The organism is Pseudomonas sp. NFACC37-1 (genome assembly GCF_900101575.1).
Taxonomy (GTDB): Bacteria; Pseudomonadota; Gammaproteobacteria; order Pseudomonadales; family Pseudomonadaceae; genus Aquipseudomonas; species Aquipseudomonas fluorescens_AA.
Genome location: NZ_FMUZ01000041.1, coordinates 1 through 45,552 on the forward strand (window position 1 = coordinate 1; position 45,552 = coordinate 45,552).

Here is a 45,552-nt window from a genome sequence, read left to right on the forward strand (position 1 = left end):
GGCTGGAAGGGATATTTCGGCTTGTCGCAAACTCCCAGAATCTGGCGAGAGTTAGATGAATGGATACGACACCGACTACGAGCAATCCAGCTCAAGCAATGGCGGCGTAGTTCAACGATCTATCGAGAGCTACGCAGGTTGGGTGCAAGTGAGGCTACTGCTCGCAAAGTGGCGGGAAGCTCTCGCTGCTGGTGGCGCAATAGCGCTCTTGAACTCAACCGAGTGCTCGATATAGCGTGGTTCGACAGAACGGGTTTACCGCGTCTCTCCTGACCTCAATCTCTCGAACCGCCCGGTGCGGACCCGCATGCCGGGTGGTGTGGCAGGGGAACGGCCTATGAAGGCCGTCTCCTATGCCGATTGCCTTGGATTCATGACGCGGTGCCAATCTCCCTGTGGGAGCGAGCTTGCTCGCGATAGCAGTGTGTCAGTTCATATATCCGGCACTGACCCCCGCTATCGCGAGCAAGCTCGCTCCCACATTGGGATGCGGTTCAGTTCAGGCATTGGCGGGACGGGTGACAGCGACACGCTCAGCCGTGGCGGCTGGTCGGTACAGGATGTAGTAGTAACACCCCAGGCAAATCAGCCAACAGAACACCGCCGTCCACACGTTATGGGAAAAGAAGTGCGCCCCTTGCATCATCCGCCCCAGGGAAAACACCGTGCCCAACGTAAAGGCGAATACCAAGGCCCGGCGGGCCAGGCGCGGGCGGCGGTCGCGCAGGACGAAGAACAGCGCAAACAATGTGAACCCGGTGGCGGCGTGACCGCCAGGCCAGCATCGACCGGGTTTGTCGGTGGCCGGGCGTGGGCTGAGCAGCTCACTGTAGGTTTCCTGGCCGCCGAACTCCTTCAGGCTCCAGGGGCATTGCACCGCCGTCACCGCTTTGATCGGTGTGACGAAGGACGTCGCCAGCGCCAGGGACAGCACCAGGCAACCCAGTTCCCGTTTGAACGGTTTGAGCCGGGCGATGAAAAACGTACCGATGAACCCGAGGATCGCCAGCACGGAGAACGCGATCACCACCTCCTTGGCTCGATCGTGCAGGATGTCCTCCAGAAAAAAACTGTGCCGACCGATAAAACCACCCGCCATCGGGTCGTAAAACAGCTTGGCCACGTCCATGTCCAGGGTGGTCAGTTCCAGCAGCACCAGAATGGCTGCGACAATGGCAGGCAGGCCCAAGGCAACCCGGAAATTCAGCGGTCTGGAAGCGGGGCGGATGGCGGTGGAGACCATGGCAATACCTTTGATGGGAGTTTTCTTAAGCAGCGCGTTGCGCAGTCTGGCCTGCGTCGCGTTGGGGCGGTGTGAATGTTGGGTGAAAAACTCGTCAATGACCGTGCAGCCCTGTTCCTGGGTGCACTTGGCCTTTGTGGGAGCGAGCTTGCTCGCGAAAGCGTCGCTACATTCAACATGGATGGCGGCTGATCCACCGCATTCGCGAGCAAGCTCGCTCCCACAGGGGAACCTTCACTGCTACGGCGGATACAACCCTAGCCGTGGGCCACGCTTGGCCGTAAGCTGCGCGGGCCAAGCCAGCCGTTAACTGTGTACGCAGAGGTGCCCATGCGAATTCTATTGGTCGAAGACAACCGCGACATCCTGGCCAACCTGGCCGATTACCTGGGGCTCAAGGGCTACACCGTCGATTGTGCCCAGGACGGTTTGTCGGGGTTGCACCTGGCGGCGACCGAACACTACGACCTGATCGTGCTCGATATCATGCTGCCAGGCATCGACGGCTACACCTTGTGCAAGCGCCTGCGCGAAGACGCCCGACGCGATACGCCGGTGATCATGCTCACCGCCCGGGATCAGTTGGATGATCGCTTGCAGGGCTTCAAGTCCGGCGCCGATGACTACCTGATCAAACCGTTCGCCTTGTCGGAACTGGCGGCGCGGATCGAAGCCGTCATGCGTCGAGCCCAGGGCGGTGGCCGGCGTGCCTTGCAGGTCGGCGACCTGAGCTACGACCTCGATACCCTCGAAGTGACGCGCGAAGGCAAGCTGCTCAAGCTCAACCCCGTGGGCCTCAAGCTGCTGGCGGTATTGATGCAGAAAAGTCCCCATGTGCTGCGCCGCGAAATCCTCGAGGAAGCGTTGTGGGGCGATGATTGCCCGGACAGCGACAGCTTGCGCAGCCATGTCCATCAACTGCGCCAGGTGATCGACAAACCGTTCGACAAGCCGTTGTTGCACACCGTGCACGGCGTCGGCTATCGCCTGGCCGAGGGCCGCGATGGAGTTTAAGCAGAGCCTCGCCCAACGGATCATCATCGCCTTTGCGCTGATGAGCGCATTGGTGGCAGGCGCTTTCGCCATGGGCATCGTGGCGACGGTCCATTTGGTCGAAGAGAAACTGATTTCCGCCGGGCTTGGCGGTGATTTGCAACGCCTGCTATTGATGGACAGTGTCTCGGACTGGAACCATCGGCCGGAACCCGACCAGTTGTTTTATTTCAGCGGCGGCCCGGGGGACTTCGAGTTGCCCAAGGATCTGCGCCATCTGGAGCGCGGTTTCCACGAGGTGTTTCGCGAGCAGTTGTCCTATCACGCCATGGTCGAGATCGTTGACGGCCGACACTATGTGTTGCTGCAAGACCAGAGCGACTTCGAAGAGCGCGAACGGGTGCTGTTTGCCGTAGTGCTGGTGGGCTTCGTGCTCAGCCTGGCGCTGGCGGTATTTCTGGGCTGGGTCCTGGCACGTCGGGTGATGGCGCCCGTGGTCCGCCTGGCCCGGCAAGTGCGTCATCGCGATCAGCTCCTGGGGCTCGCGCCGCCGCTGGCCCCGGATTATGCCGCCGATGAGGTGGGTGAACTGGCGGTGGCGTTCGACGCCACACTGGGGCGTTTGCGCCAGGCCTTGACCCGCGAGCGGTTGTTTACCAGCGACGTGAGCCACGAGTTGCGCACACCGTTGATGGTCCTGGCGACCTCGTGTGAGTTGCTGTTGGAAAACCCGGCGCTGGACCCGCGCGGTCGTACCCAGGTCGAGCGCATCAATCGGGCCAGTGAAGAGATGCGCGAGCTGGTGCAGACCTTCCTGATGCTCGCCAGGGCCGAGCGTGAAGACAACGGCATGTCGCCTCGGCTGACCCTGGGGCAGGTGGCCGAGAACCTCCTTGGCGTGTGGCGTGCCCCCATCGAATCCAAAGGCCTGACGTTGATCTTCGAACCTGGGCAAACCGTCGACACTCTGTATAACGCCACGTTCCTGACGGCCGTGATGGGCAATCTGTTGCGTAACGCCCTGCACTACACCGACCAGGGATACATCCGCCTTTCGCTGACCACCACCGGATTCGTGGTCGAGGACAGCGGCGTGGGGATCCCGGAGGAGAAGCGCGAGGCGATGTTCGAGCCGTTTGTGCGCGGTAACGAAAAACGCGGCGAGGGCTTGGGATTGGGCTTGTCCCTGGTGCAGCGCATTTGCGAGAACCAGGGCTGGACAGTCAGCCTCAGTACGATGGAGCCCAATGGTTGCCATTTCGAGGTGGAATTGAATCCAAAGGGCTAAACCTCTATGCCGAAAAGTCTTGTAAACATTGGAGCGTTTACCTGACTTTATTTTCACAAAGGCATGACATTCCGATTCATAAGGTGGGCCGATCAGTCATCGAGGCCCGCCTAATGTCCAAACCTATCAAGCTGGAATTTTCTGAAAAATACGATGAGCAGCACGCCAGGGAATATTTTCATAAGCATCGCCGTGGCTTGAGTCGCCGTCTTTCCAACCAGCGAGACCAACAACTGGCCCGGCGTGCATTGGCCCTGGTCGGAGACCCCGGCCTGGTCCTGGACCTGCCCTGCGGTGCCGGGCGCTTCTGGTCTCTGTTGGCCGAAAAACCCAACCGAGTCATCATCGGCGCCGACAATTCCGAGGCCATGCTCAGTACTGCATTGGAGGCCCAACCGACCGACGTGGTGAAACGGGTACGGCCCTTGCACACTTCTGCGTTCGACATCGCCTTGCCTGATAACGCCGTCGACAGTATTTTTTGTATGCGTTTGTTGCATCACATCGGTGAACCCTCGCACCGACTGGCGATTCTGAAGGAATTCGAGCGTGTCAGCCGTGACAGCGTGATCGTTTCATTGTGGGTCGATGGCAATTTCAAGGCCTGGAAACGCAAGCGTCTGGAGCGCACCCGTGGGCAGAAAGACTACCAGAATCGATTTGTGTTACCGACAGATACAGTAGAGGAAGAGTTTCGACAGGCTGGGTTTCGCATTCAGGAACGGCTGGATTTCCTACCGCTCTATGCCATGTGGCGAGTTTATGTATTACGCAAGAGGTAACAGCATGGTTGTGCAGGCAGTAGAGACAACTGGCATTTCCCGCAACAGCTTCGAACATTTTTGGAACCAGCAAGGTGAGTGGGTGGAAGAACCCAACGTGCGACGTGGCGGTGAAAGCGGCGTGCAGCGGATCAACAGCATCGATGGCGACCTGATGTATGCCAAGCGTCAAACGGGGCACATTTATCGCAGTTGGTTGCATCCGCTCGGTCGACCGACCGTACTGCGTGAGCAAGACGCGCTGCTGGCGTTGACCCAGTTGAATGTCCGCGTGCCAGAGCTGATCTTTTGTGGTGCCCAGCGTGACCCCGTCCACAAGTGGCGTGCGCTGTTAGTGACCCATGCGCTGGATGGCTTCGAGGAGATCGAGCATTGGTATGCCGGCGGCGGACGTGAGCGCCATGGCGAAGCGGTGCATGATCAAATCCTCCAGGCCCTGGCTGAGAACCTGGCCCGCATGCACAAGGGCCGTTGGCAGCATGGCTGCCTCTACATCAAGCATGTTTTTGTGCGGGTGACAGGAGAGGGCGAAGCGGCCAAGGCCGAAGTGGCCCTGCTGGATCTGGAGAAATGTCGCCAGCGCCTGACGGCCCGGCGTGCGGCCTCCCATGACCTGAAGCAACTGCGGCGCCATTCGTCATTCCGCGATGCCGATTGGAAAAAACTCGTCTACTTTTATGAGGCGGCGTTTGGCAGCGCTATCAAAGGTTTATAGCCATGAAACTAGAAATTGCTAGAGGTTTGTTTTTAGTCGGAGCCCTGGCAGTTACGTCGATGGCGGTGGCTGTATGGGAACAGCCTCGTTCGCAGATCCTCAGTGCCTCCAGTACGGGTGCGCATTGTCCCCTGCCGCGTGTGGCAAAGGCGAGCGAAGCGATCCGACCGGACGATGATCTGCTGCTGTTCATGTTCAGCCTGTCCCAAGGCATGAGGCCTCAGAGTTGAACATCACGAAGCCAAAAAGGCCTCGCCTGTGCGAGGCCTTTTTTTTCCTGCCGCAATCTCCAGTCGAGCACTAAAACCTGTGGCGAGGGAGCAAGCTCCCTCGCCACAAAAGCCATCCGGTTCCCTTCTGGCCGCCTTCAGGGTTTATCGGGCCTGGCCAGCAATGTGTAGACGCAGGGCAGCACAAACAGGGTGAACAAGGTGCCAATCGACATGCCCGTGGCGATCACCGTGCCGATGTCGAAGCGGCTCACTGCCCCGGCGCCGGTGGCGAAGATGAGCGGCACCATGCCAAACACCATCGCCGCAGTGGTCATCAGCACCGGTCGCAGACGAATCGACGCGGCTTGTTCCACGGCTTCGCGCGGCGACAGGTTCTGTTCCCTGCGCAACTGGTTGGCGAACTCGACAATCAGGATCCCGTGCTTGCTGATCAGGCCGATCAACGTCACCAGGCCCACCTGGGTGTAGATGTTCATGCTGGACCAGCCGAGGAACAGCGGAATCAGGGCTCCGCAAATGGACAACGGCACGGTCACCAGGATCACCAGCGGATCCCGGAAGCTTTCGAACTGCGCGGCCAGCACCAGGAAGATAATCGCCAGGGCCAGGGCAAAGGTCACCCACAACGCGCTGCCCTCCTGTACGAATTGGCGTGAAGCCCCGGCGTAATCGAAGGCGAACCCCACCGGCGCTTCCTCCCGGGCGATCTGGCGGACGGTCTCGATGGCCTCGCCCATGCTCACGATGGGAAAGCCTGAAATCGTCACCGCATTGAGCTGCTGGAACTGGTTCAGTTGCCGCGGTCGCGCCCGGTCGCTGACCTTGATCAGGGTCGATAGCGGTAGCGATTCACCCTTGGCATTTTTCACGTAGTAATTGTTCAGCCAGTCCGGGTTGTCCCGGAACGGCCGTTCGACCTGGGCGATGACCTTGTAGCTGCGGCCTTCGAGGGTGAAGCGATTGATCTCCGATTCCCCCAGCAGCGTCGCCAGGGTGCCGCCCAGGTCCTGCATGGAAACGCCCATCTGGGCGGCCTTGGCGCGATCGATATCCACCACGACTTCTGGCTTGTCGAACGCAAGGTCGATGTCCATGAAGGCGAACTTGCCGGATTCCAATGCGCGCTTTTTGACCCGGTCGGCAACCTCCAGCAGCGTTGCGTAGTCCTTCGGGGAGTTGATGACGAACGCGAACGGCAAGCCTTCGCCGGTGCCCGGCAGCGAGGGCAGGTTGAAGCCGAAGATCTGCAAGCCTGGCACGCTTTCCAGCTTGGCCTGCACCTCGGGCAGGATTTCCATCTGGGTGCGGTCGCGTTCGTTCCAGGGCTTGAGCAGGAAGCCGCCGATGCCGGACTGCACACCGTTATAGCCATTGATCTGGAAGGAGGAGTAGTACTCCGGGAACTCCTTGAAAATGGTAATGAAGTGATCGGTATAGGTGTTCAGGTAGTCGAGGTTGGTGGGCTGCGGGGCGTTGGCCATCATGAAGATGATGCCCTGGTCCTCGTCGGGGGCCAGCTCGGACTTGCTGAACATGACCAGTACCGGGATCAGCAGCAGCACGATCACCGCGAACACCAGCACCACCGGCCGGGTGTTGAGCGTGCCATGGAGCATGCGCTGGTAGCGGCTCTTCAAGCGTTCGAAGAGCATGTCCAGCCGATGGGCCAGCCCCGAGGGGTTCTCATCGTGGCGCAGGAGCAGGGCGCACATCATGGGCGATAGGGTCAGGGCGACGATCCCGGAGATCACCACTGCCCCGGCCAGGGTCAAGGCGAACTCCTTGAACAAGGCGCCCGTCAGGCCCTCGAGCAGGCCGATCGGTGCATACACCGCCGCCAGGGTGATGGTCATCGAGACCACCGGCATGGCGATTTCCCGGGCACCTTCTATCGCGGCGTCGAACGGGGTCTTGCCTTCCTCGATGTGCCGGTGAATGTTCTCCACCACCACAATGGCGTCATCCACCACCAGGCCGATGGCGAGCACCATGGCCAGCAGCGTCAGCAGGTTCATGGAGTAGCCCATCAACTGCATGAAAAACATCACGCCGATCATCGACAGCGGGATGGTCACCACCGGGATGATCACCGAACGCAGGGCGCCGAGGAACAGGAACACCACGACGATGACGATCAACACCGCCTCGAACAGGGTCTTCACCACCTCGTCGAGGGAAGCCTGGATGAACAGCGTGGCGTCGTAGGCGATCTCGGCCTTGAGGTTGGTCGGCAGTTGCGCCTCCATCTCCGGCATGATCTTGCGCACTTCCTTGATCACATCCAGCGGGTTCGCGCCCGGCGTGGCCTTGATCCCGATGTACACCGAAGGCGTGCCACCAAAGGAGCTGATGGTGTCGTAGTTCTCGGCGCCCATTTCCACGCGGGCCACGTCCCGCAGCAACACGCGGCTGTCGCCGTCGGTCTTGAGCGGGATCGCGGCGAAGGCCTCGGCGGACTTGAGTTCGGTGTTGGCGTTGATGCTGGTGACGACGTATTCGCCTTTCACTTCACCGGCGGCGGAGAGGAAGTTGTGCTGGCGCACGGCATTGGTCACGTCGGCGGCGGTCAGGCCGAAGCCGGCGAGCTTGACCGGGTCCAGCCACAGGCGCATGGCGAAGACCTGGTTGCCGAGGATCTCCGCCTCGGCCATGCCGGGCAGTGTCGCCAGCTTGGGCTGGACCACCCGTGACAGGTAGTCGGTGATCTGCGGGTTGTTCAGTTCCTTGCTGAAGAAGCTGATGTACATCAGTGCCGAGGCATCGGCGGCCTCGCGGCTGAGGACCGGGTCCTCGGCATCCTGGGGCAACTGGTTCTTGACCTCGTTGGCCTTGGCCAGCAGTTCGGTAAAGAGCCGGTCGCTGTTGGAGCCGATGCGGGCATAGACCGAAATCACCGAGAAGTTCTGGCGACTGACCGAGGTCATGTAGTCGATGCCCTCGGCACTGGCCAGGCTCTGCTGCATCGGTTGGGTGATGTAGCCCTGGATGGTCTCGGCGTTGGCCCCGGGGTAGGCGGTGGTCACCGTGATCAGGGCGTTTTCCATTTGTGGATACTGGCGCAGGGGCAGCTTGCTCCAGGCCTGGAAGCCCAGCAGTACGATCAACAGGCTGACCACGGTGGCGAGCACCGGGCGGCGGATGAACGGATCGGTAAAAGCCATGGGGGGGTCCTTGATCAGTCCGCGCGTGGCGAGCTGTTCTGTTCGGTCAGGGTCTTGTCGTCGCTGATGGCGATCGGCGTACCGTTATCGAGCTTGATCTGGCCGGCGATCACGACTTGTTCGCCGCTCTGCACGCCTTTGGAAACCAGCACCTGGCCGTCGCGTCGCTCGCCGGTTTCAACGAAACGCCGTTCGGCGATCAGGACCGGCTGGCCCTTGTCGTCTTTCTCGACGGTGCCGTCGGCGCCTTTCTTTTGCGTCACCACGTACATGGAGTTGCCGTAGAGGGTGTAGGTCACGGCGCTTTCCGGCACGACGATGCCGGCGGCCACGTCCGGCAGGATCACTTGCAGGTTGGCGAACATGCCGGGCAGCAGCTTGCCGTCGGGGTTGGCCAGGGTGGCGCGCACCAGGACATTGCGGGTGCTGTCCTCGACCTTGGGGTTGATCGCGCTGATGGTGCCGACGAAGGTCTGCCCGGGATAGGCCGAGACGCTGACGTTGACCGATTGGGCAACAGCGAGCCGGGGCACGCTTTGCTCGGGCACGTAGAAGTCCACGTACAGGCTGCTGAGGTCTTGCAGGGTGGCGATCACCGTGCCGCTGGCCAGGTAGTCGCCGACATCCACCTGGCGAATGCCGATGGTGCCGCTGAACGGCGCCAGGATGTGTTTCTTGGCCAGCGATGCCTTGAGCTGGTTGACCGTGGCCTGGTTTTTCTTCAGTTGCGCCGAGAGCCGGTCGAATTCGCCCTTGGAGATCGCCTGGCTGCCCACCAGCTGGCGGCCGCGACCGAAATCCACTTGCGCCAGGCCCAGGTCGGCCTCGGCGGTTTCCAGCAGGGCGCTTTCGACCTCGCTGTCCAGTTGCAGGAGCGGCTGACCGGCCTTGACCTTTTGCCCGGACTGGAACTGCACTTTCTGCACGGTCCCGGCGATTTCCAGGCTCAGGTCCACCCCTTGCAGCGCCTTCAGACTGCCCACGGTAGGCAGGCGCGCCTGCCAGGGTTGCTGGGTGGCCGTGGCCACGGCGACGCTGATCGGAGGTTTCGGCTCGGAGAACGACTGGATCTCCTGATAAACGGAAAAGGCCTTGTAGCCGGCGAGCAACAGCACTACCAGCAGGACAACACCCAACATGATCAGCATGCGGCGTCGCAGCATGTTCCACTTCCTTGGAAAAGAATTGAGAGAAAATACAGATAGGCGGGCACATTACCCTGAGTGTGCGGGCTATTCCAGATGCTGACGGGCCCGTGGTGCGTGGGACTTTTCCGAAAAAAAACAGGGAGCTTGGCGCCGATGGCGCTTCGCTCCTTGTTCAGGCCAGATGTAAATGGTTGTCCCAGAGCCCTGTCGGTAGATCCAGGGGTTTTGCAACCAGTTGTGTCTGACGGCAATCGTAATAGCGGCAACGTCCCTGGCCCGACGTCACGACAAAACCGTCGGCTACCGCGCCCACGCCGGCACAGTCCGGCAAGGGTGCATCCAGGCGGACTTCGCCACTGTCCAGGTCCCAGATGAAGAAGCGGTTGCCGCGCGGGGCGGTCACGGCCACCAGGCGCAGGTCGCTGTGCACAGCGACGCTGGCGGTGTAGTGCCCCATGGCCTGCAATTGTTCTTCGGGCACCGGGAATGCCTGGAACGGCTGCCCTGGCCGCTTGATCGCCACCAGTTCCGACGATTCGTGGGCCGCGCCCATGAACTGCTGGCCGGAGACGATGGTGCCGTCACTGGCGATGCCGAGGTGGCGCACGCTGTTCATCGATTGGGTCAGGGTTTCCTTGCTCAGCAGGGTGCCATCGCGTTGCATCAGCACCAGGCTTGGTTCCATGGCGTCGAGGTTCATTTCGACCCGGCTTTCGGCCTCGGTGCGAATGCCGCCGTTGGCCACCACCAGCGTCTCGCCATCGGGCATCCAGGACACCTGGTGAGGGCCGATGCCATGGGTGGACATCTCGCCGCTGTGCACCAGCCGCTCGCCTTCGAAACGGTAAACGCCCAGCAGGCCGCGTCCCGGGTCGGTGGTGTCGTTCTCGGTGGCGTACAGCCATTCGCCGCTGTCATGGATGACCGCGTGGCCATAGAAATGCCGGTTCGGCAACGAGGCGATGGTTTGCAGCAGCGCCCCGTCGCGCAGGTCGATCAAGTAGCTTTCGGTGCCTGGACGACGGGCGACGAACAGCGCAATCGGCTGCGTCGGGTGATGGATGATGTCATGGCAGCGTTGGCCGACGCGGGTGGCGAACACCCGGGTTCCGTCCAGTCGATAGCCGACGGCGTAGTGCTTGCCGTCGCCATCGTCCCGTGCCGAAAGCAAGAGTGGGTGCTTGTCCTTTTGCTTGAACAGCGTCCAGCCGCCCAGGGTGACGGCGCCGAGCAGCAAGCTGCCCAGTGCCAGGACCTGACGTCGAAACATGATCAGTCACCGTCGTTGGCATTGAAGCCCAATTGAATGCCCAGCGCCTTGGCCAGTTCGCCTTCGTGCAGGCGATGGACGACGTTGAGGCTGTCGTACAAATCGTTGAGTTGCTGGCGCCCGGCATCGTCGTTGAGCATTTCGGTCAACGAGCGCTGGCTGCTGGCGAACAGTTTCAAGGAGGCATCGTAGGCGGCGTCGATCTTGTCCGCCAACGGTTTCTGGTCGCTTGGCAGCAGGCCGCGCAGGCCCTTGTTGTCCACGCCGGCCCAGACGGTCCTGGCCGCGCTCAGGCTGGCTTCCAGCCCTTGCAACGACGACTGGCTGCGCCAGGCATCGGCCTGGAATGGCTGAGGTACGCCCTTGCTCTGGCGGCCCATCGGCGTGCCGAGTTTTTTCTTCAGCGTGTCCAGGGCCGTGACCTGGACCCGCAGCAGATCGGCGATGGCCTCGTGGGAGTCGGCATAGCGCTGGTTGGGGAACTTGCTCATCTGGGCGAGCATGCCGTCGTTGGCGTTCCAGCCCGACAGGATCTCTTCGGCCAGTTGTTTCTGGCGTTCGCCGATGGCGGTCAGTAGTGGGCAGTACTTGGCTTTCTGCGCACTGTCGGCCATGTCGATCTTGGCGTCGAACAGCAGGTACTCATAGGCCGAAAGACCCTGGACCACGACGCTGGACTTGGCCAGGCCGGCGGCGTCGATCTGTGGCTGGCTGTTGACCAGTTGCTCGACCTGGCGACCCACCAGGTTTTTCTTGTCCGGCCAGAACTGCACCTGCCAGGCACGGTTGCCTTCTGCCAGCGGGCCGATCAACAGGGGTTGCAACTCGGCCCAGGCTTTTTGCGCCTTGAGGAAGTCGGCGCGGGCGGTGTCCAGGTTTTCCTTGCCTTGGCAGAACGCCAGGGCGCTGGTCGCCAACTGCCGGTCGGCCTCGACCCAGCGGCTGTAGGTCGGTAGGATCACTTGCTTGGCGATAGCGGCCGAGGTGACCGCTTGCGGGTCCTGGGGCGAGCAGGCACCGAGGGCGAGGGCGGCGAGGCTGGTGAACAACAGCTTGGGACGGAACATGTCAGGCTCCCATTTCTGGAAAAGGCATTTAAAGGGAATTCAGAAAGGCCAGCAACGCAGCGCGTTGCTCGGCATTGAACGCTAAAACCTGGTGTTGCGCCGCTTGTGCTTCGCCGCCATGCCACAGCACGGCTTCGAGCAGGTTGCGGGCACGACCGTCATGCAGGAACTGGGTGTGGCCGTTGACGGTTTCGGTCAGGCCGATGCCCCACAGCGGCGGGGTGCGCCAGTCACGGCCGCCGGCCTTGAATTCGCTGCGGTTGTCCGCCAGGCCTTCGCCCATGTCGTGCAGCAGCAGGTCGCTGTAGGGGCGGATGACCTGGTTGGCAAGCTCCGGTTCAGCGGCGTTGGCGGCGGTGGTGTATTTGGGGGTGTGGCAAGACTGGCAACCGGCCTGGAAAAACAGATTCTTGCCCGCCAATACCTGGGGAGAATTCACGTCGCGACGGGCCGGTACGGCGAGGTTGCGGCTGTAGAACAGCACCAGTCGCAGAATGTTGTCGCTGACTTCCGGCTCGCCGTCCGGGCCGTTGCCACTGGGGGCGCGCTTGCAATCGACCTGGGTCTCGGTGCAATCGTCGAAGGGCCGCAGGCTCGTCGTCAGGCCCATGTCACCGGAGAACGCATGGACGTTCTGTTGGTTGAGGTTGGGTTGGCCGGCCTTCCAGCCAAACCGTCCAAGTACGGTTTTCTGTTGGGCATCGTCCCAGACTTGGTTGGGACGACCGGCAATGCCGTTGTTTTCCCGCGCCTGGGCTTTGGCGTTGGCCAGGATGGCTTCGTCGGGGATCGCCTCCAGCAACCCCAGGCCGATCATCGGCGGAGCGACACGGGCGGAAAAGCGCGTGTCCGGGTGCATCGGCCCATAGGCCAATTGGGTGATCTGCAGGTTTGGCTTGCGCAGCTCCACGACGGTGCCGTCCTTGAAGCGCACCGGGACGGGGCTGTAATCGACCCGGACTTTGCCTTCGGGAGCGACACCGGGGACGGACATGTCCTGCAACTGCCCGCCGTAAACCGGTTCAGGTACGACCCCCAGTTGTTCGATGACCTTGGCGTAGGGCGGTGCGTCGGGGATCGACAGGCGCACCAGCATCGACACCGCGCTGGCGGCATCCGGCGCTGGCGGATGACCGCGACCGTCCTTGATGTGGCAGTTCTGGCAGGCGTTGGTGTTGAACAAGGGGCCGAGGCCATCCCGGGCGGTGGTGGTCGAAGGGGCAATTACCCAGGGGCTGCGGAAGAAACTGTTGCCGACGCTGAAATCCACGCGCCGCGAAGGCGGCAGGTTGGCCGAGGGCAGGGAAAAGGCGTTCTGATCGCTCTTGCGAACCGTCGCGGCGCCACCGGAACGGGCTTCACCCGGTTCGGCCTGACTAAAACGCGGGGCATCATCGCAGGCACTCAGGCCCAGGGCCATGAACAGTGCACATAAACGAAGAGGCAACGACGGCATCGGGCGACCTGGAGATAGGTGAAAAGAGGGCGCAAAGTCTAACAGGGCGGGGCAGTTTGAATAAGAGGAATTATCGTTTGGTTTGAGGCGTAGTTTGATCCATTGTGGCGAGGGGATTTATCCCCGTTGGCGCGCGCAGCGCCCCCAAAAATGTGACGGTCCCCACGTCCTATCAGGCAGCTCAGGGGCCGCTTCGCAGCCCAGCGGGGATAAATCCCCTCGCCACAGATCTATCATGTGCCCGGTCCTGCCAGTTAGATGAAGATTACGGCTGGACAACAGCCCCCGGCACCAACGGCAATTCCAGGGTTGCGACGAACCCACCGTCAGGATGATTGCCCAACACCAGCGCACCACCATGGCGCTCGGCGGCACGACGCGCAATCGCCAGGCCCAGGCCATGGCCGGCGGCGGTCTGGCCGGGGGCGCGATAGAACGGCTCGCCCAATTGCCCCAAGTGTTCGGCCTCCACGCCTGGCCCGTGGTCGCGCACGCTGATCCGAATCCGGTCGCCCTGGCGCGCCGCGCGCATTTCGATGGGTTGTCCGGCCGGATTGAAACGCTGGGCGTTGCGCAGCAGGTTGTCCACGGCCCGCTCGATCATGGTCGGCCAGCCCTTGAGGGCCAGGTTCGGCTCCGTGTCCAGTTGCACGTTTTGTTCAGGTGAAGCCAGCTGTGCATCTTTTTGCAAAGTGACCAGCAGGCCGTTGAGGTCCACGTCTTCGGCGCTGGCATTGTCGGCGTCAACCCGGGCCAGGACCAGGATTTCGCTGATCAACGCTTCCAGGCGATCGCATTCGCGGGTCAGGCGTGGCCAGAGTTTTTCACGTTCCTCGGGGCTGGCCCGTTCAGCCAATGCCAGGGCAATGCGCAGGCGGGCCAGGGGCGAGCGCAGCTCGTGGGACACGTCCCGCAATAGCTGCCGTTGGCTCCCGATCAAGCTTTGCAGGCGCGCGCCCATGCGGTTGAAGTCGGTGGCCAGTACGCCAAACTCATCCCGACGGTTGGCGAGCTTGGCGAGGCTGTTCTGTTGGTACGTGGTCTGTCCCAAATCGTGCACTGCACCGCGCAGGCGACTCAGTGGGCGGGTGATGGAGAGGGTCACCAGCAGGCTGAACAGGGTCAGCACCACCAGCGCGATACCCAATGCACTGAGGGGCCAGAGCAGACTGCCGCGGTGCCAGGCGTCCAGTTCGGGATGGGGAATGCGGTAGATGAACAGGTACGTGTCGCCACTTTTGGCGCTGGTGAACTCGTCGGTCAGCCGCCGCCAGGGCAGGCGTCGGTCGTCGTTGTTCTGCCGAGCCTCGAAGGCCGCGGCACGATGGGGGAAGGTGCCGCGTACCACCGGGTCGCCGCTTTCGTTGAACACCTGGACGTCGATGTGATACTGGCGCTTGCGCTGCTGCAGGATGTCCTGGGCGGCATCCTCGCCCTGGCTTTCGTAGGTTTGCGTCCACTCTTCGGGCAGGGTATTGAGGCCAGGGTGACGGCTGAGGATCCAGGCGTCCTGGTTCAGCATATGGCCCATCAGGATCGAAAGCCCTGCAACCAGGGCGATGGCCAGCCAGAAACTGGCCAGGATGCGCCAGAACAATGAACGCACGATAAATCCTCGAAAACAAAGAAAGCCCAACGGCGATTGACCGTTGGGCTGGGCAAGCTTCAGCGCATTATTGCGCTTTTTGCGGTTGTTGCGCTTTCCAGGCTTTGAACTCAGCCCACTCGGCGCGACGTTCGGCCTGTTTCTTCTGGATCGCGTCGAATTCCTTCTGCTGCTCAGGCTTCAACAAGCCACGGATCTGGGCATCGACTTTCTCATGCCGGGCCTGCATTTCGTCCTGCATGGCTTTCTGGTCGGCTGGCGACAGCTTGGCCAGGTACTTGTCGACCAGTTCCCGTTGTTCGTGGCGCTGTTCGCCCATGATCCGGCGAATCTGCTGGCGTTGTTCGCGGCTCAGGTCCAGTTGGCTGTAGGGGCCTTTGTCGTGCATCTGGCCGCCGTGACGCGGGCCGTCCATCGGACCCATCGGGCCGGGGCCTTCGGGCATGGCCATGGCGACAGTCGGCAGGGCGGCAGCGAACATCAGAGCGATAAGAGTCTTGCGCATGGTGTGTCTCCTTGTCTCATTCCCGGTCAGTTCCGGATGTGTGCAGATTACGGAGATCAAGGTCAGCGGCGGTCAGGGGGGCGTAAAGCTTGGGTAAAGACGTTTGGGGGCGGACCTGACAAAACCGTAGACGCAAAAAGTGCGGCGAGGAGATTATCTGTGGCGAGGGGATTTATCCCCGCTGGGCCGCGCAGCGGCCCCCTTGGTTTTATCTGATACATCGTGGTGGCAGGCACATCTGGGGGCGCTTCGCACCCCAGCGGGGATAAATCCCCTCGCCACAAAAGGATCCCCGGTCCAAGCACGGAATCGGTGCAGCGTTCAAAGGCTGTAGTAATAACCCCGGCTACGCAGCGCCACGATGCGTGGGCGACCGTCGGGGTGGGGGCCGATTTTCTTGCGCAGGTTGCTCACGTGCATGTCGAGGCTGCGGTCGTACAGGGTCAGCTTGCGGCCCAGGGCGATCTGCGCCAGTTCCTGCTTGTCCAGGGGCTCGCCCGGTTGCTTGAGCAGTGCTTCGAGCAGGCGACTTTCGGAAACGGTGAGGGTCTGTTCCTGTTCGTCGATGCTGACGACGCCACGCACCGGACTGAAGGTCAGGTCACCCAGTTCGATCTGGCTGGACACTGCCGCCGGATGGCTGCGGCGCAGCACGGCACGCAGGCGGGCGGTCAGTTCCCGTGGGTCGCAGGGCTTGGCCAGGTAGTCGTCGGCGCCCAGTTCCAGGCCAAGGATACGGTCCAGCGGCTCCCCCCGGGCCGACAGCATCAGCACCGGCAGCTCCGGGTGATCGTTGCGCAATTGCTTGAGCAGTTCCAGGCCACTGCCGTCGGGCAGCATCACGTCCAGGACCACGGCAGCCGGGGCGGTTTCGGCCAAGGCCTTGCGGGCACTCTGGCCATCGTGACAGGCGCGGACCTGAAACCCTTCCTGGCTCAGCCAACTCACGAGGAGCTCACACAGCTCCTGGTCATCATCTATCAGTAACAGCTCGCTCATGACTCACTCAATTTAGCCATTGCCGACGTTGTCTACGTCCACCGCTGGCAAAGATACCGCAGAGCAAGGCCAATAGCGCTACCCCGGCACCAATGACGAACCATTGCTGTTGATCGGTCAACAGCCGTGGCAGCGGGCTGGCCTGGGCTTCCTTGAGTTGCAGCTTCAGGCGCTGGTTCTCCTGGCGCAGCCGGCCCAGCACAGCGCTTTCGCGCTCGCTGTCGGCATTTTTCAGTTGTCTGCTCAGCTCTTCGCGCTGGCGTTCGCTGTCTTTCAAGCGTTGCTGCAACTCGGCGATCTGGCTGCCGGCGCTCAGGGACAGGGGCGCCGAATGACTGCCCTCGGGGCTTTCCTCGCCATGGGCGGGCGCTCCGATCGCCAACGAGACCAACAACAGGCACAACGGACCTTTGCGCATTGCAACTCCTGAATTCCAATCGAGATTAGACAGGTTGTCGGCCGGCGAACGATAAAGATGAGCAACGGCGGCAATGAGCCGCGAAGGCCCATCGCGCCAGGGGGGATTTACGGCAGGACTTGCTTGAACGGCTTGACCACGACATTGGCGTAGACGCCGGCCGCCACGAACGGATCGGCCTCGGCCCAGGCTTGGGCGGCGACCAGGGAGTCGAACTCGGCCACGATCAGGCTGCCGCTGAAGCCGGCGGCGCCCGGGTCATTGCTGTCCACCGCCGGGTGCGGGCCGGCCAGCACGATGCGACCTTCGGACTTGAGCTGTTGCAGGCGCTCCAGGTGTGCCGGGCGCACGGCCAGGCGTTTTTCCAGGGAGTCGGCGACGTCGGTGGCAATGATTGCGTAGAGCATGTCAGTCCTCGGTTTTAGGCGTGGTGGGGTCGGCATCGTGCAGGTGACGGGACAGGTAGATGCCCTGGCCAATCAGGAACAGCAGCGTCATGCCCAGGCTGCCGAAGACCTTGAAGTCGACCCAGTACTCCTGGAACGTGAACGCAACGAACAGGTTGGCGGCACCGCAGAACAGGAAAAACGCGATCCAGGCGATGTTCAACCGGGTCCAGATCAGTTCCGGCAGGCTGATGGCATGGCCCATGATGCGCTTGATCAGCAGTCGGTCACCGATGAAGTGGCTGCCGATGAACGCGAGGGCAAACAGCCAGTTGACCACCGGGGCCTTCCATTTGAGGAAGGTTTCGCTGTGGAACGCCAGGGTCAGGCTGCCGAATACAAGGCAGGCGATCAGGGTCAGCCACTGGCTCTTCTCCAGCTTGCGCTGGGACACGAACAGCGCGCCGTAGACCACCAGGGAGCTGATGATCAGCACGGCGGTGGCGCTGTAAATACCGCCTACAGTCAAGGAGTGGCCGGCGAAATCGACGGTCCGGGGATCAAGTTTGTAGACGATGAAAAACAGCAGGAGCGGGATGAAGTCGATGAATTGTTTCACAGTGGCAGCCAGAAGCAGGATGTGGCGGCATAATAACAAACATCCTTGGCCGCGATAGGGCCAGCTGATTTGAGGTGACAAACTCTCGTGAATGTTGATTTGCACTGCCATAGCACGGCCTCCGATGGCGCCCTGGCGCCCGCGGTTCTGGTGGCGCGGGCGTTCGAGCACGGCGTGCGAGTCCTGGCCCTGACCGATCACGACACCCTTGAAGGCCTCGACGAGGCCCGCAGCGCCGCCACGGCGCTGGGCATGCAGCTGGTCAACGGGGTCGAGTTGTCGTGTACCTGGGGCGGGGCGACCATCCATGTGCTGGGCTATGGTTTCGATGTGAATGCGCCGGCGCTGGTCCAGGCCATCGCACAGCTGCGCGACGGGCGCTGGCTGCGGTCCGAAGAGATCAGCCGCAAGCTGGCCCTCAAGGGCATGCCCGGTGCGCTGGACGGCGCCCGGCAGATCCAGCAGGAACTGGGCGACAGCGGTAACGCACCGGCCCGGCCCCACTTTGCCGACTGGATGGTGCGCGAAGGGTTCGTCAAGGATCGCGCCGAAGCGTTCCGCAAATGGTTGGGCGCCGGCAAGCTGGGGGACGTCAAGCAGCACTGGCCGACCCTGGAAGAAACCGTCCAGACCCTGCGGGCCGCTGGCGCCTGGGTCAGCCTGGCGCATCCATGGCACTATGATTTCACCCGCAGCAAGCGCCGGCGCCTGGTCGCCGACTATATTCAAGCGGGGGGCCATGCCATCGAGGTGGTCAACGGCCATCAGCCTGCCGAGCAAGTGGGCAGCTTGGCGATCCTGGCCCGAGAGTTCGGCCTGCTGGTCACCGCCGGCAGTGATTTCCATGGCCCTGGGGGCTGGTCCGAGATCGGCGAATACCGCCCGTTGCCGGAAGATCTGCCACCACTCTGGTGTAGATTCAAACATGATCCCGTTACCGCCGCCGTCTGAACAGGTAGAACACGTGAGTCAATTTTTCCAGATTCATCCGGAAAACCCGCAGGCGCGCCTGATCAAACAGGCCGTGGAAATCATTCGTGGTGGTGGCGTGGTGGTCTATCCCACCGACTCGTCCTACGCCATCGGTTGCCAGATCGGCGACAAGAATGCCGTGGAGCGCGTCAGACGCCTGCGTCAACTGGACGACAAGCACAATTTCGCGCTCATCTGCAGCGACCTTTCGCAGTTGGGCCTGTTCGCCAAGATCGACACCGGCACCTTCCGCTTGCTCAAGGCGCATCTGCCGGGGCCGTACACGTTCATTCTCAATGCCACCCGGGAAGTCCCGCGGCTGTTGCTGCACCCGAAAAAGCGCACCATCGGCCTGCGGGTGCCGAGCCATCCCATCGCCTTGGCGCTGCTGGCGGAACTGGGTGAGCCGCTGATGAGCGTGACGCTGATCATGCCCGGCGAGACCGAGCCGTTGACCGATCCCTATGAGATGCGCCAGATACTCGAGCATCAGGTGGACCTGATCATCGACGGCGGTTTCGGCGGCATGTCGGCGTCCACGGTGATCAACCTGGCCGATGGCGAGCCCCAGGTGGTGCGCGTCGGGTGCGGCGATCCGACGCCGTTCATGGTCGAGGCCTGAATGTCCGCCGTGGAAACCGCCGTGGACAATGCCGACAGCCAGGCCGGCGCGCAGCAGGAGTTGCCGTTCGCCATGGTCTATGGCCAGGCGGTCATGGAAATGCCCCTGGACCTGTACATTCCGCCGGATGCGCTGGAAGTGTTCCTCGAAGCCTTCGAGGGCCCGCTTGACCTGCTGCTGTACCTGATCCGTAAACAGAACATCAATATCCTCGACATCCCCGTGGCGGAAATCACCCGCCAGTACATGGGCTACGTCGAGCTGATGCAGTCGGTACGCCTGGAACTGGCGGCCGAGTACCTGGTGATGGCGGCCATGCTGGCCGAGATCAAGTCGCGGATGTTGCTGCCGCGCTCGGCGGAGGTCGAAGCGGAAGAGGACGACCCGCGGGCGGAGTTGATCCGGCGCTTGCAGGAGTACGAACGCTTCAAGGTCGCCGCCGAAGGCCTCGATGGCTTGAACCGGGTGGGGCGCGATGTGGTGGTGCCCAAGCTCGATGCGCCCGAAGCGCGGGCGCGCAAGTTGCTGCCGGATGTGAGCCTGGAAGAGCTGCTGATGTCCATGGCCGAGGTCCTGCGCCGAGGCGATATGTTTGAAAGTCACCAGGTCAGCCGCGAAGCGCTGTCCACCCGTGAGCGCATGAGCGATGTGCTGGAGCGGCTCAAGGGCGGCGGCTTCGTGCCGTTCGTCGAGCTGTTCACCGCCGAGGAAGGGCGGCTGGGGGTGGTGGTGACGTTTATGGCGGTCCTGGAATTGGTCAAGGAATCCTTGGTCGAGCTGGTGCAGAATGAGCCGTTCGCAGCGATCCACGTGCGGGCACGAGCCGAATAACGAGCAAATCAATGAATCTGACTGAACCCCGCGAGCTGGCCCCCTTGCTTGAAGCTTTCCTGTTGGCCTCGGGAAAGCCGCAATCGATGGAGCGCCTGTTCGAACTCTTCGAAGAAGGCGAGCGACCTGAGCCGGCCGTATTCAAGAAAGCCCTGACGCTGCTGGGCAAGTCCTGCGAAGGACGGGCTTTCGAACTCAAGGAAGTGGCGTCCGGTTATCGCCTGCAGATCCGCGAGAAGTTCGCACCCTGGGTCGGACGCCTGTGGGAGGAGCGGCCGCAGCGTTACTCCCGCGCCATGCTCGAAACCATGGCGTTGATCGCCTATCGCCAACCGATCACCCGGGGCGAGATCGAGGATGTACGGGGCGTGGCGGTCAACAGCCATATCGTCAAGACGTTGCTGGAGCGCGAGTGGATCCGCGTCGTCGGCTATCGCGATGTGCCGGGCAAACCGGCGATGTTCGCCACCACCAAGGCCTTTCTCGATCACTTCAACCTGAAGAACCTGGATGACCTGCCGCCCCTGGCCGAACTGCGGGAGCTGGAACCCGAACCGGTACTGGAGTTCGACGACGTGCCGGTGCCCCAGGGCTTGCAGGAACTGGCGGATGCCAGCGCCGAGCCTGAGGAACCGAAGGAAGAGACCAGTTTCCACTCGTTGTTGCTGGAGCTGGACACCATGGAGGAGGGCTTGAAGACTGATTTCGACGATCTGCTGCGTGAGGGGCCTGGTCCCGGGGATGAGCCACCCGAGGCCGATAGCGAGGTGGAACCTGCACCAGAGCCAGAAGCAGAACCGGAAGAGGACATCCTCGGCGTTGCCGAGGCCCGGGAAAAACTGTTGGCCGCCGTTGCCGCCCTCCAGCCGCCGGAACCCGAACTGAGCGACGAAGAAGCCGAAGCCCGGGCCCTGGCCGAGGCGATCGAGAACGAACGACGCCAGTTCGACGATTGATCCAACTTGTGCGCAGACCTGAGTGACACATCACCGTCCCCTGTGGGAGCGGGCTTGCCCGCGAAGGCGGTGGGTCAATAACATTGATTGGCCTGACACTCCCTCTTCGCGAGCAAGCCCGCTCCCACAGGGGGTCATGCGGTGCATCATGCTGCATTGCGCCACCGGTCGGCGGAAAAAGCGCCGAGTCTGTGTTGATCAGCTAGTCTCAGATGCGCAATCGCCTCAACAGGCGTATGATTCGCGACCCTTTGGCGATCCCTTCGTCCAAGACCCGTTTTCAAAGCGTCAGGCCAGGCCTGACCCGACCACACCGGGAGGTGCCCAGAATGAAAGACCAAGACCAGAACGACAGCCAGGAAATCGGCCCAGCAGGCGAGAAGCTGCAAAAAGTCCTCGCCCGTATCGGCGTCGGTTCGCGCCGTGACGTGGAAGCCTGGATCACCCAAGGCCGGATCAAGGTCAATGGCAAAGATGCCACCTTGGGCCTGCGTGTCGACATGCACGACGCCATCACCATCGATGGCAAGGTGATCAAGCGCGAAGAGGCCGCCGAAACGGTGCGCCGCGTGATCATGTACAACAAGCCCGACGGCGAGATCTGCACCCGCGACGATCCGGAAGGCCGTCCGACCGTGTTCGACAAGATGCCGCGTCCGAAAGAAGGCCGCTGGATCAACATCGGTCGCCTGGACATCAACACCACCGGTTTGCTGATGTTTACCACCGACGGTGAGCTGGCCAACCGTTTGATGCACCCGTCCTACGAGATGGACCGCGAGTACGCCGTGCGTGTGCGTGGCGAAGTCGACGACGAGATGATTGAGCGCCTCAAGGCCGGCGTTGTGCTGGAAGACGGCCCGGCGCGTTTCACCGACATCAAGCAGGCGCCCGGCGGTGAAGGTTTCAACCACTGGTATCACTGCGTGGTGATGGAAGGCCGTAACCGTGAAGTGCGGCGTTTGTGGGAATCCCAGGGGCTGGTGGTCAGCCGCCTCAAGCGCGTGCGTTTCGGCCCGGTGTTCCTCAACTCCGACCTGCCGATGGGCCGCTGGCGCGAAATGAGCCAGTACGAAGTCGACATCCTGGCCGCCGAAGTGGGTCTCAAGCCGGTGGCAATGCCGCAGATGACCGCCAAGAGCAAGGACAAGCTGGAGCGGATGCAGCGTAAATCCTCGCGCCCGATGGGCAAGACCGAGCGCGTGCGTACGTTGCGTCCGGCTGCTGAAGGTGTGGCGACCGGTCCGCGTCCTTCCCGCGAGCCGCAGATCGAAGGTGAACGCCCGGCCCGCAAGCCTGCGCCTCGTCAGGACGGTGAGCGTGGCCCACGTACGCCGCGTCCGGCCAATGGTCGGACCGAGCGCGGTGAAGGTCGCGGTGCTCCGGCGGGGCGCGGTACGCCCGTCGCCGATCGCCCGGCCGACACCAAGCGTCCGGCCAAGCCGGCGCCGAAAAAACGCCCGGGTATCGTCCTGGCCGACCGCGACGCGCCATCGGGCAAGCGCCGTGGTGCACCGGCAGGTTCGGGACAGCGTCCGGGGTTCGGGCGTCGTAAGCCGGAGTGAGGCAGCTATGAGCTTCTAGCTGCAAGCTGCAAGAAAAAACGGCAACCACTAGGTTGCCGTTTTTGTGTCTGGCGTTATTGATACGCTGCCGGTGCGGCCGTCTTCGCGAGCAGCTCCACACCGCGATCCAGAGGCTGCTCGCTCTTTCTTGCCGCTTGAAGCTCACCGCTTGCAACTGCCCCTAAAGCACAAACCGCCCATCAAACATCGGCTCGTTATCCAGCGCCAATACGCCGCTCTCGAAAATCAGATCCAGATGATGGCTGCCTTTGGCCCCGCCACCCAGTCCCAGGTGCAAGCCGCAGTGGCGCTCCTCGAAACCGGCATTGCGGGCATACAGGCTCTTGACCCCTTCGTTGGTGCCGATCCCCAATTCCTCGATACGGCGATTGGATGGGTTGGCGTCCAGGTATTTGTTGAAGTCGTGCTCCAGGCCAGGTACATCGGTGGCGATTTTCTGGATGGTGGAGTCTTCGATCCACAGCTCCAGCGGCGATTGCAACACGCCGTATTTGCGTGCGAACGGGATGGTGCTCAGGAAAGTCCCGACGAACTTCACCCGGCCATTGATGGTGTCACTGTGGGTGGCGATTTCGCCGGGGGCCAGGTCGTAGTTGCCGAGGCCGTTGATGTCGGTCCACTTCTTCACGCCGCTCAAGGCTGTGTCGAAATATGAACCGCGGTCATCCTGGAAACTCAGGCTCGTTGCCTGGGACATGCGTCGGATCAGGTGACTGTTGAGCCCGGCGATGCGCTGGGGAATCACGCTGAAGGTGTCGTAGAAATAATCGCCGTAGTCCTTGAACAGCAGCGATTTCTTCCAGTTGTCGGCCATCACGCCTTGCAGCGCACGGACAAAGTCCGGGCCGTCGGGACGTGGGTTGGGCAGGGTGGAAGAGTCGTAGAAGAAAATATACAGATCGCTGTCGGCAATGGCCTTGGACAGGCGCTCCGTGGGCTCGAGGTCCAGGCGCATGGCACTGAACCGGAAGGGTGAGCCGCTGCCTGCCTGTTCGGCGATGGCGCCGGTCAGCGCTTCGTAGTCAGCGGTATGACCGAGCAACACCTTGGCGGGCTGAATGCCGGCCAGGGCGGGATGGTGTTCGAGATAGTAAAGGAAATGTGAGATGGCTCGTTGTGTGTCCATGCTTATTCTTCCCTGACAAGTTCATTTGACTTCCCTGACAACCGGCAAAAAGTGGCGGAGCCGACCGGCCGGATCGCCTCCGCCGGGCGGTGCCTACAGAGGCCACATCGCCGTGCCGAACGGAACGACGGCGTCGGCTTGCATCATTTCAACGGCGGCTTCATGGGTCGGGGCCTCAAACCATTCGTCCAGTTGCAGTTCGGTTTCCAAGTCTTTGTCCAGTGCTTGCATAGTGAATCTCCTAGATGACTTTTACGGAAATCAGCGGACCGATTCGGCGAGTGGAAACAGGCCGGTGACGGCACCGCAGAACTTGTCGGCACGATGCCTTGGCAAGTCGCTGAAAACCTAGTCGAGGGTTTTTTGGATTGCAAAAAAATAATTTATTTTTTTTCGTTTGAACTTTTTGTTCCATTTTTAACGACAACATTACTCATTCAAAAACAGCCGCCTGGGTGTTTTTTTTAATAGGTAGCTACCTACCGTCAATTTGCAGTCAGCCTACGGAAAATTCCTACTTGGAAAGTTTGCGTGACGGGTTGTAAAGAAATGCTGACGAAAAAGGCCGGCCGAAAGGGGCCGAAACGTTGTTTCCCCAAAGCGTAAGAAAAAACTTCCGTAAGCCCCGCCCTGCAGGGTTTTCCAAGGCTCTGGCCCGCTTGTTTCGAATCGATGGGCAGGGTGAGATGCGCCCCATGCCTGTCGTGCAGGTGAATAACAAGAAGGAGGCGCAATGAACGCCGCAGCTCCAGTGCATTTCTCCCGTCGTGGCGTTTTTAGCGCTACACCCTTCAGGGGCTCGCAAGGGCCTGGACACTTTTTTGCAGCCGCCCGGCATGTTCGAGGCGGACCCATGCAATCCCGGCAAACGACACGCTGATCCGGTGGTGTCTGGCAGCAGGGGGTCAGCGGTGTACAATGCGCCGCGTTTTACTGTGACCCTTCGCGTACCCACGCACTTTCAAGGTTATCCACCTTGTTCACTCCGCCACGCCACAAGCGTGTCGGGTTCGATTTCGTCACAGATAAAAACAAACAGGTGACGCATGACCGTTGTAAAAACGCTGAAGTCCTGGTGCCTGCGCTGGGGTTTGATCGGTGCTGCTTGAGATCCGATTCGAGCGGCAACGTCTAACGAACATCATCAAACCTTGCGTGAGACCCTTTTCATGAGTGGACAAAACTCGCATTCGGGCGAGCTGAAACGCGGCCTGAAAAATCGCCACATTCAATTGATCGCCCTCGGTGGCGCGATCGGCACCGGCCTGTTCCTCGGCTCGGCGGGGGTGCTGAAATCAGCCGGCCCGTCGATGATCCTCGGCTACGCCATCTGCGGCTTCATCGCCTTCATGATCATGCGCCAGTTGGGCGAAATGATCGTCGAAGAGCCCGTCGCCGGGTCCTTCAGCCACTTCGCCCACAAGTACTGGGGTGGTTTCGCCGGGTTCCTGTCGGGTTGGAACTGCTGGATTCTCTACATCCTGGTGGGTATGTCCGAGCTGACCGCGGTCGGCAAGTACATCCATTACTGGGCCCCGGACATCCCCACCTGGGTGTCGGCGGCGGCGTTTTTCATCCTGATCAATGCGATCAACCTGGCCAATGTCAAAGTCTTCGGCGAGGCTGAGTTCTGGTTCGCGATCATCAAGGTCGTGGCGATTGTCGGCATGATTGCCTTGGGCAGCTATTTGCTGGTCAGCGGTCATGGTGGCCCGCAGGCGTCGGTGACCAACCTGTGGTCTCATGGTGGGTTCTTCCCCAACGGCGTGAGCGGCCTGGTGATGGCCATGGCGATCATCATGTTCTCCTTCGGTGGCCTGGAAATGCTCGGTTTCACCGCCGCTGAGGCCGACAAACCGAAAACCGTGATCCCCAAGGCCATCAACCAGGTGATCTACCGTATTCTGATTTTCTACATTGGTGCGCTCGTGGTGCTGTTGTCCCTGACGCCTTGGGACAGCCTGCTGGCCACCCTTAACGCCTCCGGCGATGCCTACAGCGGCAGCCCGTTCGTGCAGGTGTTCTCGATGCTGGGCAGCAACACCGCGGCGCATATCCTCAATTTCGTGGTGCTGACCGCCGCGCTGTCGGTGTACAACAGCGGCACCTACTGCAACAGCCGCATGTTGCTGGGCATGGCCGAGCAGGGCGATGCGCCCAAGGCCTTGTCCAGGATCGACAAGCGCGGCGTGCCGGTACGTTCGATCCTCGCGTCGGCGGCGGTCACGCTGGTGGCGGTGCTGTTGAACTACCTGGTCCCGCAGCATGCGTTGGAGTTGTTGATGTCGCTGGTGGTCGCGACCCTGGTGATCAACTGGGCGATGATCAGCTACTCGCACTTCAAGTTCCGCCAGCACATGAACCAGACCCACCAGACGCCACTGTTCAAGGCGCTGTGGTATCCGTACGGCAACTACATCTGCCTGGCGTTCGTGGTGTTCATCCTGGGCGTGATGTTGCTGATCCCCGGCATCCAGATCTCGGTCTACGCGATTCCGGTGTGGGTGGTGTTCATGTGGGTGTGCTACGTGATCAAGAACAAGCGCAGTGCGCGGCAGGAATTGGCTGTGGCGGCTGCCAAGTAAGCACGAAGCCCTGTGGGAGCGTTGTCGGGGGGATTCGGGGTATTCTGTGGGGCCTGATAGCGGACCCTTTTCCCATGCTGGCGATTTCCAACACCGTGCACATCCCGGACGCCGAGATCGAGCTGACGGCCATCCGCGCCCAAGGGGCCGGGGGGCAGAACGTCAACAAGGTCTCCAGCGCCGTGCATTTGCGCTTCGACATTCCGGCCTCGTCGCTGCCCGAGTTCTACAAGGAACGGTTGCTGGCCCTGCGCGACAGTCGCATCACCAGCGACGGTGTGCTGATCATCAAGGCCCAGCAATACCGCACGCAGGAACAGAACCGGGCCGATGCGCTGGAGCGCTTGTCCGAACTGATCCTCAGCGCCACCAAGGTCGAAAAGAAGCGCCGCCCGACCAAGCCGACCCTGGGTTCGAAAAAGCGTCGCCTGGAGTCCAAGACCAAGCGCGGCTCGATCAAGGCCGGGCGCGGCAAGGTGGATTTCTAGTCCTTCTCCCGCGCTTCACGGTACCGGGGCGCCTGCCGGTACAGGTAGACACTCAGTGCCAATCCGCCCAGGGCCGCCAGGGCGGCGAACAGAAAGATCGAGGCAAAGCCGAAGCCGGCGGCAATCGCTCCGGCCAGTGGCCCGGTGATCCCCAACGACAAATCAATGAACAGCGAATAGGCGCCCACCGCCGCCCCACGACTGGAGGCCGGCACCAGGTTGACCGCTTCCACGCCCAGCGCCGGAAACACCAGGGAAAAGCCGAAACCGCTCAACGCCGCGCCCGCCAGGGCCCAGTGGGCATCCGGTGCGAGCCACAACAGCAACAGGCCGAGGGTTTCCACCGACAGGCAGGCAATCGCTACGCGAAAGCCGCCCAGACGGTTGATCAGGTTGCCGAACAGCAGGCGCGCGCCGATGAAGCTGGCGCCGAACAGGCTCAGGCACAGCACGGCGTTATCCCAGTGCTGCGTGGCGTAGTACAGGGTGATGAAGGTCGCGATCGTGCCAAACCCGATGGAACCCAGGGCCAGGCCGCAGCCGTGTGGCAGCACACGTCCCAGCACATGCATGAACGGCAGGCGTTCGCCGGCGACGATGGGCGCCGCGGTTTTGCGCCAGGCCAATGCCAGCCCCAGCAAACCCAGCAAGATGATGCTGACGCCCATGCTCCACAGCCCCAACGCATTGACCAGCCATACCCCCAGCGGCGCACCGATCGCCAGCGCGCCGTAACTGGCGATGCCGTTCCAGGAAATCACCTTGGCGGTATTCGCTGCACCGACCCGGCCAATGCCCCAGCCAATCGAACCCGAACCCACCAGGCTTTCGGCACTGCCCAGCACCAGGCGACCGATCAACAGGCTGATCAGGCTGAGTGTCGGCAGGTGGGGCGTCCAGGCCGACACGAGCATGAACACACCGCTCAGCCCACAGCCGGCGAGGCCGAACATCACCGCGCGCTTGCTCCCCAGGTTGTCGATGATTCGCCCGGCGTAAGGGCGACTGAGCAGGGTGGCCAGGTACTGCACGCTGATCACCAGCCCGGCGATCACCGCGCCGAAACCCAGTTCGCCATGGACGAAACCGGGCAGCACGGCCAGGGGAATGCCGATATTCAGGTAGCCGATGAAGGTGAACAGGACAATGGAAACGACTTGCAGCGTGACCGCCAGGGGGCGCTGGGAATCTGACATGGGAAAGAGGTCCACGGAGCAGCAGGATAGATAGGCTGCTTATGATAACGGCGAGCGCGGCGTCCGGGCGTGGAAAAGTAAAACTATTTGCCCAGTGGTGGTTCAGCCGTCGTGCTGTTCGCTGACCAGGCGCGTGGTGACCAGTGCGGCGATGGCGTTTTCTTCGCTGCCGAAACGGGCCAGCAGGGCCGCTTGTTTCTCGGCGGGGAGGCGGGTCCAGATCTCGACCATTTTCTCGGCGGTGCCGATCAGGACGCTGGCCTGGGCTTCGCTGAAGGGAGGGGTGTCATCGGTCATGGAGGTACTCGGGTTCAGGCAGTGTGGAAAGCGCATCTTAGCGCTTTCCACACGGTCTGGTGGTGCGGGTCAATCAGTCTTCGCTGTCGGCCTGGCGGCGTTCAGTGGCTTGCTTGGGCTCGGGTTGCTGGGCATCAGGTTGCCCCCCGGCTTGTAGCGTGGTCGTCTGCTCAGTGTCGTGCAGGCTTGGGAAGGGGAGATTAGGGATCTCGTGCATATCGCGCTCCTCGCAAAGTCTGTGGATAGATCTGGGTAGATCCGCGCTTTTACAAAGCGTGGGCAGGATACCCCAGGAGAAATGACAAAAAGACTTTTAAATCCCGTTGTGCCGACAAAAGGGATTGTCTGGACAAGTTATGACCAATTTCACTTTACGGTGGCTTGGGCGAGCTTTCCTGGCGGTCGACACCAGGGATTACCGATGGTCGGCAAGGCTCAAGAGTGCGCCCGCAGGGCCGATGGCGTGTGTATATCGCGCTGCATTCGGTCGTGACACCGGACATGGAGGTCGGGGCATGTCGCTCTGTGAGTTCGGCTCTTCCACTGCCATGAGATTCCCACCATGTTTCTACAAAAATCCTTGAGAGCCCAGATTCTTGCTCTGCTCAGCGGCAGTTTGCTGGCGATGCTGTTGATCGCCCTGGCGTCCTTTCATTTCCTGTCCGAGGGTGTCCAGAATTATCGCCACCTGATTGATGGCCCGTTGCGCGCCTCGCAGTTGATCGACGAGGCTAACCTGCAATTCAAGGTACAGGTCCAGGAGTGGAAAAACGTCCTGTTGCGTGGCAAGCAGCCAGCGGACCTGAATAAGTACTGGAAGCAATTCGAAGAGCGCCAGCACGATGTCCAGGGCATTCTGGGTGAGTTGATCGGGCACAAGGATCTCCCAGCCCAAATCAAGGCACGCATTGAGCGCCTGAGGGACGAACACCGTCAGTTGGGTTCGGCATACCAGAAGGGCCGGGACGCGTTTGTGGCGGCCGGTGCTGACGCGGCGGCCGGTGATGCGGCGGTCAAGGGCGTCGACCGTGCTGCCAGCGAGCAGATGAGTGTGTTGGTGGCTGAGTTGCGCCAGATGGGCCGCGAGCAATCGGTGTCGATCAGTGCCGGGGCGGATCGCACGATTATGCTGGGCACCGTAGTGATGCTGGTTTCGGGCCTGCTGATCGGGTTGTTCAGCCTGTGGCTGGTCAATCGCAATCTGGTGCAGCCCATCCGCAACCTGATCGAATACGTGACCCAATTGAGTCGCGGCCGTTTCGCCGAGCGGGTAGCCAGCAATCGCCAGGACGAACTGGGCGATCTCGCCCTGGCGGCCAATACCTTGCGCGATTTCCTCTCCGAAACGTTCACGCGCCTGCAACGCAGTGCCACGGAACTGGACAGTGCCAGCGGTGAGCTCAATGCCATCGCCAGCCTGATGAGCCAAGGCACCAGCGAACAATTCGAACGCACCGATCAGGTGGCAACGGCCATGAACGAGATGTCCGCCACCGCCCAGGAAGTTGCCCGCCATGCCGCCGATGCGGCGCGGGCTGCCGATGATGCCGATCATTCGGCGCAGCAGGGCGAGAAAGTGATGCAAGGCACTATCCACACCATCACCCAGATGCGTGGCGAAATCGCCAACACGGCCACGGTGATCCGTCGCCTGGAGACCGACAGCGGGCGCATCGGTAAAGTGCTTGAAGTGATTCGCGGGATCGCCGAGCAGACTAACCTGCTGGCACTCAACGCAGCCATCGAAGCGGCACGGGCGGGTGAGGCCGGTCGCGGTTTCGCGGTGGTCGCTGATGAGGTTCGCAACCTGGCCCAACGCACGGCGTCATCGATCATCGAAATCAATCAGATCATCCAGACCGTGCAGACTGGCGCAGTGGACGCGGCCCAGGCCATCGAAAGCGGGCAGTCGCGCAGTGAAGAAAGTGTCGAGCAGGTGACCCAGGCCGGCGCCATGTTGGAGCGCATCACCCAGGCGGTGGAAGCGATTCGCGACATGAACCGCCAGATCGCCACCGCCGCGGAGGAGCAGACCTCCGTGGCCGAAGACATCTCGCGCAACCTCACTGAAATCACCTGCATCGCCAGCACCAACCTCGACAATGTGCAGCGCACCGAAGCGGCCAGTCGGGATTTGCATGGGTTGTCCGGGCAGTTGAATGAAGTGACGGCGCGGTTGAGTGCTTGACGGCTTGTGGCGAGGGAGCACGCCCCCTCGCCACAAAAGCTTATGCGAACCCGAGGTGGATCAATTTCAATAATCGCGCCGCTTGCGAAACGCCCATCGGCCTGCAATCACGGTGAAGGTCGCCACCAGCGCCACCAGGATCCAGAAGCCCTCGGGGTCACCCGCCAGCGGTACGCCGCCGACGTTCATGCCGAAGAAACCGGCAATGATGTTGATGGGCAGCGCCAGGACCGTGACCACGGTCAGGGTGAACAGCGTACGGTTGCTTTGTTCGTTGAGGTTGGCAGCGATCTCTTCCTGCAGCAGCTTGATCCGCTCGCCCAGGGCGGTGAGGTCGTTGATGATCAGGGCAAACTCCTCGGTGGACTTGCGCAGCTCCTTGACGTCTTCCTTCTGCAACCATTGCGGCGGGCGGTTGAGCAAGCGCAGCAACGAGCCCGGCTCCAGGGCCAGCAGGCGTTGCAGGCGCACCAGCACGCGGCGTTGGGCACCCAACTCGGAGCGGTTGGTGGACAGTCGCGAAGAGAGCAATTGATCCTCGATCTGGTCGACGCTGAGGCTGGTCTTGCGCACGATCTGAGTCAGCACTTCGCCTTGGTCGCGTAGCAGATGCACGAGCAGTTCCAGGGGTGAGCGAAAGCTCTCGCCGGCCTTGACCGATGAGCGCAGCTTGTCGACCGAATGCAAAGGTTGCAGGCGCGCGCTGATGATCAACCGACTGTGCACGCAAACCCACAGTGTGGAGACATCCGAGGACACCAGGTTGCTGAGGTTGAACACCACGTCGTTGACCACGGCCAGCAATGCCGAGTCGACATGTTCGATCCGGGTCGAGCGTGAGCCTTCGTGCAAGGCTTCGAAAAACTCCTCGGGCAGGGCCAGGTGACTTTTCATCCAGCGTTCGCAGGCGGCGTGAGCCAGGTTCAGGTGCAGCCAGAGAAACTCATCCGGGTCTTGCGGTTGTTGCAGGCTTCGCAGGGCCTGGGCCGAATCGATCTCCTGGCCACGCTCGCCGGGGCGGAAACGAAATCCGTAAAGCAGGCCGAACAGGTCCGGGTCGCGATGGCTTTGGTCGATGCTGTGGTTCATGAGGGCTCGCTGGCGGGGAGTGCCTGTCGCGGCGACAACAGGTTCACTTGAGCGGCATCATTGCAAGCTTTCTTGAAGGTTTTGTGACAGGTATGTCGCGGTGCTGGACCTGTGGAGTTCATAGCGGATTTTCACATACGCCAAACAAAAAGCCGCGCAACTCGGAAGTTGCACGGCTCTTTTTTGTCGATGGATCAAGTGTCTTGCTTGTTGCTCAGGACTTTGCCGGTTGTAGCGTCGAAGTCAACGTCAAACTCTTTGCCATCGGCGGTTTTCAGTTCCACTTCATACTCATAACCGTTGAAGTGGTTATCCAGGTCGGTGTCGGTGATGGTGGCACCTGGGTGCAACTTCAGGGCTTCTGCGTTCATCGATTCCAGGGATTTGATCTTGCCTTCCTTGACCAGTTGCGGAACCTGGTCGATTCGAACGTCAGCCTGGGCCAGGCCAGCGGTGAGGGTCAGGGCGGCAGCGGTGAACAGGGCAGTCAAAGTTTTCATATGTCTTTCCTTGGTGTCGTTAAAGGGTGAGTCGTTTAAGTGGGTTCAGATTATCTCTGGCAACTTAATTCACGCTTAATTCGGAAAACTTTTTAAAAACAGGATTAAGCCCATGGAACTAACGCCACTGTTCCATGGGCGTGTTCGGATCAGTAGCCGTTCTTCTCCAGCAACTGCGCCACGCTGCCCGTATCGGGACGCTTGAAGTACTTGAGCAACTCACTGGCCCGGTTGGTGAAAATGCCATCCACGCCAGCGTCCATCACTTTCTTGAAGTCCACCGGCTCATCCACGGTGTAGACATGCACCAGCAAACCCTGGGCATGGGTGTACTGGTTCATCCACGGCTGCACCAGATCCGAGTAACTCTGGCTGCCGCCATGGGTCAAGGCCGCGGACGGACCGGTGCCCACTGCACCCTGGGCCTTGGCGTACTGGACCCATTTCTCGAATTCCGCCCTGTCCTTGGGTTCCTGCTTGGCATAGTAGACCGCCTTGTCCGTTTCACCGGATTCGGCAAACGGCACCTTGGACTTGGGTTCGATGTTGCCCTCGCCGACCCACAGCAAGAGGATCTTCGGCACCTTTGGCATCTCTTTGTGCAACAGTTCCAGGCTGCTCTTCTCGAAGGTCTGCAAGACCACCTTGCCCTTGCCTTGGCCGACCCCGATGGCGCTTTTTGCGAGCTTGGAGCCGGAGGGGCTCAACCAGCCACGGTCCTGCAATTTGTCCTTGAGGTCACGTTCGATGCCGGGAAACAACTTCGGCTCCTTGGTTTCGATATACAGCCCCGGTTTGTGCTGTGGGTTGCCCTGGGCAATGTCGATCACTTCATCGAGGGTGAGGATCTTCAGGCCGGCGAACGAAGGGCGGGCGCGATCCGGGTAGGCGGTATTGAACCAACTGCCGGCATCGAGGGTTTTGAGTTCCGCCATGGTGAACTCGTTGGCAGTGCTGTCCTTGCGTTCGGGAAACTTGGTGGCGACATCTGTGGTGCGCAGCAGGCTGTCGTCATGCAGGACGAACAACACTCCGTCCTTGCTGCGTTGCAGGTCCAGTTCCAGATAGTCGGCACCCAGGTCGCGGGCCAGCTTGTAGGCGGCGGCGGTGGATTCCGGCGCGTCGAAGGAGGCACCGCGGTGGGCGATGACCGCCGGATGCGGAATGCCTTGAAGGGTTGCCAGGGCCTTGGGGCTCGGGGCTTCGGAGGCTTGTGTCTGGCCCAAGCCGAGCAACAGGCTCAGCACCAAGGCGCTGCGGGTGAAGGTGACAGGCATACTCGATATCCTTTCGTGATTTTCAAAGGCTTCTCTTTTAACAATTGAGCGCCTTCGGCGCTATCGCTACACCGCTATAAACCTGTGCAAAGCAGATTTTTCCCACGCATTTCAAGGCCGCTTTGCAGTACCCTTGGCCGCACAGTTTCCCCGCAGAGGGAAACCTTAATTCCAGCATCCGCTTGCCCTGCGTGTAAACCATTGATCAGACGTCCCGAGGGACGCATCCATGAGGTTTACCATGCGCACCACTTCGACATTCATCTGCCAGGCCGCCGACCAGCTCAAGGGTTTTGTCGGCCTGAACCGCAAGACCGGCCAGTACATCGTGCGGTTCAGCGAAGACGCCTTCGGCATGGACGTTGCCGACGACGGCATCATTCCCACCAGCGAATTTGTCTGGGCCCCCGCAGCAGACGGCGCCATGGCCCTCAAGCGCGAGCGGATCCAGCTGTTGCTGGACCAGAACATCGACGACCGCATCAACCTCACCGAACCTTTGCGGGTGTACATGGCCCGCAGCGATCTGCCGGAAATCGTGGCGGTGCGGCAGTTGGTGGAAGGCTGAGGCCAGGATCTAGAAACACTGTGGGAGCTCAGCTCCCACAGTGGATTTGTGGTGAAGGCAGATCTGTGAACACCCGAGATTCAGTGTGGGAGCGGGCTTGCTCGCGAAGATGTCGGCACATTCAACATCGCTGCAAGCTGACCCGCCGCTTTCGCGAGCAAGCCCGCTCCCACAGGTTTGTATCCTGGCATCAGGTTGGGCGTTGGAAGGCATAGTCCCGTTCGACCTTGCACACTCTCGTATGGCAATGGGTGTACCAGGTTGAGCGACCGCGCTCACGGATCGTGCGGTGTTCGGGATGCTGCTTCCAAGCCAGGATCGCGGCTTCATCGCTCCAATACGACACAGTAATCCCCAAACCATCGTCGCCACGGGCCGATTCGACACCTAAAAATCCGCGCTGCTCCCGAGCCAGGGCCAGCATGCGCTCGGCAGCTTCGGCGTAGCCTTGGTCCCCCTCGGTACGCAGGGAGGTGAAAATCACGGCGTAACAGTGGGCGCTCATGGCATTTTCCTCGCGCAGGCTTCGACAAACGCGCGGACCAGCGGCGGCACCCGGCCCTCCAGCGCAGCTCGTTCAGGCTGGAACAGCGTGGCGACAAAGAACGGATGGTCCTGCAGCTCCACCGCTCGCAGGTCGCCGGCCGAATCCCGGGCGACGGCGTGCAGGCGCTGGCTCAGCAAGTCTTTTTCAAACTCCGGATTGACCCCGAAGCGGCAATGGTAGCCCTCGAACGCGGTCTGTCGGCCATAGGCCTTGGCGATCAACGAGCCCGCCTCGAGTTGAAGGCTGTCGATAGTTTCCACCAGGGCACAGCTCAGCGGCGTCAACAGTGCCCGTTCAGCCTCGGGAGAGGTTTCACCATGGGCGGCGTCGACCCAGCCCATCACGTGACGGGCATATTCCAGCACGGCATGCTGAAAACCACCGCAGGTGCCCAGGAAAGGGCGACGCTGTTCGCGGGCAAAACGAATGGCTTGCAAGGCGCCGGCTTCGTTTTGGTAGGGGCTGCCGGGCACGCACCAGACACCGTCGAAATCCTTCAGCACAGCGTTGTCGGTAATGAGCGGCGTTGCCAGCCATTGCAAGCGAAGGGCATGGCCGGTTTGTGTGCCAGCCAGCTCAAGTGCGAGGGGGATCGCCCGATGAGCGGTGATGTGTGGGTCGTGGTCGCCGACCAGGGCGATGGTTAACGGATGCTGTTTTTCCATGGGAGGCTCGCCGCTTGTTGATTCCTGGTGGCCACTATAGATTGGCGTTCACGCAATCAATATTGGCGTTTATCCAAGTGATCAATGCAGCAACGCACTATCGTCTGGACTATCCCGATCTGTCCCTGATCCTGGCGCTGGTCCGTGGCGGCTCGCTGGCCCGGGCCGCTCGGCTGCTGCAGGTGGACGTGTCCACGGTGTTTCGTTCGGTACGTCGGCTGGAGGCAGCCCTGGGCCAGCCCTTGTTCGAGAAAAGCCGTTCCGGGTACTTGCCCACGAGCCTGGCCCAGGCATTGGCCGAACAGGCCGAGCGCGCCGAGCAGGCATTGGAGGCGGCACGGGTGGGGGTGGAGCAGGGCGGTGAGGTCATCAGCGGGACGGTGCGCCTGACGTGCAGTGATTCAGTCCTGCAAGCGTTGTTGCTGCCGGCGCTGGCGCGTTTCATGCCTGCTTATCCGGCGTTGAGCCTCGAGTTGAGCACCTCGAATGACTTCGCCAACCTCAGCCGCCGGGATGCCGACATTGCGTTACGACTGACCCGTACGCCGCCGGAGCATCTGGTTGGTCGCAACCTCGGCAATGTAACGTTCCGGGTATGTGCCGGCGTCACGTACCTGCGCTCGGCGAATGTGGACGACCTGGCTGCCGTGACCTGGATCGCGCCTGACGATTTTCTCCCCGATCACCCCACCGTGGCCTGGCGCCGCCAGCATCTACCCGGCGTGGTGCCCGCCTATCGCTGCAACAGCATGCTCTCGGTCACCGAACTGGTGCGGGCGGGTTTGGGGGTGGCGGCGCTGCCGGACTTTCTGATCGACGAAAACCAGGGCCTGATGCCAATCGGTGAACCGTTGCTGGGATATGACACGGCTTTGTGGCTTCTTACCCGCCCAGACTGCCGGGCCTTGCGTTCGGTGGTGACCTTGTTCGATGAGTTGGGGCGCAATCTGCGGTGGCGTTGACTTTGTAACGCGCAGGCTGTGCATGACTCAATGGATGATGCTCCCGCAACGGTTATAGTGCCTAGAGCACCAGCCCCTGGCAGAGAACATCACGATGACGAAGTCTTCCCAAACCACGCCCTCCGCACCCGTTGACCACTTGCGTTTTCATCGCCCTCACGCTCATCTGGCGCCGACTTTTGGCAATGACCGCTTTGCGCTGAGGGCGGAGGCGTTCGCGCGTTTTTTCGGGACCGCCGATGTTTCTCGGTGCGCAGACTTTAATCGTGCTGCTATGGGTCAGCCTGAACCTGATGGGGGTCTTTCACTTCGATGCTTACCCGTTCATCTTGCTGAACCTGGCGTTCAGCCTGCAGTCGGCCTATGCCGCCCCGCTGATTTTGCTGGCGCAAACCCGGCAGGCCGCTCGGGACAAGGCCCAGGCGGAAGCCGATGCGCAACATCGCGAAGCCTTGGCCGTCGCCAACAGCGAGCGCCAGGCCGAAGCCGCACAGAACACGGCGCAGTTGCTCCAATTGTTGGAGCAGAACACCCGCCTGACGGAAATGACCAAGGCGTTGACCGAGCGTATCGACAGCTTGACCACCGAAATGCACCAGAAGGTTGTGCACAACCCATCGATGCAATAGCCCTCGTTACGTGGAGGACTTCCCGTGATCAGGCCTGGTAACGACTCAGGAACATGTCGAGTGCCGATTCGATCACACGGGTCTGCTCCTCCTGGGTCAGGCTCGGTTGCCCCATGGAAACCTGCGGCCAGAAGGCGAACGTCTTGAGCAGCCCATGCATTTGTTGGGCGGCAAATGCCGGCTCCACAGGCTTCAACCGACCATCGGCCTGAGCCTGGCGAATCCAGGCCGTCAGGCCTTCTTCACGCTGCCCCATGCGCGACACCATGTCCTGGGCCCGCTCCGGGGAATGAATCGTTGCGGCGATGGCGATGCGCGCCAGGTCGAGGAAGTTTTCGTCCGCCAGCAGGTGCAGCTTGGCTTGCAGCAACGTTTGAAGCTGCTCCCGCAGCGGCGTTTGCGAGCTGTAGGGCATGTCTTGTTCTGCGGTGATGCTGTTCCATAACCGATTCAGAATGTCGGCAAACAGTTCTTCCTTGCTGGGGAAATGGTTATACACCGTGCGCTTCGATACGCCGGCAGTCGCCGCGATCTTGTCCATGCTGGTGATCTCGAAACCGCTGCTACGGAATTCAGCAATCGCGGCCTGGAGGATGGCTTCGCGTTTTCGCTCGGTAAGGCGCTGCGGTACGGTCATGGGCATTCGTCGGTTGAGAGAAGAGAACTTACACTCGGCAGTTTACTTGCTCCCGGCATTCATGCAATCTAGAAACTACACCGAGTGGTGTAGTTTCTGTGTCAAACGGCTGAGCGTGCATGCAACGGCCATCCAGCGTCCCACAACGGCGAAGCGCAATTGCGACGACGTCCTTGGAGTTATCGCACCATGACCATTCCCTCTTTTTCGACCGATAGCCCGTCTGCCCAACATTTATCCCGGCACGAACAGGGCAAGTATCGCAATCACGCCTTCACTCCGCGGCAAGGGTTCGGCACGACCCTGCGCATCATCTGGAACATGACCTTCCACAAGCCGCGCGCGACCCGGCCGGCGGGCACCATCGAGGTTCAACCGCTGACGCGCGCCGCGTTGCTGGCCGCGCCGAATCACAGCGTCTTCCGTCTCGGCCACTCCACCGTGTTGCTCAAGCTGCGGGACAAATTCTGGCTGACCGACCCGGTGTTCTCCGAACGTGCTTCACCCGTGCAATGGGTCGGCCCCAAGCGTTTTCACCAGCCGCCCATCAGCCTGGAAGAGTTGCCGCCGATTGAAGCGGTGATCCTTTCCCACGATCATTACGACCACCTCGATCATCAGGCAATCCTCAAGCTGGCGGCCAAGACTCGCCACTTCCTGGCTCCCCTTGGCGTGGGCGATACCCTGATCAAATGGGGTATCGATGCCAGCAAGGTGCGTCAGTTGGACTGGTGGCAAGGCACCGAGGTGGACGGCATCGAGTTCATCGCCACGCCCTCCCAGCATTTTTCCGGTCGCGGCCTGTTCGACAGCAACAGCACCTTATGGGCCTCGTGGGTGATGATCGACGGCGCCACGCGAATTTTCTTCAGTGGCGACACCGGCTACTTCGAGGGTTTCAAACGCATTGGCGAACAATACGGCCCCTTTGATCTGACGCTGATGGAAACCGGCGCCTATAACGTCGATTGGCCCCATGTCCACATGCAGCCGGAGCAGACACTGCAGGCTCATATCGACCTGAAGGGCCGCTGGCTGCTGCCGATCCACAACGGCACGTTCGACCTGGCGATGCATGCCTGGTATGAACCTTTCGATCGCATCCTGGCCCTGGCCTGGGAGCGCAACGTTTGCATCACCACACCGCAAATGGGCGAAGCATTCACCCTGGCGCAGCCGCAGCGTGGCCGCGCCTGGTGGCTGGACGTAGAACCCTCGGCGTACCAGGACCAGGCCGGTATCGCCTAGCATGTGCGCAGACGGTGTTATTCGATCATCGCGTAATCGGGCCGCCCCATCGGGTCCGGCGTCGCGCCCTTGATGTTCATGCCGCGCCCCGGTGCGAAGCCGGGGAAGAACACCAGCCCCTCGGCCTCCAGGCGAAACGCCAGGGCCAGGCGGGTAACATCGAGCAACTCGCCACCGGCCTCGAAGCGGCGGATGGCCTGGACCGAGACGCCGGATTGCCGGGACAGCTCCTCGACACTCCAGCCCAGCATGGCTCGGGCTTGCGCACTGTGAGCAGGGGTGAATTGATAGACAGCGATGCGTTCCAGGGTGGTTTTGATTGCGAGAGAGGCCATGGGGTGCTCCAAAGCTGTGGGATTCAAAAAAATACTGTGTTTTTGTACAGTTGTTTTGAATCCTGATCAATCTCATTTTTTGATCAATGACCGGTGGTCTTCTCCAGCCAGGCGCTCGGAGCGTGACCCAGTACGCGACGGAACATGGTGGAAAACGCAGCGGGGCTGTCGTAGCCCAGATCCAGGGTTATGCACGTCACCGAATCCCCTTCGGCCAAACGGGCCAACGCCGCCATGACACACGCCTGCTGCCGCCAGTGGCTGAAACTCAGTGTGGTCTGCCGGCTGAACAGGCGATTGAACGAGCGCAGGCTGATATGCAATTGCGCCGCCCATTGCACGGGCGAGGCATGGGTGTCGGGGTGTTTCAGGAACGCCTGGCACAGGCCGAGCAGGCGCGGGTCTTGGGGCAATGGAAGGTGCAGTGGCAGATGGACGCTGCGCAGCAGTTCGTGCAGCAGCAGATCGATCAGCGCGTCATCGCGTCCAGCCTCGTCGTAGTCCGGCGCAAGCGCCACGGCTTCCACCTGGATGAGCGGCGAGATTATCCGCTACGCCTTCATTGCCTACTTGGGCCTGACCATTCTGGATTGCCTGCAGCGGCGAGGTTTTCTGACACGCGCCAGGGATGCCGACCCACGACCCCTGTCGACAATGGAAACGACGTTGGGGGTTACCGCTGTCGGAATCATTGCCACATTCCTGGGGGGGAAGTGTCATGACCGTGCCGCTGCTGCGCCGATGTGGTTTGAACATGTCCCAGGCTACGTCCATGGCTAATCCGCTGAGCCTGCCTGTCGCTCTGGCCGGCACCGTGACCTGCATGGCCTTGGCCGCTTTCACTGGAGCAGACCTCGGGCCGTGGTTCGTCGGTTATGTCGATTTGCTGGCCTTCGCTGTACTCACGCTAGGGGCGTTATTGGGCATCCGCCTGGCAACGCCGTGGATCGGGCGGATACCGGATCGACTTCATGCTTGGGTCTACATTGGACTGTTAGGTATCGTGATGCTGATAATGTTGACAGAGTAAGGCTTCTGTACGGCGTTGCTCATCTAGTAAGGGGGCTCCATGCCAACATCCGACAGTGACTGGAAAAACTACAACCACCTTTACGATCTGGCGCTGGACCGCTTTTGCCAAGGTGTTCTTGCTAATGCCCAGACGATCGCTCAGAACGACGCGCTATCAGCTCAAGCGCGATATCGTACGCTCTATCGCTTTATGCGCAATCGGGACAAGGACATGGCAATGGCATTCAATGTAGGCCGACGCCGAGAGATTTCCTTATCGCTCAGATTGATGATTGCCTATGACCTGCTGGACGATCAGGAATTGGCGGTTCTGAGTGACGAGTTACGTGAAAGGATTTCCGACGCTGTTCGCCAGCCGTATGAGATTGAATGGGCTGAAGACGCCTAGTTTTTTCAAGTATTTTCCTGAGGACCTGAATGTTGATCTTCAACTGTACTGAAGCGGCCTGCGCCTTCTTCAGCCGCGTAAACAAAGGTAAGAAAATCACGCCAGTGGGAAAGCCACCCTCATCCGTCATAGAGGATGATGAGGTGGGTGAGCTCGCCGAACAGTGGCTGGTTCATGCAATCACCGTGCAACGCAAACATGTGTTGTTCGTCATCCATGTGCAAACCCGTTATTGCATGATTTTCGCCGATGCTAAAAAAGCTGATGTCGAAGGTTTTATTCAACGGTTTTCAGAGCGATGGATCAATGGCTTGATGCGTCACGCGGGACAGCACGACCTCCTTCGCTGGGTCGATGACGAGCCGATGATGGAGCGCTTCCAGAAAAGTTGCCGTGAGTATGTTTTTTACAAACGCGGTCATCGCGGTGCGCAAAAGCACATCAACGAAATTTCCTGGATTTTCGAGGACTGTGCCGCCGAATGGGGCACGTTACCCGCAGATGAATACGCTGCGGGCCGCTTCGATGGCGATATGAACGACACCCCGAGAAGCAGCAAAGGTCATAAGGGCTATTACTTTCCGGATGAGGAAATGATCGTGCACTGGTTGCGGCGTTACGGCGGTCTGGATGAGTCCGCCGCCCAGGCAGCCCGTGAGCGGCGTATGGAAGTGAAACGAGAGATATGGGCGTTCGAACGGCAACTTGCTCAAGGAGCGCAATGAAGAAGGCGTAGCGCTACAACCACCCTGGACGAAGTTACTTGTCGGCCAATCCCGGCGCCTCCCGAATAATGAAGTGGTCCAGGTTCTCGATATTGGCGCTGAACACCCCGAACGTCTGGTCGGGGTTTTTCTTGCTCGGCACCTGCTTGAACTCCGGCGTCACGCCATAAAAGAAGCAGTACAACGGCGCATCACTGTCGATGGCGTGCTTGATTTCTGCCAGGAACGCTTTGCGCTTGCGGTAGTTGTCGATCAGCTTCTTGCTCAGGTAAACATTGACTGAGTAAGGCTTCTTTTTTGCCTCGTCCGCTTGCTTGAACCAGGCCTTTGCTTCGAAATCGATGCGAAAGCTCAGCGTGTAATCCTTGATCTCCTTGATCTTGCCCCAGTAGATCAAGCCCTTGTTGTCCTGCAAGTACTCGATCTTCTTGAAGAACGATCCATAGGGCGCCGTGTGCTCGCCGATCTTCAGCGGCATGCGCTTGAGCAAATCCTTGTTATCGAAATTCGAGACGAAACATTCCACCGGGTGGGCGAAGACACTGGTCTTGTCCGGTGTCGAGTCCTGGGCGGAATGAGTGTTATCACCGTGGGGCGATACAGAGAGGGGCGTAGGGCGAGTCGCTTCAACATCCTTCGGCAGATCGGACGGTTTACGCACGTATTGACGCCGAGTCAGCAACAGCTCCGACGGAAAATGCTCTTCGCGGTCGTCATCCGTTTCCGCCTCGTCACTCTGCGCACCCAACCCCGGCGTTTTCGGACTGACATAAGGGCAGCCCTCGATATGCTGGGTCGTTGGTTGGTTCTTGAAATGTGGCGTGCGAATGTAATTGACGTTCTTGGCATTGAACGTCGTCAGCCGATTCTCCTCATCAAACGCCGCCCGACAGGCATCGTTGGGGCACTGGAACTGTTCTTTCGCAGAATCGAACGCCACCGTCTCGTCGAAATTCAGATCGCGCACGTCATAGATCGACAGCTTGTCGTCGAGGCTGCGGCAGTAGGCGAGGTTGAATTTCATTGCGGACTCGGGGCCTTGAGGGGGAAAGGATATTAATAGCGGGAGACGGGGTGGGTTGCACTGATTGTTTTCAACTCGGTGCAACATCTGCAGCAATGCCCCGGCCATGGACAGCGCCCGAGATTTTATTGATATCCTCAGCTCGACACCAACCCTGTGGCGAGGGGATTTATCCCCGCTGGGCTGCAAAGCAGCCCCAAGACAACCGGCATAATAATGCCGGTTACGCGGTGAAACCCTTGGCTAACCGGAATTATATTGCTGAAAGCTGAGCGCCCGGTCGAACGAGAAAGTCAATGAAAGAATACACCCCCGAAGGTCGCCAGGCACTGCTTGAAGATATCTCGACCCAGCACGCGACGGGAAACGAAACCCTGGGAACCGCCGTTCGCCGGCTACGACTCGAGGTCACCGGTTTGGACCAGGAAACCTTTGCACTGATGTGCAAGATGTCGACCAAAGCCCTGTACCAGATCGAGAAGGACAAGGGTAATCCGACCCTCAGCACCATTGACGCCATCATGAGGAAGTTCGGACTGCGTCTCGGGCTGACCAGAACGCCGCAAACCATTTACACGCCGCCGCTTGGGCAGGAAAAGCCTGCCTCTAATGCGCCCATTCGCGGCACTAAGCCTCGTCGTCAATAGGCGGGTCAACAGGCACTTCAACAATGCAAGCTTGGTCGAATTCCCCCATGGTCGCCTCGTCGATAGCGTCGATTTTCAGCAGCGCTTCAGCCGAACTGTGAATCGACTCGAAGGCCTCACTTTATTTTTTCCGTCATTGCATATCCCCATGTGTTCTTTTTCGTCCAACAGAAACAGGGTGTTTCCTGAAACCACTATTCCGCATCCCAAAGCCGTGGAAACCTGCCCGCGATTCTCAAAACAACACAGCAACCAAGCCCTACACCAACCTATGACCCGATACCTGTGGCGAGGGAGCTTGCTCCCGCTGGGCTGCGATATAGGTAGCCCGTTCCTTGGGCAACAAAAATCGCCGCCCGAGCATGGATATCAGCTGTTGTTACTCAATTGTCAAACTAGGCTGTAGTGTCGTCCGATTTGTTGTAACGATGTACTTGCGACTCGGCAAACTCTCGATGGTAAATGTCTGCTTGCCCATTCAGCGCCAGGACATTCTGAACAATATCCTTTCTCGAAGAATCAATACCGGTTGCATACACCATTGCCCGCCAGCAAAGGAATAAAATTGAAACCGGTTCCGTAGCAAGGCCGGCAAAATGCGCGTTCTCAAGAAGTGCCCTTTCTTGTGGTTCTCTTGTAGCACGATCCCAGATGAGGTCCATTGCTGTCTGGTCTGCATGTATGAAGTGACTGCTGATACCATAGCCATGTAAAAAAGACTTGTACCCTCGTAAATCAAGCCCATCATCGTGGAACTCACAAAGAACACGGGCCATTTCGGTAAATGACCACTTTTGCTTAAGAGCGTTTCGCTTGGACTTTGGCCACTTTGCGCGAAGCTCGGCCTCTTGGTCGGGGCTCAGAATAACACCGCCAATGAGCATCTGAGTGTCTTGATTATTTGACTCGGTAGCAAAGGGTTTAGCCCTCTCTGAACGCTGAAGATCTTCGATTTGATTCAAGAATACGGAGTATTCGTCTATACGTAATCCGCGCTCATCTGGGGGCGCGATACTTACAAATAAGAACCGAGTAGCACACTCAAGTGCCGACCGCATTATGATATCGCAGTCCCAGAGCTTCCATTCCTGAAGAAGGAGGTTTATGGACTGGCATCTCTCTGAGTAGTAATGTAAAACCATTCCCGCGTGCGAGGAATATTTAGGGTCGATTTCTCTCGTTTTCTCAATAACTCGCTGCAACTCGTCTCGTAGCTGGGAATATACGTCTAGGGATGAATAAATGAGGTGTTGCATGGTTAATCCCTAGAGTTAGGTGGATGTTATATTTAGAAAAGTATTGTTCTATCATTTCGTTGCCCATGAATTTCTTCTGCAATAATCCGAGCCGCTGAACGCTTTTGTCATCTCCCTTGTAGGGTACATCAGTGTATCCCGAGGAAGCCCGCCTCTTTTATGTCATCAATTGAGCAGCCAAACATGGAAAGTTCTTCTCCCGTAAAGATCGCTGCGGATATGGCGTGCACTGGGCCTTAAAGCAGCTCCAAATTCCCTAGAGGCAATAGAAACCGTCGCCCGAGCGAGGACGACGGCATCTCAATGTCAAAACCCTCTCAAAACCCGCGATGCTTTCCGCCACCAAGATTCATGCTGACTAAACGGATCATCCACCAGCACCGCGGGCATATCCCGCAAGCGAATCCATGGCTCATCCTGCCAATGCAGCATGCAGAGCGACATCTTCGGCCAGTCCAGCACGCTCAACGTGGGGCGCTCCACCTTGTGCGAGCAGCGCTCATCCCGCAGTGTAGGCACCACCTGATGCGTGATCCACTCACGTAGCAACCGATACTCAGGGCAATAGTGATAAACCAGCAACGCATAAACGCCCGACTCGCTCAGCATCAGTCGCTCTTCGGTCAAGCCGTGGATATGCACGAGCATCATCCGGCGCTGGTCAGGATCAAGCTTGCGTGTCATGCGCTCATCAAGGTGCTTGCTCATCAAACGCCCCAAATCGCACGCGCTGAACCAAGCCTGGTTTTCAACCAAGAGGGCATGCAGATGAATATTATGTCGAATAAATTGAGTAGGAATCAGCGGATCAGACATGACACACCTCCAAAGGAGGTTGTGTATGGGCTGACGTGCGGGTAGGGCTGGTTACCTTCATCGTGAAGGTCAGGTTTGCAGGCATATCCTTTACCTCTGGCTGCTTTCTTAGGGCATTCGTTAAGGGTGTCGGGAGCTAAGAAACCCACCAGAGACGGGCCGGACTGAACTGGCCTAATAATTCCGGACACCTCTTAAGGGCGATATGATTTCGCCAACTTGGAGGTTCCATGAACGAAAGAAAGGTCTATACCCGCGAGTTCAAGCTGCATGCTGCCAGCATGGTGCTTGATGATAACTGCCCGGTACCAGAAGTTTGTGCATCGCTGGACATCGGACCCACCGCTTTACGGCGCTGGGTTGATCAGGTTCGTAAGGAACGCGAGGGCCAGCCAGTTAAAGGCACCAAGGCGATTACTGACGATCAGCGCCAGATCCAGGAGCTAAAAGCCAAGATCAAGCGCATGGAGA

At 60.3% G+C, this 45,552-nt stretch carries 48 protein-coding genes and 4 pseudogenes; 24 read left to right on the plus strand and 28 right to left on the minus strand.

Annotated features, from left to right (window positions below):
* Window positions 1-273: group II intron maturase-specific domain-containing protein (locus BLP82_RS26590; protein ID WP_305883183.1), on the plus strand; the 273-nt coding region annotated here is incomplete at its 5' end.
* Window positions 274-499: 226 nt separating this feature from the next.
* Here BLP82_RS26590 and BLP82_RS26595 read toward each other — a convergent pair.
* On the minus strand, window positions 500-1,243 hold the full coding sequence (locus tag BLP82_RS26595) for a phosphatase PAP2 family protein (protein WP_092175394.1): 744 nt from the start codon (window positions 1,241-1,243) through the stop codon (window positions 500-502).
* 330 nt (window positions 1,244-1,573) lie between these two features.
* Between BLP82_RS26595 and colR the strand changes: the two genes are divergently transcribed.
* The 5 genes from colR to BLP82_RS26620 all read left to right on the plus strand — a co-directional run bounded on the left by colR (window position 1,574) and on the right by BLP82_RS26620 (window position 5,251).
* Window positions 1,574-2,257 (plus strand): two-component system response regulator ColR, encoded by a 684-nt coding sequence (gene colR / locus BLP82_RS26600; RefSeq protein WP_025215158.1) that lies wholly within the window; start codon window positions 1,574-1,576, stop codon window positions 2,255-2,257.
* Window positions 2,247-3,524 carry a sensor histidine kinase gene (locus tag BLP82_RS26605; RefSeq protein WP_092175397.1) on the plus strand — a complete coding sequence of 426 codons (1,278 nt, stop codon included), beginning with the start codon at window positions 2,247-2,249 and terminating at the stop codon, window positions 3,522-3,524. The genes colR and BLP82_RS26605 overlap by 11 nt, the downstream gene beginning before the upstream one ends.
* Before the next feature lie 113 nt (window positions 3,525-3,637).
* On the plus strand, window positions 3,638-4,306 hold the full coding sequence (locus tag BLP82_RS26610; RefSeq protein WP_092175401.1) for a class I SAM-dependent methyltransferase: 669 nt from the start codon (window positions 3,638-3,640) through the stop codon (window positions 4,304-4,306).
* 4 nt (window positions 4,307-4,310) lie between these two features.
* Window positions 4,311-5,021, plus strand: a complete 711-nt coding sequence (locus tag BLP82_RS26615; protein WP_092175405.1) for a lipopolysaccharide kinase InaA family protein — start codon at window positions 4,311-4,313, stop codon at window positions 5,019-5,021.
* A 2-nt stretch (window positions 5,022-5,023) separates the two neighbouring features.
* On the plus strand, window positions 5,024-5,251 hold the full coding sequence (locus BLP82_RS26620) for a hypothetical protein (protein ID WP_092175409.1): 228 nt from the start codon (window positions 5,024-5,026) through the stop codon (window positions 5,249-5,251).
* 137 nt (window positions 5,252-5,388) lie between these two features.
* Here the strand turns inward: BLP82_RS26620 and BLP82_RS26625 are convergent, their stop codons facing one another.
* From BLP82_RS26625 to BLP82_RS26675, 11 genes are all read right to left on the minus strand, one after another.
* Entirely contained in the window at window positions 5,389-8,415 is a 3,027-nt protein-coding gene (locus tag BLP82_RS26625; RefSeq protein WP_092175412.1) for a multidrug efflux RND transporter permease subunit, read from the minus strand.
* Window positions 8,416-8,429: 14 nt separating this feature from the next.
* The gene (locus BLP82_RS26630) at window positions 8,430-9,578 is read right to left on the minus strand and encodes an efflux RND transporter periplasmic adaptor subunit (protein WP_092175415.1); all 1,149 of its coding nucleotides are present in this window, start codon (window positions 9,576-9,578) and stop codon (window positions 8,430-8,432) included.
* Window positions 9,579-9,735: 157 nt separating this feature from the next.
* Window positions 9,736-10,833: a DUF1513 domain-containing protein gene (locus BLP82_RS26635; protein ID WP_092175418.1), complete on the minus strand. Its 1,098-nt coding sequence runs from the start codon at window positions 10,831-10,833 to the stop codon at window positions 9,736-9,738.
* Window positions 10,834-10,835: 2 nt separating this feature from the next.
* Window positions 10,836-11,900 (minus strand): imelysin family protein, encoded by a 1,065-nt coding sequence (locus BLP82_RS26640; protein ID WP_072408663.1) that lies wholly within the window; start codon window positions 11,898-11,900, stop codon window positions 10,836-10,838.
* A 28-nt stretch (window positions 11,901-11,928) separates the two neighbouring features.
* Window positions 11,929-13,356 (minus strand): di-heme oxidoreductase family protein, encoded by a 1,428-nt coding sequence (locus BLP82_RS26645; RefSeq protein WP_092175421.1) that lies wholly within the window; start codon window positions 13,354-13,356, stop codon window positions 11,929-11,931.
* 265 nt (window positions 13,357-13,621) lie between these two features.
* Complete coding sequence (locus BLP82_RS26650; protein WP_092175424.1) at window positions 13,622-14,962, minus strand: sensor histidine kinase; 1,341 nt, start codon at window positions 14,960-14,962, stop codon at window positions 13,622-13,624.
* Between the two features lie 67 nt (window positions 14,963-15,029).
* Window positions 15,030-15,467, minus strand: a complete 438-nt coding sequence (locus BLP82_RS26655) for a Spy/CpxP family protein refolding chaperone (RefSeq protein ID WP_072408657.1) — start codon at window positions 15,465-15,467, stop codon at window positions 15,030-15,032.
* Between the two features lie 321 nt (window positions 15,468-15,788).
* Window positions 15,789-16,466, minus strand: coding sequence for a response regulator transcription factor (locus BLP82_RS26660; RefSeq protein WP_003178772.1), 678 nt, complete (start codon window positions 16,464-16,466; stop codon window positions 15,789-15,791).
* A gap of 7 nt (window positions 16,467-16,473) precedes the next feature.
* Entirely contained in the window at window positions 16,474-16,884 is a 411-nt protein-coding gene (locus BLP82_RS26665; RefSeq protein WP_092175427.1) for an SH3 domain-containing protein, read from the minus strand.
* A gap of 107 nt (window positions 16,885-16,991) precedes the next feature.
* Window positions 16,992-17,291: a YciI family protein gene (locus tag BLP82_RS26670; RefSeq protein ID WP_060740968.1), complete on the minus strand. Its 300-nt coding sequence runs from the start codon at window positions 17,289-17,291 to the stop codon at window positions 16,992-16,994.
* Between the two features lies 1 nt (window position 17,292).
* Entirely contained in the window at window positions 17,293-17,889 is a 597-nt protein-coding gene (locus BLP82_RS26675; protein ID WP_060740969.1) for a septation protein A, read from the minus strand.
* An 87-nt stretch (window positions 17,890-17,976) separates the two neighbouring features.
* Here BLP82_RS26675 and BLP82_RS26680 point away from each other — a divergent pair, with 87 nt between their 5' ends.
* From BLP82_RS26680 to rluB, 5 genes are all read left to right on the plus strand, one after another.
* A complete protein-coding gene (locus BLP82_RS26680; protein WP_060740970.1) occupies window positions 17,977-18,840 on the plus strand; it encodes a PHP domain-containing protein in 864 nt (287 codons plus the stop codon).
* 13 nt (window positions 18,841-18,853) lie between these two features.
* Entirely contained in the window at window positions 18,854-19,483 is a 630-nt protein-coding gene (locus BLP82_RS26685) for an L-threonylcarbamoyladenylate synthase (RefSeq protein ID WP_053124883.1), read from the plus strand.
* 132 nt (window positions 19,484-19,615) lie between these two features.
* Complete coding sequence (locus tag BLP82_RS26690) at window positions 19,616-20,314, plus strand: segregation and condensation protein A (RefSeq protein ID WP_165826070.1); 699 nt, start codon at window positions 19,616-19,618, stop codon at window positions 20,312-20,314.
* Window positions 20,315-20,325: 11 nt separating this feature from the next.
* On the plus strand, window positions 20,326-21,270 hold the full coding sequence (gene scpB / locus BLP82_RS26695) for an SMC-Scp complex subunit ScpB (RefSeq protein WP_092175433.1): 945 nt from the start codon (window positions 20,326-20,328) through the stop codon (window positions 21,268-21,270).
* A 329-nt stretch (window positions 21,271-21,599) separates the two neighbouring features.
* Window positions 21,600-22,835, plus strand: a complete 1,236-nt coding sequence (gene rluB, locus BLP82_RS26700; protein WP_060740973.1) for a 23S rRNA pseudouridine(2605) synthase RluB — start codon at window positions 21,600-21,602, stop codon at window positions 22,833-22,835.
* 181 nt (window positions 22,836-23,016) lie between these two features.
* Here the strand turns inward: rluB and BLP82_RS26705 are convergent, their stop codons facing one another.
* The gene (locus BLP82_RS26705) at window positions 23,017-23,982 is read right to left on the minus strand and encodes a M29 family metallopeptidase (RefSeq protein WP_092175436.1); all 966 of its coding nucleotides are present in this window, start codon (window positions 23,980-23,982) and stop codon (window positions 23,017-23,019) included.
* A 93-nt stretch (window positions 23,983-24,075) separates the two neighbouring features.
* Window positions 24,076-24,213 (minus strand): hypothetical protein, encoded by a 138-nt coding sequence (locus BLP82_RS31260; RefSeq protein WP_003178782.1) that lies wholly within the window; start codon window positions 24,211-24,213, stop codon window positions 24,076-24,078.
* Window positions 24,214-25,151: 938 nt separating this feature from the next.
* Between BLP82_RS31260 and BLP82_RS26710 the strand changes: the two genes are divergently transcribed.
* Both BLP82_RS26710 and arfB read left to right on the plus strand, forming a co-directional pair.
* Window positions 25,152-26,567, plus strand: coding sequence for an amino acid permease (locus BLP82_RS26710; RefSeq protein WP_092175438.1), 1,416 nt, complete (start codon window positions 25,152-25,154; stop codon window positions 26,565-26,567).
* A gap of 74 nt (window positions 26,568-26,641) precedes the next feature.
* Window positions 26,642-27,055 (plus strand): alternative ribosome rescue aminoacyl-tRNA hydrolase ArfB, encoded by a 414-nt coding sequence (gene arfB, locus BLP82_RS26715; RefSeq protein ID WP_060740976.1) that lies wholly within the window; start codon window positions 26,642-26,644, stop codon window positions 27,053-27,055.
* On the opposite strand, the gene BLP82_RS26720 is transcribed toward arfB, so the two are convergent.
* The 3 genes from BLP82_RS26720 to BLP82_RS31265 form a co-directional block, all read right to left on the minus strand.
* Window positions 27,052-28,251 carry an MFS transporter gene (locus tag BLP82_RS26720; protein ID WP_060740977.1) on the minus strand — a complete coding sequence of 400 codons (1,200 nt, stop codon included), beginning with the start codon at window positions 28,249-28,251 and terminating at the stop codon, window positions 27,052-27,054. The two genes, arfB and BLP82_RS26720, sit on opposite strands and share 4 nt — an antisense overlap.
* A gap of 102 nt (window positions 28,252-28,353) precedes the next feature.
* A complete protein-coding gene (locus BLP82_RS26725) occupies window positions 28,354-28,584 on the minus strand; it encodes a hypothetical protein (RefSeq protein WP_092175441.1) in 231 nt (76 codons plus the stop codon).
* A gap of 37 nt (window positions 28,585-28,621) precedes the next feature.
* A complete protein-coding gene (locus BLP82_RS31265) occupies window positions 28,622-28,765 on the minus strand; it encodes a hypothetical protein (RefSeq protein WP_170842384.1) in 144 nt (47 codons plus the stop codon).
* Window positions 28,766-29,692: 927 nt separating this feature from the next.
* Here BLP82_RS31265 and BLP82_RS32200 point away from each other — a divergent pair.
* Both BLP82_RS32200 and BLP82_RS32205 read left to right on the plus strand, forming a co-directional pair.
* Window positions 29,693-29,851: pseudogene (locus tag BLP82_RS32200) on the plus strand (HAMP domain-containing protein); the annotation flags it as partial.
* 117 nt (window positions 29,852-29,968) lie between these two features.
* Window positions 29,969-30,736 carry a methyl-accepting chemotaxis protein gene (locus BLP82_RS32205; RefSeq protein WP_371914153.1) on the plus strand — a complete coding sequence of 256 codons (768 nt, stop codon included), beginning with the start codon at window positions 29,969-29,971 and terminating at the stop codon, window positions 30,734-30,736.
* Window positions 30,737-30,802: 66 nt separating this feature from the next.
* Here BLP82_RS32205 and BLP82_RS26735 read toward each other — a convergent pair whose 3' ends face one another.
* The 3 genes from BLP82_RS26735 to BLP82_RS26745 form a co-directional block, all read right to left on the minus strand.
* Complete coding sequence (locus BLP82_RS26735) at window positions 30,803-31,825, minus strand: transporter (RefSeq protein ID WP_092175446.1); 1,023 nt, start codon at window positions 31,823-31,825, stop codon at window positions 30,803-30,805.
* Window positions 31,826-32,019: 194 nt separating this feature from the next.
* On the minus strand, window positions 32,020-32,325 hold the full coding sequence (locus tag BLP82_RS26740; protein ID WP_060740979.1) for a PepSY domain-containing protein: 306 nt from the start codon (window positions 32,323-32,325) through the stop codon (window positions 32,020-32,022).
* 149 nt (window positions 32,326-32,474) lie between these two features.
* Window positions 32,475-33,602, minus strand: a complete 1,128-nt coding sequence (locus BLP82_RS26745; RefSeq protein ID WP_092175449.1) for a glycerophosphodiester phosphodiesterase — start codon at window positions 33,600-33,602, stop codon at window positions 32,475-32,477.
* A gap of 241 nt (window positions 33,603-33,843) precedes the next feature.
* On the opposite strand from BLP82_RS26745, the gene BLP82_RS26750 reads away from it, so the two are divergent.
* Entirely contained in the window at window positions 33,844-34,170 is a 327-nt protein-coding gene (locus BLP82_RS26750; RefSeq protein ID WP_060740982.1) for a DUF2025 family protein, read from the plus strand.
* 190 nt (window positions 34,171-34,360) lie between these two features.
* Here the strand turns inward: BLP82_RS26750 and BLP82_RS26760 are convergent, their stop codons facing one another.
* Window positions 34,361-34,675, minus strand: a complete 315-nt coding sequence (locus BLP82_RS26760; protein ID WP_092175457.1) for an antibiotic biosynthesis monooxygenase family protein — start codon at window positions 34,673-34,675, stop codon at window positions 34,361-34,363.
* Window positions 34,672-35,382, minus strand: a complete 711-nt coding sequence (locus tag BLP82_RS26765; protein WP_092175461.1) for a CTP synthase C-terminal region-related (seleno)protein — start codon at window positions 35,380-35,382, stop codon at window positions 34,672-34,674. Before BLP82_RS26765 ends, BLP82_RS26760 begins: the two co-directional genes overlap by 4 nt.
* Before the next feature lie 14 nt (window positions 35,383-35,396).
* On the opposite strand from BLP82_RS26765, the gene BLP82_RS26770 reads away from it, so the two are divergent.
* Both BLP82_RS26770 and BLP82_RS26775 read left to right on the plus strand, forming a co-directional pair.
* The gene (locus BLP82_RS26770) at window positions 35,397-36,344 is read left to right on the plus strand and encodes a LysR family transcriptional regulator (protein ID WP_092175464.1); all 948 of its coding nucleotides are present in this window, start codon (window positions 35,397-35,399) and stop codon (window positions 36,342-36,344) included.
* Between the two features lie 94 nt (window positions 36,345-36,438).
* Window positions 36,439-36,973 (plus strand): annotated as a pseudogene (locus tag BLP82_RS26775) (DUF1003 domain-containing protein).
* Window positions 36,974-37,001: 28 nt separating this feature from the next.
* On the opposite strand, the gene BLP82_RS26780 reads toward BLP82_RS26775, so the two are convergent.
* Complete coding sequence (locus BLP82_RS26780; protein ID WP_092175469.1) at window positions 37,002-37,610, minus strand: TetR/AcrR family transcriptional regulator; 609 nt, start codon at window positions 37,608-37,610, stop codon at window positions 37,002-37,004.
* A gap of 189 nt (window positions 37,611-37,799) precedes the next feature.
* Between BLP82_RS26780 and BLP82_RS26785 the strand changes: the two genes are divergently transcribed.
* On the plus strand, window positions 37,800-38,858 hold the full coding sequence (locus tag BLP82_RS26785) for an MBL fold metallo-hydrolase (protein ID WP_092175473.1): 1,059 nt from the start codon (window positions 37,800-37,802) through the stop codon (window positions 38,856-38,858).
* 17 nt (window positions 38,859-38,875) lie between these two features.
* Here BLP82_RS26785 and BLP82_RS26790 read toward each other — a convergent pair whose 3' ends face one another.
* On the minus strand, window positions 38,876-39,193 hold the full coding sequence (locus tag BLP82_RS26790) for a helix-turn-helix domain-containing protein (RefSeq protein WP_060740988.1): 318 nt from the start codon (window positions 39,191-39,193) through the stop codon (window positions 38,876-38,878).
* Between the two features lie 83 nt (window positions 39,194-39,276).
* A pseudogene (locus tag BLP82_RS26795) lies at window positions 39,277-39,738 on the minus strand (helix-turn-helix domain-containing protein); the annotation flags it as partial.
* Here BLP82_RS26795 and BLP82_RS26800 point away from each other — a divergent pair.
* From BLP82_RS26800 to BLP82_RS26810, 3 genes and pseudogenes are all read left to right on the plus strand, one after another.
* Window positions 39,707-40,223 (plus strand): annotated as a pseudogene (locus BLP82_RS26800) (TSUP family transporter); the annotation flags it as partial. The pseudogenes BLP82_RS26795 and BLP82_RS26800 sit on opposite strands and share 32 nt — an antisense overlap.
* Before the next feature lie 39 nt (window positions 40,224-40,262).
* The gene (locus BLP82_RS26805; RefSeq protein ID WP_092175476.1) at window positions 40,263-40,613 is read left to right on the plus strand and encodes a hypothetical protein; all 351 of its coding nucleotides are present in this window, start codon (window positions 40,263-40,265) and stop codon (window positions 40,611-40,613) included.
* 29 nt (window positions 40,614-40,642) lie between these two features.
* A complete protein-coding gene (locus BLP82_RS26810) occupies window positions 40,643-41,338 on the plus strand; it encodes a DUF6933 domain-containing protein (RefSeq protein ID WP_092175480.1) in 696 nt (231 codons plus the stop codon).
* Between the two features lie 34 nt (window positions 41,339-41,372).
* Here BLP82_RS26810 and BLP82_RS26815 read toward each other — a convergent pair whose 3' ends face one another.
* Complete coding sequence (locus tag BLP82_RS26815; RefSeq protein ID WP_092175484.1) at window positions 41,373-42,362, minus strand: hypothetical protein; 990 nt, start codon at window positions 42,360-42,362, stop codon at window positions 41,373-41,375.
* Window positions 42,363-42,658: 296 nt separating this feature from the next.
* On the opposite strand from BLP82_RS26815, the gene BLP82_RS26820 reads away from it, so the two are divergent.
* Complete coding sequence (locus tag BLP82_RS26820) at window positions 42,659-43,009, plus strand: helix-turn-helix domain-containing protein (protein ID WP_092175489.1); 351 nt, start codon at window positions 42,659-42,661, stop codon at window positions 43,007-43,009.
* 395 nt (window positions 43,010-43,404) lie between these two features.
* On the opposite strand, the gene BLP82_RS26825 is transcribed toward BLP82_RS26820, so the two are convergent.
* Complete coding sequence (locus BLP82_RS26825) at window positions 43,405-44,265, minus strand: DUF5677 domain-containing protein (protein ID WP_092175493.1); 861 nt, start codon at window positions 44,263-44,265, stop codon at window positions 43,405-43,407.
* Between the two features lie 306 nt (window positions 44,266-44,571).
* Window positions 44,572-45,081, minus strand: coding sequence for a BRO-N domain-containing protein (locus tag BLP82_RS26830; protein ID WP_092175498.1), 510 nt, complete (start codon window positions 45,079-45,081; stop codon window positions 44,572-44,574).
* Window positions 45,082-45,311: 230 nt separating this feature from the next.
* Between BLP82_RS26830 and BLP82_RS26835 the strand changes: the two genes are divergently transcribed.
* The coding region (locus BLP82_RS26835) for a transposase (RefSeq protein WP_139197963.1) at window positions 45,312-45,552 on the plus strand (241 nt) is incomplete at its 3' end.

What these genes read in the sequence shown, in the direction of transcription:
- BLP82_RS26745 (WP_092175449.1), bottom strand. Translation starts at nt 33,602, where the DNA reads ATGCCTGTCACCTTCACCCGCAGCGCCTTGGTGCTGAGCCTGTTGCTC.
- BLP82_RS26630 (WP_092175415.1), bottom strand. Translation starts at nt 9,578, where the DNA reads ATGCTGCGACGCCGCATGCTGATCATGTTGGGTGTTGTCCTGCTGGTA.
- BLP82_RS26725 (WP_092175441.1), bottom strand. Translation starts at nt 28,584, where the DNA reads ATGCGCTTTCCACACTGCCTGAACCCGAGTACCTCCATGACCGATGAC.
- BLP82_RS26825 (WP_092175493.1), bottom strand. Translation starts at nt 44,265, where the DNA reads ATGCAACACCTCATTTATTCATCCCTAGACGTATATTCCCAGCTACGA.
- BLP82_RS26815 (WP_092175484.1), bottom strand. Translation starts at nt 42,362, where the DNA reads ATGAAATTCAACCTCGCCTACTGCCGCAGCCTCGACGACAAGCTGTCG.
- BLP82_RS26765 (WP_092175461.1), bottom strand. Translation starts at nt 35,382, where the DNA reads ATGGAAAAACAGCATCCGTTAACCATCGCCCTGGTCGGCGACCACGAC.
- BLP82_RS26610 (WP_092175401.1), top strand. Translation starts at nt 3,638, where the DNA reads ATGTCCAAACCTATCAAGCTGGAATTTTCTGAAAAATACGATGAGCAG.
- BLP82_RS26790 (WP_060740988.1), bottom strand. Translation starts at nt 39,193, where the DNA reads ATGGCCTCTCTCGCAATCAAAACCACCCTGGAACGCATCGCTGTCTAT.
- BLP82_RS26655 (WP_072408657.1), bottom strand. Translation starts at nt 15,467, where the DNA reads ATGCGCAAGACTCTTATCGCTCTGATGTTCGCTGCCGCCCTGCCGACT.
- BLP82_RS26670 (WP_060740968.1), bottom strand. Translation starts at nt 17,291, where the DNA reads ATGCTCTACGCAATCATTGCCACCGACGTCGCCGACTCCCTGGAAAAA.
- BLP82_RS26640 (WP_072408663.1), bottom strand. Translation starts at nt 11,900, where the DNA reads ATGTTCCGTCCCAAGCTGTTGTTCACCAGCCTCGCCGCCCTCGCCCTC.
- BLP82_RS26660 (WP_003178772.1), bottom strand. Translation starts at nt 16,466, where the DNA reads ATGAGCGAGCTGTTACTGATAGATGATGACCAGGAGCTGTGTGAGCTC.
- BLP82_RS26625 (WP_092175412.1), bottom strand. Translation starts at nt 8,415, where the DNA reads ATGGCTTTTACCGATCCGTTCATCCGCCGCCCGGTGCTCGCCACCGTG.
- BLP82_RS26750 (WP_060740982.1), top strand. Translation starts at nt 33,844, where the DNA reads ATGCGCACCACTTCGACATTCATCTGCCAGGCCGCCGACCAGCTCAAG.
- BLP82_RS26620 (WP_092175409.1), top strand. Translation starts at nt 5,024, where the DNA reads ATGAAACTAGAAATTGCTAGAGGTTTGTTTTTAGTCGGAGCCCTGGCA.
- BLP82_RS26830 (WP_092175498.1), bottom strand. Translation starts at nt 45,081, where the DNA reads ATGTCTGATCCGCTGATTCCTACTCAATTTATTCGACATAATATTCAT.
- BLP82_RS26635 (WP_092175418.1), bottom strand. Translation starts at nt 10,833, where the DNA reads ATGTTTCGACGTCAGGTCCTGGCACTGGGCAGCTTGCTGCTCGGCGCC.
- scpB (WP_092175433.1), top strand. Translation starts at nt 20,326, where the DNA reads ATGAATCTGACTGAACCCCGCGAGCTGGCCCCCTTGCTTGAAGCTTTC.
- BLP82_RS26605 (WP_092175397.1), top strand. Translation starts at nt 2,247, where the DNA reads ATGGAGTTTAAGCAGAGCCTCGCCCAACGGATCATCATCGCCTTTGCG.
- BLP82_RS26615 (WP_092175405.1), top strand. Translation starts at nt 4,311, where the DNA reads ATGGTTGTGCAGGCAGTAGAGACAACTGGCATTTCCCGCAACAGCTTC.
- rluB (WP_060740973.1), top strand. Translation starts at nt 21,600, where the DNA reads ATGAAAGACCAAGACCAGAACGACAGCCAGGAAATCGGCCCAGCAGGC.
- BLP82_RS26595 (WP_092175394.1), bottom strand. Translation starts at nt 1,243, where the DNA reads ATGGTCTCCACCGCCATCCGCCCCGCTTCCAGACCGCTGAATTTCCGG.
- BLP82_RS31265 (WP_170842384.1), bottom strand. Translation starts at nt 28,765, where the DNA reads ATGCACGAGATCCCTAATCTCCCCTTCCCAAGCCTGCACGACACTGAG.
- BLP82_RS26710 (WP_092175438.1), top strand. Translation starts at nt 25,152, where the DNA reads ATGAGTGGACAAAACTCGCATTCGGGCGAGCTGAAACGCGGCCTGAAA.
- BLP82_RS31260 (WP_003178782.1), bottom strand. Translation starts at nt 24,213, where the DNA reads ATGCAAGCACTGGACAAAGACTTGGAAACCGAACTGCAACTGGACGAA.
- arfB (WP_060740976.1), top strand. Translation starts at nt 26,642, where the DNA reads ATGCTGGCGATTTCCAACACCGTGCACATCCCGGACGCCGAGATCGAG.
- BLP82_RS26720 (WP_060740977.1), bottom strand. Translation starts at nt 28,251, where the DNA reads ATGTCAGATTCCCAGCGCCCCCTGGCGGTCACGCTGCAAGTCGTTTCC.
- BLP82_RS26810 (WP_092175480.1), top strand. Translation starts at nt 40,643, where the DNA reads ATGTTGATCTTCAACTGTACTGAAGCGGCCTGCGCCTTCTTCAGCCGC.
- BLP82_RS26760 (WP_092175457.1), bottom strand. Translation starts at nt 34,675, where the DNA reads ATGAGCGCCCACTGTTACGCCGTGATTTTCACCTCCCTGCGTACCGAG.
- BLP82_RS26705 (WP_092175436.1), bottom strand. Translation starts at nt 23,982, where the DNA reads ATGGACACACAACGAGCCATCTCACATTTCCTTTACTATCTCGAACAC.
- BLP82_RS26735 (WP_092175446.1), bottom strand. Translation starts at nt 31,825, where the DNA reads ATGAACCACAGCATCGACCAAAGCCATCGCGACCCGGACCTGTTCGGC.
- BLP82_RS26780 (WP_092175469.1), bottom strand. Translation starts at nt 37,610, where the DNA reads ATGACCGTACCGCAGCGCCTTACCGAGCGAAAACGCGAAGCCATCCTC.
- BLP82_RS26820 (WP_092175489.1), top strand. Translation starts at nt 42,659, where the DNA reads ATGAAAGAATACACCCCCGAAGGTCGCCAGGCACTGCTTGAAGATATC.
- BLP82_RS32205 (WP_371914153.1), top strand. Translation starts at nt 29,969, where the DNA reads ATGAGCCAAGGCACCAGCGAACAATTCGAACGCACCGATCAGGTGGCA.
- BLP82_RS26805 (WP_092175476.1), top strand. Translation starts at nt 40,263, where the DNA reads ATGCCAACATCCGACAGTGACTGGAAAAACTACAACCACCTTTACGAT.
- BLP82_RS26740 (WP_060740979.1), bottom strand. Translation starts at nt 32,325, where the DNA reads ATGAAAACTTTGACTGCCCTGTTCACCGCTGCCGCCCTGACCCTCACC.
- colR (WP_025215158.1), top strand. Translation starts at nt 1,574, where the DNA reads ATGCGAATTCTATTGGTCGAAGACAACCGCGACATCCTGGCCAACCTG.
- BLP82_RS26665 (WP_092175427.1), bottom strand. Translation starts at nt 16,884, where the DNA reads ATGCGCAAAGGTCCGTTGTGCCTGTTGTTGGTCTCGTTGGCGATCGGA.
- BLP82_RS26785 (WP_092175473.1), top strand. Translation starts at nt 37,800, where the DNA reads ATGACCATTCCCTCTTTTTCGACCGATAGCCCGTCTGCCCAACATTTA.
- BLP82_RS26645 (WP_092175421.1), bottom strand. Translation starts at nt 13,356, where the DNA reads ATGCCGTCGTTGCCTCTTCGTTTATGTGCACTGTTCATGGCCCTGGGC.